Origin of the sequence: Aliirhizobium cellulosilyticum (assembly GCF_014198105.1) — a bacterium.
Taxonomy (GTDB): domain Bacteria; phylum Pseudomonadota; class Alphaproteobacteria; order Rhizobiales; family Rhizobiaceae; genus Neorhizobium; species Neorhizobium cellulosilyticum.
The window spans coordinates 1082824-1139154 of record NZ_JACIGW010000002.1 but is presented as its reverse complement, the minus strand read 5'-3'; the positions used below and the strand labels follow the sequence as shown (position 1 = coordinate 1139154).

55 protein-coding genes and 1 tRNA gene (2 of these 56 cut by a window edge) are annotated in these 56331 nt (G+C 60.7%); 26 read left to right on the top strand and 30 right to left on the bottom strand.

The window, feature by feature from the left end:
- A protein-coding gene (locus GGE33_RS14315; protein ID WP_148146258.1) for a trimeric intracellular cation channel family protein crosses the window boundary here: on the bottom strand, window positions 1–476 show its 5' portion. The gene continues 184 nt to the left of window position 1, outside the view; the window shows 476 of its 660 coding nt (coding positions 1–476); the start codon lies at window positions 474–476; its stop codon lies off the left edge, out of view.
- A 170-nt stretch (window positions 477–646) separates the two neighbouring features.
- Here GGE33_RS14315 and GGE33_RS14310 point away from each other — a divergent pair, with 170 nt between their 5' ends.
- Window positions 647–1075 carry a hypothetical protein gene (locus tag GGE33_RS14310; RefSeq protein WP_183824174.1) on the top strand — a complete coding sequence of 143 codons (429 nt, stop codon included), beginning with the start codon at window positions 647–649 and terminating at the stop codon, window positions 1073–1075.
- Here GGE33_RS14310 and GGE33_RS14305 read toward each other — a convergent pair whose 3' ends face one another.
- The 5 genes from GGE33_RS14305 to GGE33_RS14285 all read right to left on the bottom strand — a co-directional run bounded on the left by GGE33_RS14305 (window position 1076) and on the right by GGE33_RS14285 (window position 5786).
- Window positions 1076–1864 carry a YdcF family protein gene (locus GGE33_RS14305; protein WP_183823969.1) on the bottom strand — a complete coding sequence of 263 codons (789 nt, stop codon included), beginning with the start codon at window positions 1862–1864 and terminating at the stop codon, window positions 1076–1078.
- Window positions 1865–1894: 30 nt separating this feature from the next.
- Entirely contained in the window at window positions 1895–2611 is a 717-nt protein-coding gene (locus GGE33_RS14300) for a YoaK family protein (protein ID WP_183823967.1), read from the bottom strand.
- A 105-nt stretch (window positions 2612–2716) separates the two neighbouring features.
- The gene (locus GGE33_RS14295) at window positions 2717–3925 is read right to left on the bottom strand and encodes a TIGR03862 family flavoprotein (RefSeq protein ID WP_183823965.1); all 1209 of its coding nucleotides are present in this window, start codon (window positions 3923–3925) and stop codon (window positions 2717–2719) included.
- 12 nt (window positions 3926–3937) lie between these two features.
- On the bottom strand, window positions 3938–4837 hold the full coding sequence (locus tag GGE33_RS14290; protein WP_210303638.1) for a DMT family transporter: 900 nt from the start codon (window positions 4835–4837) through the stop codon (window positions 3938–3940).
- A 124-nt stretch (window positions 4838–4961) separates the two neighbouring features.
- Window positions 4962–5786: an alpha/beta hydrolase gene (locus GGE33_RS14285; protein ID WP_183823963.1), complete on the bottom strand. Its 825-nt coding sequence runs from the start codon at window positions 5784–5786 to the stop codon at window positions 4962–4964.
- Between the two features lie 208 nt (window positions 5787–5994).
- On the opposite strand from GGE33_RS14285, the gene GGE33_RS14280 reads away from it, so the two are divergent.
- From GGE33_RS14280 to GGE33_RS14245, 8 genes are all read left to right on the top strand, one after another.
- Window positions 5995–7620 (top strand): AMP-binding protein, encoded by a 1626-nt coding sequence (locus tag GGE33_RS14280; RefSeq protein WP_183823961.1) that lies wholly within the window; start codon window positions 5995–5997, stop codon window positions 7618–7620.
- Window positions 7621–7748: 128 nt separating this feature from the next.
- Window positions 7749–8885 carry an ABC transporter substrate-binding protein gene (locus tag GGE33_RS14275; protein ID WP_183823959.1) on the top strand — a complete coding sequence of 379 codons (1137 nt, stop codon included), beginning with the start codon at window positions 7749–7751 and terminating at the stop codon, window positions 8883–8885.
- Between the two features lie 9 nt (window positions 8886–8894).
- Window positions 8895–9818, top strand: coding sequence for an ABC transporter permease subunit (locus tag GGE33_RS14270; RefSeq protein WP_183823957.1), 924 nt, complete (start codon window positions 8895–8897; stop codon window positions 9816–9818).
- A gap of 9 nt (window positions 9819–9827) precedes the next feature.
- Entirely contained in the window at window positions 9828–10802 is a 975-nt protein-coding gene (locus tag GGE33_RS14265; protein WP_183823954.1) for a branched-chain amino acid ABC transporter permease, read from the top strand.
- Window positions 10795–11544 (top strand): ABC transporter ATP-binding protein, encoded by a 750-nt coding sequence (locus GGE33_RS14260; protein WP_183823952.1) that lies wholly within the window; start codon window positions 10795–10797, stop codon window positions 11542–11544. The genes GGE33_RS14265 and GGE33_RS14260 overlap by 8 nt, the downstream gene beginning before the upstream one ends.
- A complete protein-coding gene (locus GGE33_RS14255; protein ID WP_210303657.1) occupies window positions 11541–12227 on the top strand; it encodes an ABC transporter ATP-binding protein in 687 nt (228 codons plus the stop codon). The genes GGE33_RS14260 and GGE33_RS14255 overlap by 4 nt, the downstream gene beginning before the upstream one ends.
- Window positions 12224–12736 carry a MarR family winged helix-turn-helix transcriptional regulator gene (locus GGE33_RS14250; RefSeq protein ID WP_183823948.1) on the top strand — a complete coding sequence of 171 codons (513 nt, stop codon included), beginning with the start codon at window positions 12224–12226 and terminating at the stop codon, window positions 12734–12736. Before GGE33_RS14255 ends, GGE33_RS14250 begins: the two co-directional genes overlap by 4 nt.
- A 62-nt stretch (window positions 12737–12798) precedes the next feature.
- Entirely contained in the window at window positions 12799–13731 is a 933-nt protein-coding gene (locus GGE33_RS14245; RefSeq protein WP_183823945.1) for a glutaminase, read from the top strand.
- A gap of 177 nt (window positions 13732–13908) precedes the next feature.
- Here the strand turns inward: GGE33_RS14245 and GGE33_RS14240 are convergent, their stop codons facing one another.
- From GGE33_RS14240 to GGE33_RS14225, 4 genes are all read right to left on the bottom strand, one after another.
- Entirely contained in the window at window positions 13909–15426 is a 1518-nt protein-coding gene (locus tag GGE33_RS14240; RefSeq protein ID WP_148146245.1) for a tripartite tricarboxylate transporter permease, read from the bottom strand.
- 21 nt (window positions 15427–15447) lie between these two features.
- Complete coding sequence (locus tag GGE33_RS14235) at window positions 15448–15942, bottom strand: tripartite tricarboxylate transporter TctB family protein (protein WP_148146244.1); 495 nt, start codon at window positions 15940–15942, stop codon at window positions 15448–15450.
- Window positions 15939–16883: a Bug family tripartite tricarboxylate transporter substrate binding protein gene (locus tag GGE33_RS14230; RefSeq protein ID WP_148146243.1), complete on the bottom strand. Its 945-nt coding sequence runs from the start codon at window positions 16881–16883 to the stop codon at window positions 15939–15941. The genes GGE33_RS14235 and GGE33_RS14230 overlap by 4 nt, the downstream gene beginning before the upstream one ends.
- 228 nt (window positions 16884–17111) lie before the next feature.
- Entirely contained in the window at window positions 17112–18197 is a 1086-nt protein-coding gene (locus GGE33_RS14225) for an ABC transporter substrate-binding protein (protein WP_148146242.1), read from the bottom strand.
- A gap of 156 nt (window positions 18198–18353) precedes the next feature.
- On the opposite strand from GGE33_RS14225, the gene GGE33_RS14220 reads away from it, so the two are divergent.
- The 3 genes from GGE33_RS14220 to GGE33_RS14210 all read left to right on the top strand — a co-directional run bounded on the left by GGE33_RS14220 (window position 18354) and on the right by GGE33_RS14210 (window position 21001).
- Window positions 18354–18860, top strand: a complete 507-nt coding sequence (locus GGE33_RS14220; protein WP_183823943.1) for a DUF1993 domain-containing protein — start codon at window positions 18354–18356, stop codon at window positions 18858–18860.
- A 72-nt stretch (window positions 18861–18932) separates the two neighbouring features.
- Window positions 18933–19610, top strand: coding sequence for a response regulator (locus GGE33_RS14215; protein ID WP_183823941.1), 678 nt, complete (start codon window positions 18933–18935; stop codon window positions 19608–19610).
- Complete coding sequence (locus GGE33_RS14210; RefSeq protein ID WP_183823939.1) at window positions 19607–21001, top strand: sensor histidine kinase; 1395 nt, start codon at window positions 19607–19609, stop codon at window positions 20999–21001. Before GGE33_RS14215 ends, GGE33_RS14210 begins: the two co-directional genes overlap by 4 nt.
- 85 nt (window positions 21002–21086) lie before the next feature.
- On the opposite strand, the gene nagA is transcribed toward GGE33_RS14210, so the two are convergent.
- From nagA to GGE33_RS14190, 4 genes are read right to left on the bottom strand one after another with little or no spacing between them, the layout of a single operon-like run.
- Window positions 21087–22244, bottom strand: coding sequence for an N-acetylglucosamine-6-phosphate deacetylase (nagA, locus tag GGE33_RS14205; RefSeq protein WP_183823936.1), 1158 nt, complete (start codon window positions 22242–22244; stop codon window positions 21087–21089).
- Window positions 22241–23263, bottom strand: a complete 1023-nt coding sequence (locus GGE33_RS14200; protein WP_183823934.1) for an SIS domain-containing protein — start codon at window positions 23261–23263, stop codon at window positions 22241–22243. The genes nagA and GGE33_RS14200 overlap by 4 nt, the downstream gene beginning before the upstream one ends.
- An 18-nt stretch (window positions 23264–23281) precedes the next feature.
- On the bottom strand, window positions 23282–24046 hold the full coding sequence (locus GGE33_RS14195; RefSeq protein WP_148146236.1) for a GntR family transcriptional regulator: 765 nt from the start codon (window positions 24044–24046) through the stop codon (window positions 23282–23284).
- Window positions 24043–24930 (bottom strand): glucosamine kinase nucleotide-binding domain-containing protein, encoded by an 888-nt coding sequence (locus tag GGE33_RS14190; protein WP_183823931.1) that lies wholly within the window; start codon window positions 24928–24930, stop codon window positions 24043–24045. Before GGE33_RS14190 ends, GGE33_RS14195 begins: the two co-directional genes overlap by 4 nt.
- A gap of 206 nt (window positions 24931–25136) precedes the next feature.
- Here GGE33_RS14190 and GGE33_RS14185 point away from each other — a divergent pair, with 206 nt between their 5' ends.
- The 7 genes from GGE33_RS14185 to GGE33_RS14155 all read left to right on the top strand — a co-directional run bounded on the left by GGE33_RS14185 (window position 25137) and on the right by GGE33_RS14155 (window position 31805).
- Window positions 25137–26060: an N-acetylmuramic acid 6-phosphate etherase gene (locus GGE33_RS14185; RefSeq protein ID WP_183823928.1), complete on the top strand. Its 924-nt coding sequence runs from the start codon at window positions 25137–25139 to the stop codon at window positions 26058–26060.
- A 17-nt stretch (window positions 26061–26077) separates the two neighbouring features.
- Window positions 26078–27334, top strand: a complete 1257-nt coding sequence (locus tag GGE33_RS14180) for an ABC transporter substrate-binding protein (protein WP_183823926.1) — start codon at window positions 26078–26080, stop codon at window positions 27332–27334.
- 214 nt (window positions 27335–27548) lie between these two features.
- Entirely contained in the window at window positions 27549–28499 is a 951-nt protein-coding gene (locus GGE33_RS14175) for a carbohydrate ABC transporter permease (protein ID WP_183823924.1), read from the top strand.
- A gap of 14 nt (window positions 28500–28513) precedes the next feature.
- The gene (locus tag GGE33_RS14170; protein WP_183823922.1) at window positions 28514–29353 is read left to right on the top strand and encodes a carbohydrate ABC transporter permease; all 840 of its coding nucleotides are present in this window, start codon (window positions 28514–28516) and stop codon (window positions 29351–29353) included.
- The gene (locus tag GGE33_RS14165; protein ID WP_183823920.1) at window positions 29350–30411 is read left to right on the top strand and encodes a Gfo/Idh/MocA family protein; all 1062 of its coding nucleotides are present in this window, start codon (window positions 29350–29352) and stop codon (window positions 30409–30411) included. Before GGE33_RS14170 ends, GGE33_RS14165 begins: the two co-directional genes overlap by 4 nt.
- A gap of 31 nt (window positions 30412–30442) precedes the next feature.
- Window positions 30443–31444 carry an ABC transporter ATP-binding protein gene (locus GGE33_RS14160; protein WP_183823918.1) on the top strand — a complete coding sequence of 334 codons (1002 nt, stop codon included), beginning with the start codon at window positions 30443–30445 and terminating at the stop codon, window positions 31442–31444.
- 103 nt (window positions 31445–31547) lie between these two features.
- The gene (locus tag GGE33_RS14155; protein ID WP_183823916.1) at window positions 31548–31805 is read left to right on the top strand and encodes a hypothetical protein; all 258 of its coding nucleotides are present in this window, start codon (window positions 31548–31550) and stop codon (window positions 31803–31805) included.
- A 26-nt stretch (window positions 31806–31831) separates the two neighbouring features.
- Here GGE33_RS14155 and GGE33_RS14150 read toward each other — a convergent pair.
- Window positions 31832–31907 (bottom strand) — tRNA-Ala (locus GGE33_RS14150).
- A 154-nt stretch (window positions 31908–32061) separates the two neighbouring features.
- Window positions 32062–32454: a TIGR02300 family protein gene (locus GGE33_RS14145; protein WP_148146227.1), complete on the bottom strand. Its 393-nt coding sequence runs from the start codon at window positions 32452–32454 to the stop codon at window positions 32062–32064.
- A 228-nt stretch (window positions 32455–32682) separates the two neighbouring features.
- Here GGE33_RS14145 and aroA point away from each other — a divergent pair, with 228 nt between their 5' ends.
- The 3 genes from aroA to rpsA all read left to right on the top strand — a co-directional run bounded on the left by aroA (window position 32683) and on the right by rpsA (window position 36566).
- Window positions 32683–34050 carry a 3-phosphoshikimate 1-carboxyvinyltransferase gene (gene aroA, locus GGE33_RS14140; RefSeq protein WP_183823914.1) on the top strand — a complete coding sequence of 456 codons (1368 nt, stop codon included), beginning with the start codon at window positions 32683–32685 and terminating at the stop codon, window positions 34048–34050.
- Entirely contained in the window at window positions 34050–34685 is a 636-nt protein-coding gene (gene cmk, locus GGE33_RS14135; RefSeq protein WP_183823912.1) for a (d)CMP kinase, read from the top strand. The genes aroA and cmk overlap by 1 nt, the downstream gene beginning before the upstream one ends.
- A gap of 174 nt (window positions 34686–34859) precedes the next feature.
- Window positions 34860–36566 (top strand): 30S ribosomal protein S1, encoded by a 1707-nt coding sequence (gene rpsA / locus GGE33_RS14130; RefSeq protein ID WP_148146224.1) that lies wholly within the window; start codon window positions 34860–34862, stop codon window positions 36564–36566.
- A 101-nt stretch (window positions 36567–36667) separates the two neighbouring features.
- Here the strand turns inward: rpsA and GGE33_RS14125 are convergent, their stop codons facing one another.
- The 11 genes from GGE33_RS14125 to rimP all read right to left on the bottom strand — a co-directional run bounded on the left by GGE33_RS14125 (window position 36668) and on the right by rimP (window position 50359).
- Complete coding sequence (locus tag GGE33_RS14125) at window positions 36668–38401, bottom strand: hypothetical protein (RefSeq protein WP_183823910.1); 1734 nt, start codon at window positions 38399–38401, stop codon at window positions 36668–36670.
- A 206-nt stretch (window positions 38402–38607) separates the two neighbouring features.
- Window positions 38608–39234, bottom strand: coding sequence for a ribonuclease D (locus GGE33_RS14120; protein ID WP_183824170.1), 627 nt, complete (start codon window positions 39232–39234; stop codon window positions 38608–38610).
- 446 nt (window positions 39235–39680) lie between these two features.
- Window positions 39681–40673, bottom strand: coding sequence for an Ldh family oxidoreductase (locus tag GGE33_RS14115; RefSeq protein WP_183823908.1), 993 nt, complete (start codon window positions 40671–40673; stop codon window positions 39681–39683).
- A gap of 50 nt (window positions 40674–40723) precedes the next feature.
- Window positions 40724–41683, bottom strand: coding sequence for an energy transducer TonB family protein (locus GGE33_RS14110; RefSeq protein WP_183823906.1), 960 nt, complete (start codon window positions 41681–41683; stop codon window positions 40724–40726).
- Window positions 41680–42165 carry a TonB system transport protein ExbD gene (exbD, locus tag GGE33_RS14105; protein ID WP_183823904.1) on the bottom strand — a complete coding sequence of 162 codons (486 nt, stop codon included), beginning with the start codon at window positions 42163–42165 and terminating at the stop codon, window positions 41680–41682. The genes GGE33_RS14110 and exbD overlap by 4 nt, the downstream gene beginning before the upstream one ends.
- A 4-nt stretch (window positions 42166–42169) precedes the next feature.
- Entirely contained in the window at window positions 42170–43375 is a 1206-nt protein-coding gene (gene exbB, locus GGE33_RS14100) for a tonB-system energizer ExbB (RefSeq protein ID WP_394353659.1), read from the bottom strand.
- Window positions 43376–43641: 266 nt separating this feature from the next.
- A complete protein-coding gene (kduD, locus tag GGE33_RS14095; protein ID WP_148146218.1) occupies window positions 43642–44400 on the bottom strand; it encodes a 2-dehydro-3-deoxy-D-gluconate 5-dehydrogenase KduD in 759 nt (252 codons plus the stop codon).
- A 68-nt stretch (window positions 44401–44468) separates the two neighbouring features.
- A complete protein-coding gene (gene infB, locus GGE33_RS14090) occupies window positions 44469–47297 on the bottom strand; it encodes a translation initiation factor IF-2 (protein ID WP_148146217.1) in 2829 nt (942 codons plus the stop codon).
- Window positions 47298–47397: 100 nt separating this feature from the next.
- Window positions 47398–48087, bottom strand: a complete 690-nt coding sequence (locus GGE33_RS14085) for an RNA-binding protein (protein WP_183823902.1) — start codon at window positions 48085–48087, stop codon at window positions 47398–47400.
- Complete coding sequence (gene nusA, locus GGE33_RS14080) at window positions 48084–49697, bottom strand: transcription termination factor NusA (protein ID WP_183823900.1); 1614 nt, start codon at window positions 49695–49697, stop codon at window positions 48084–48086. The genes GGE33_RS14085 and nusA overlap by 4 nt, the downstream gene beginning before the upstream one ends.
- A 68-nt stretch (window positions 49698–49765) precedes the next feature.
- The gene (gene rimP / locus GGE33_RS14075) at window positions 49766–50359 is read right to left on the bottom strand and encodes a ribosome maturation factor RimP (protein ID WP_148146214.1); all 594 of its coding nucleotides are present in this window, start codon (window positions 50357–50359) and stop codon (window positions 49766–49768) included.
- 234 nt (window positions 50360–50593) lie between these two features.
- Between rimP and GGE33_RS14070 the strand changes: the two genes are divergently transcribed.
- Both GGE33_RS14070 and GGE33_RS14065 read left to right on the top strand, forming a co-directional pair.
- Window positions 50594–52222: an MFS transporter gene (locus tag GGE33_RS14070; protein WP_183823898.1), complete on the top strand. Its 1629-nt coding sequence runs from the start codon at window positions 50594–50596 to the stop codon at window positions 52220–52222.
- Window positions 52223–52231: 9 nt separating this feature from the next.
- Complete coding sequence (locus tag GGE33_RS14065) at window positions 52232–52684, top strand: GNAT family N-acetyltransferase (protein ID WP_183823896.1); 453 nt, start codon at window positions 52232–52234, stop codon at window positions 52682–52684.
- Here GGE33_RS14065 and GGE33_RS14060 read toward each other — a convergent pair.
- Complete coding sequence (locus GGE33_RS14060; RefSeq protein ID WP_183824166.1) at window positions 52676–53944, bottom strand: lytic murein transglycosylase; 1269 nt, start codon at window positions 53942–53944, stop codon at window positions 52676–52678. The genes GGE33_RS14065 and GGE33_RS14060 overlap by 9 nt on opposite strands.
- A 186-nt stretch (window positions 53945–54130) precedes the next feature.
- The gene (recR, locus tag GGE33_RS14055) at window positions 54131–54736 is read right to left on the bottom strand and encodes a recombination mediator RecR (RefSeq protein WP_183823894.1); all 606 of its coding nucleotides are present in this window, start codon (window positions 54734–54736) and stop codon (window positions 54131–54133) included.
- A gap of 57 nt (window positions 54737–54793) precedes the next feature.
- On the opposite strand from recR, the gene GGE33_RS14050 reads away from it, so the two are divergent.
- Window positions 54794–55411, top strand: coding sequence for an MOSC domain-containing protein (locus tag GGE33_RS14050; protein WP_183823892.1), 618 nt, complete (start codon window positions 54794–54796; stop codon window positions 55409–55411).
- Window positions 55412–55498: 87 nt separating this feature from the next.
- A complete protein-coding gene (locus GGE33_RS14045) occupies window positions 55499–56110 on the top strand; it encodes a hypothetical protein (protein ID WP_183823890.1) in 612 nt (203 codons plus the stop codon).
- 3 nt (window positions 56111–56113) lie between these two features.
- Here the strand turns inward: GGE33_RS14045 and GGE33_RS14040 are convergent, their stop codons facing one another.
- On the bottom strand, window positions 56114–56331 hold the end of the coding sequence (locus GGE33_RS14040; RefSeq protein ID WP_183823888.1) for a LysE family translocator. It continues 394 nt past the right edge of the window; 218 of the gene's 612 nt are visible here — the last part of the coding sequence; its start codon lies off the right edge, out of view; its stop codon occupies window positions 56114–56116.

Genomic DNA, 56331 nt, shown 5'->3' with positions numbered 1-56331 from the left:
GTTGCGGCTCCAGCAAGCGCTGACGTGATGTAGATTTCCGGACGCAACAGTACCGAGGGCTCGTTTGCCAGAACGTCGCGTAACACGCCGCCCAGGGTCGCGGTCATCACGCCGGTGACGATCGCAATCGTTGGCGATCCGGTTGCGGCCATGCCCTTGGCGGCGCCGAGCACGCAGTAGGCGGCAAGGCCGATCGCATCCAGCCACAAAAGCAGCTTGTAACGCGATTCCACGTAATAGGCGGTGAAATAGACGAAGGCGCCGGTGGCGACGCAGATGAGAATGTAGATCGGATCGATGACCCAGAACACCGGGCGACCGAGGATCAGATCACGCACGGTTCCTCCGCCCGATCCGGTCACCGCGGCAAAGAAAAGGAAGCCGATGAGATCGAGTTCCTTGCGCGAGGCGGCAAGCGCGCCGGTTGCTGCAAATACCGCAACGCCCATATAATCGAGTATCATCAGCAGCGGCATGTCATTCTCCAGCGTCGCGCAAGTGCTCGGGGCTAATGGTTGAGGACAATAATTCGTGTCCTGCATATACGTAATTCGTGCTGCAGCGTCATAAACAGATCAATTTGCCTGTGGTGAACGCCGTGAAGAAGCATTTTGTCGCGATAATCCAAGCCATTGCCCTTCTGGTGATGATGCCCGTGATGGCATCGGCCCAGCAACAGCTGCTGCAAGATCCGGAAATGTTCGAAAAGGGGTTCTTCAGGAAAAGCTGCAAGACGGTCGATTTCGGGCCGAATTTCGTCAAGCGCTTCGATATTAACAACGACAATATTACCGATGTCGTTATCGATCACAGCGACATGACCTGTGACGGCGTTCGCGGACCAAGATGCAATCAGGATGGCTGCCCGCAGAATTTCTATGTCCAGGCCAAGGAGGGCGGTTACATCATGATCGCCACCGCCCAGGTCTACGGCTACGATTTCGTCCAGTATTTTGGCAACATGGTCTTCATGTTCCAGATGCATCCACGCTTCTGCGAACGCACCGATGCGGTACCTTGCGAAATGCGCGTTCGTGTTCGCGGAACGAAATTCGTCACGATCTCCAAGAAATAGCTATCGCGGCAAGAACGAGCCGATCCGGCCCGTCAGATAATAGGCGGCAAGGCTCATCCACTCCCGCGCGGCAGTCGTGGTGATCTGGGCGTTGAGCGCCGGCTGGGTAAAGTCCAGGCCAAGTCCCACTACGCCGCTGGTGCGATAATCGACCGGCCAAGGCGTGATCGTGATACCGGCCTTGGCGAACAGCCCGACCGAGCGCGGCATGTGAAAGGCCGAGGTGATCAGCAGGCAGTTTTCCAACCCCTGAGCTTTCAAGAGTTCGGCTGTGTTGAGGCTGTTCTCGTAGGTCGTGCGCGACGTGTTTTCCTTGATCAGCCGCTCGGGAGAAATGCCGAAGGCCGAGAAGAAGCGTTCCGCCGTCTGCGCCTCGCCCTCGAAAGTGCCGCTGATCGACCCGTCACCGCCTGAAATCAGGATGCGTGCTTCAGGGTAGTTGCGAGCAAGCCTCAGGGCCTCGACGAAGCGGTCGGCCGACTGGTTGAGCTCCATGCCGCCCCGCGCCGTGTTGATCTCGTTGTCGAAGGCGCCGCCGAGGATGATCATGCACGAGACCTCGGCAAGATCCTTTGCTTGTCTTTCAAACCGTGCTTCGAGAACCTGCAATGCCACCACACCCGTTGTCGTGAACAGCGTGATGAAAAGCACAAGCGCCGCAAGACATGCCGAGAGGCCGGAAAGCCTTCGCCAGCCGACGAAGGCAAGTGCTGCCGCTAGCGTCGCTAGCAGGAAGGCGATGGAAAGCGGTTGGGCGAAAACCCAGAACAATTTGGAGAGAAGAAACATGGACGCTCGCGAATTCGATTCGCGCGCAGTTTACAGCGCGTCGCGGCGGCGGTGAACGATCGGCTGCTGGAAATGCAGGTGAAGCGGGCGTGGCAGCGCCCTTGTGGCAAGTGCGACGACGATGGTCAGCATGGCGACGATAGACAGAGCATCCTTGCCCATTGAATGGGTGATGAAGGCTCCGGTCACGGCGCCTGCCGCCATGCCGGTCCATGGCACGGTCTGGATCAGCCAGCCGCGCGGATTGCGATCGCCGATCATCCATCGCCCTATGCCACGGCCGAAGCGGGACAATGCCCCGGTAATGTAGGTCAGCCCGATCGGCAGGCCTTCGATCTGTTCAACGGTCGCGTTGATCAGACCCATGGACAGCACGACCAAATAGAATTGCACGCGCAGGTAATCCGCCGGCAGTACCGAGGCGCCTGCAAGCAGGATTGCCACGGTCGACAGCACCACGAAGGCGCGCCGCGCCGAGACACGGTGGGCAAGCACGATGCCGAGCGCATTGCCAAGAATGAAGACCCATATCGCGCCGAACAGGGTCAGTGCGTGAGTGTAATCGCCATCGGCAACGGATATTGCCGCGCGCGTTGTGTTGCCGCTCATGAAGGAGACGAAATCGCCGGAGAGGATGAGGCCGATCGCATCTGTCATGCCGGCAATGAAGGAAACCGCAGCCACAAGCGCCAAACCGGTTGTGGTCCGCCGTTTGCGGATGATGTGTCGACGTCTCTGGCGTGTCATCTGACGAGCGTGGTTGGGGTGTATTTCCGGGCAATCTGCCGCAAAACGGCTTCACGGCATTGATCCATGACAATAGCGGCAGAAAGGGTCGCAGTCCTGCCCAAACTAACTGTCCGACAGCCAGTCCCGGATGCCGCGTGCGGCCGCCCGCCCGGTGGCAAGGCAGGCTGTCAGAAGATATCCGCCGGTCGGCGCTTCCCAGTCGATCATTTCACCGGTTGCGAACAATCCGGGGCGGGATTTCAGCATGTAGCGCTCGTCGATGTCGCTCCAGGCAATACCGCCAGCCGACGAGATTGCCTCGGCAATCGGGCGGGGGCGCAAAACCGGGATCGGCAATGCCTTGATTAACTCGGCGAGTTGTTCCGGCGCCAGGCGATTGGCATTCGCGGATAGTTCGCGCAGCAATGCGGCCTTCACGCCATCCAGCCCCGCCCCTTTGCGCAGCCGGTTGGAAAAGCTCGCCTTGGCATCCTGTCTGGCAAGATCGCGGGCGAGGCGATCCTGCGTTCGGCCCGGCATCAGATCGACGGTAAGCGTGGCCTTCCCGTCACGCAGAACCCGGTCGCGCAGTGCGGCCGAATGGGCATAGACGAGACTGCCCTCAATCCCGTGTTTCGAGATGACGAATTCGCCCGGATTGGTGCCGGCATCAGATGTGGTGGAGACAGATTTAAGCGGTGCCCCGGCGAAGCGCTCGACGAAGATTTCGCTCCAGCCGACATCGAAGCCGCAATTGGCCGGCTGCAGTTCGCGAACGGCTATGCCCTGATCCTTCAGCCACGGCACCCAGGCGGCGTCTGAGCCAAGCCGCGGCCAGCTCGCGCCACCGAGGGCCAGAAGCGTGGCGTCGGGCCGGATGGTGACTTCGCCATCCGGGGTCGCGAAGCGATATCCGTCTGCATCAAAGCCGGTCCAACGGTGCCGGGTCTTGAGTGTGACACCCTGTGTTTCCAGCCGCTTCAGCCATGCGCGCAGCAGCGGAGAGGCTTTCATCACCGTCGGGAAAACCCGGCCGGATGTGCCGACGAATGTTTCCGTGCCGAGCTCCGCCGCCCATCGGCGCACATCATCCGGCGTAAACGCATCGAGCGCCGGGCGCAGGCGAGGCGAGGCTTGGCCGAAACGTTCGGCAAAACGAGCAAAATCCTCCGAATGGGTGATGTTCAGCCCGGACTTGCCGGCCAGCAGGAATTTGCGCGCGAAGGTCGGCATCGCGTCGTAGACAGTCACGGCAAGACCAGCCGCGGAAAGCTGTTCCGCCGCCGCAAGCCCGGCCGGGCCGCCGCCGATGATTGCGATTGTCTTGGTCATGGGCTCAGTCAGTCAGAGGCTTTGCTGTGGTGCTGCGGGAAGTGGCCCGCGGCTGCGTCTAAATTCGACGAAGATGTGCCCGAAGAGCGCGACAAGCACAATGGGGCCGCCGATCAGAGTGGCCTGTGGTGGTATTTCGGCCATGAACATCCACACCCAAAGCGGCGTGAGGGGCACTTCCAGCGCAATAATGAGGCTGGCATCCGCCGCCGGAATGCGGCGTGCACCAAACGTGTAGAGAATGAGGCCAAGCGCGTTCTGCATGATGCCGAACAGGAAGATCAGCGTCATATCCTGCCCGGTGGCGGTGCCAGGGCTGGCGAACCAGAAGGTGACGGCCGAGCAGAGATAGGCGGAAAACGCCATGGCCGGCAGCATCGGCACATCACGGTGCTGGCGCATGATGACGGCAAGTGCTGCGACCGTCAGCGTCATGATGCCCGCCAGTCCCTTGCCGAGCATCGATCCGCCACCGCCTGCGTCCGTCAGCATGACGGCGACGCCGGCGAAGGCGATTGTGCTGGCGATCAGGGTCGAGCGGCTGGCCCTTTCACCGATGACCAGGAAGGCGACCCCGGCGGTGACGAAGGGCACGGTCGCATAGATGACCATCGCATCGGCAACCGAGGTGTAGTAGATGGAGCCGAGGCCGGAAATCATGCTGCCGGCGGAAAACAGGGTGGCGAGGATCGTCGGCCAGCGAATTGCCTTCAGGATCGGCCAGGCGCGGTCCCGTTCCAGATAGAAGAAGAACAGCAGCGTCGCCGTGCCCGAGACCAGCCCGCGCAGAAATATGATCGTGGGAAGATCCGTCTCGATCGCCCGCATGAACAGGCCCGACAAAGACCAGGCCAGCGCCGACAGGCCGACATAGATCACACCGAGGCGATACTGGCGGTCTTCGCTGGACATGATTGTGGCCCCGGCAGGAATGAAAGAAAACCGGGACGTTAATCCCGGCTTCCAATCGTCACAAGCGCCGCTTGCGCACTCCCATGCCGCAAACGCATCATACCGGACCGGCGTGCACAGGTTCTCACGTCAGCAGTGCTTCCGTCAGCGGGTGATGCGGATCGGCAAGACCGTCGAGAATGTTGAAATGATGACGGTCGGGCTCCTCGACGCAATCCGTTTCGGCTCCCAGCCCCTTCCAGATATTGGCGAGAAGTGCGTTCTGGCGCAGGAATTCCGAGCGCTCCGCTCCGCCGACCCAGCAGGTAACGCGGGTGCGTGACAACGGTTCGAGAAGGACGGGGCTCTCGAGATAGGCTTCCTCGATATCGATCTGCTGCATCTTGTTCATCTGCGTCGTGATGAGCGGCCGCAGGTCATGGACGCCCGAGATCGACACGACATTGACGATCCGCTTGCGGACTTCTTCCGGCAGAGGAGACGTCGCGCTGACCATGCGGGTGACGAGATGCCCGCCGGCGGAATGCCCGGTGAGCCGGATCGGGCCGGAGACGATCCCCGCTGCGGCCTCGATGGCTTTTCCGATCTCTTTCGTGATGCCCGAGATCCGATTTTCGGGTGCCAGCGTGTAGCTCGGCATTGCCACGGCATACCCGGTTTCCACTGCGCCATGGGCGAGATGCGAAAAATAGCTGTTGTCGAGCCGGATCCAGAAGCCGCCATGGATAAAAACGACGAGGCCGATCGGATCACCGGCCGGCAGGAACAGGTCGAAACGATTTCGCGGCTTGTCGCCGTAGCTCAGGTTGAGCTTTGCCTGTCCGGTCTCGGCCATGCGCTCGCGATAGGTCTTTGCCGGTTCCGCCCAGGCATCCGGCCAGCGATCGCCCTGCGGAATGTTGATGCCGTTGGCATAGGCGTCGTCCCAGTCGATGATCTTGTGGCGCATCCGGCTCTCCTTGAACGTGCTCTCGTGCCCCAGACATACCGCATTGCAGGCCGCTGGCTAGCCCTCCGGCTCCAAAGAATGACGCGAAAACAGATGCTTCCGAAAAATATTACAAACTTAAAATTTCTCTCTTGCCAGTCCCGGAACTCGGTGCAATTCTGGACAAAAGGCAAAAAGCCACATCGATAAGAATAATGGGAACGTGATTATGCTGGGACCGTCAGGCCATCAGGATACCTATGCCCGCGATAACCTTCCGCCCATCGAAGAATGGCCGGAAATAAGGCTCGATGGCTTCCAATACCCCGAATGGATGAATGCCGGCGTCGAGCTGACCGACCGTATGGTCGAGCGTGGTTTCGGCGACCATACGGCGCTGATCGGCAACGGCCGGCAACGCACCTACAAGGAACTGACCGACTGGACGAACCGCATCGCCCGGGCGCTGACCGAGGACTATGGGGTCAGACCGGGTAACCGCATTTTGATCCGCTCGGCCAACAATCCGGCCATGGTCGCCTGCTGGCTGGCTGCGACCAAGGCCGGTGCCGTCGTCGTCAACACCATGCCGATGCTGCGCGCCGGTGAACTCGCCAAGATCATCGACAAGGCGCAGGTGACGCTGGCGCTGTGCGACACTAGGCTAATGGATGAGCTGATTGCCGCCGCCAAGGAAAGCGACACTCTTACTCAGGTGATCGGCTTCGACGGCACAGCCAATCACGATGCTGAACTCGATCGTGCGGCTCTGAACAAGCCGGTGAAGTTCGAGGCGATAAAGACCGGTCGAGACGACGTGGCGCTGCTTGGCTTCACCTCCGGTTCGACCGGCGTGCCCAAGGCGACAATGCATTTCCATCGCGATATCCTGATCATTGCCGATGCATATGCGCGTGAAGTCTTGAACGTTCGCCCGGACGATGTTTTCGTCGGCTCGCCGCCGCTCGCCTTCACCTTCGGGCTTGGCGGCCTGGCCGTCTTCCCGCTGCGTTTCGGCGCAAGTGCTGCGCTTCTCGAAAACGCATCGCCGCCGAAACTGATCGAGATCATCGAGACGCATAAGGCGACCATCTGTTTCACCGCGCCGACTGCCTATCGCGCCATGCTTTCGGCAATGGATAGCGGCGCGGATTTGTCGTCGCTCCGGATCGCGGTCTCCGCCGGCGAAACCTTGCCGGGGCCGGTTTTCGACGAGTGGATGCGCAAGACCGGCACGCCGATCCTCGACGGCATCGGCGGCACAGAAATGCTGCACATCTTCATCTCCAACCGGCTGAACGACTTTCGAGCGTCCAGCACCGGCAAGCCGCTGATGGGTTATCAGGCGATGGTGGTGGATGACGATCTGAACGAGGTGCCGCGCGGCACACCCGGCCATCTCGTCGTGCGCGGCCCGATCGGCTGCCGCTATCTCGCCGACGACCGCCAGAAAAACTTCGTCCGTGGCGGCTGGAACGTCACCGGCGATACGTTCGTAGAGGACGTGGACGGTTATTTTCATTTCGCCGCCCGTTCCGACGACATGATCGTCTCTGGCGGCTACAACATTGCCGGTCCCGAAGTGGAGGCGGCGCTTCTGAAGCACGAGGCGGTGCAGGAATGCGCGGTGATCGGTGTACCGGACGAGGATCGCGGCATGATCGTCGAGGCGCATGTGGTGCTCGTAGCAGGTTCCGACCCGTGCGACGCCATGGCGAAGCTTCTGCAGGAACATGTGAAGGCGGTGATCGCGCCTTACAAATATCCGCGCTCGGTCATCTTCACCGACACGCTTCCGAAGACCGAATCCGGCAAGATCCAGCGCTTCCGTCTGAAGCAGGCTCTTTCGGCGTAAATTACGCTCCCACCGGCGAAATCGTCCTTTTCGACGGTGGAAGTTTCTGTGTGAATGTGGAAGGTAACGGTTCCGCCACGGTGAACTCGCCGGGCGACAGGGGAACGACAAAAAAGGGGAGTACCGCAATGAAGAAAATGCTGGCAGCCGCCACGATGGCGCTCAGCCTCGGTGCATCGGGTCTGGCAATGGCCGAGCCGCTCAAGATCGGCATGATCACCACGCTTTCGGGCGGCGGTGCAGGCCTCGGTGTCGATACCCGTGACGGCTTCATGCTGGCGATCAAACAATCCGGCAACAAGGACATCACCGTCGTTACCGAGGACGACGCGCAGAAGCCGGAACTTGCGGTACAGATCGCCGACAAGATGATCCAGAGCGATCAGGTCGACGTGCTGACCGGCATCGTCTGGTCGAACCTTCTGATGGCGGTCGTGCCGGGCGCGGTCGCGCAGGGGAAATTCTACGTGTCCACCAATGCAGCACCTGCGGCACTCGCCGGCCAGGGCTGCAACAAGCTCTATTTCAACGCCGCCTACCAGAACGACAATCTTCATGAGGCAATGGGCGAATACGCCGCCAAGACCTACAAGAAGATGTTCATCCTCGCCCCGAACTATCCGGCCGGCAAGGATAGTCTCACCGGCTTCAAGCGTTATTACAAGGGCGAGCTGGCCGGCGAAGTCTATACCAAGGTCGGCCAGACGGATTATGCAGCCGAAATCGCCCAGATGCGCGCATCCGGTGCCGATGGCATCTTCGTCTTCCTGCCCGGCGGCATGGGCATTTCCTTCATGAAGCAGTTCGCCCAGTCGGGTGTAAAGATCCCGGTCATGGGCCCGGGCTTCTCCTTCAGCCAGGACGTTCTTCCGGCGATCGGTGACGCGGCGCTCGGCGCCAAGGCATCCGGCCAGTGGGCGCCTGACTTCGACACCGACGTCAGCAAGAAGTTCGTTGCCGATTTCCAGAAGGAATATAACCGCCTTCCGTCCATCTACGCCGTGCAGGCCTATGATGCGGCACAGCTGATCCTGTCGGCCGCCGGAAAGGCCAGCGTCAAGGATGCCGATGCATTCCGTAACGAACTCCTGAAGGCCGACATCCAGTCGCCACGCGGAAACTTCAAGTTCAACACCAACCAGCATCCGATCCAGGACATCTACCTGACGGAAGTGGTGAAGAAGGACGGCGTTCTGACCAACAAGACGGTCGAAAAGATCTTCACCGATCACGGTGATGCCTATGCCAAAGACTGCAAGATCTAAGGCCTAGATGTGACCATCGCACTTGCTCTCGAGCAGTTGCTGAACGGCATCCAGCTCGGCGTCATGTTGTTTCTCATGGCCGCCGGGCTGACGCTGATCTTCGGCGTCATGGGCCTCATCAACCTTGCTCACGGTTCTCTCTACATGGTCGGCGCTTTCGCCTGCGCCGCTGTCGCTGCCTGGACGGGATCGTTCTGGCTCGGCCTGATCGCCAGCCTCGCCTGTGCCGCCGCGGCCGGTGCTGTCGTAGAACTCGCCGTCATCCGCAGGCTTTATGACCGCGATCATCTCGATCAGGTTCTGGCGACCTTCGCGCTGATCCTGATCTTTTCCGAAGGCACCCGCTGGCTGTTCGGCGATTTCCCGCTCTATCTCGACATCCCCCCACTGCTGCAGGGTATCGTCAGCCTGCCGGGAGACGCGAGTTATCCGGTTTACCGTCTGGCGATCATTGCCGTCGGTGCGCTGATCGCGCTCGGCCTTTACTTGCTGATCGGAAAAACCCGTCTCGGCATGCGCATTCGCGCCGGCGAAAGCGACCGCGAGATGATCGGCGCGCTCGGCGTCGACATCCGCACGCTCTACACGCTGGTTTTCTCGCTCGGGTCGGCACTCGCAGGCCTCGCCGGAGCACTCGTCGGCGCGCTGCAATCGGTGCAGGTCGGCATGGGTGAGCCGGTGCTGATCCTCGCCTTCGTCGTCATCGTCATCGGTGGCATCGGCTCGATCAAGGGCGCGCTTTATGGCGCGCTGCTGGTCGGCGTGACGGATACGCTCGGGCGTTTTCTTCTGCCGCAGTTTCTGGCGCTGTTCGTCGACCCTTCTCAAGCCGGCATGATCGGCGGGGCGATGGCCTCGATGCTGATCTATGTCGTCATGGCCGTCATTCTGGCCGTCAAACCGCGCGGGCTTTTCCCGCCGGCCCATGCGTGAGGCCAAGACATGCTGACACGCGAAAATACCGTCAATCTTGTGCTTGCCCTTCTGCTGCTGGTCGCTCCGCTCGCGGCCAATGCATTCGGCCAGCCTTTTTACGTGACGCTCGCCACCCGCATCGCCATTCTGGCGCTGGCAGCGCTCGGTCTCAACCTTGCGCTCGGTCTCGGTGGCCTCGTCTCCTTCGGACACGCCGCCTTCTTCGGCATCGGCGGTTATGCGGCGGGTATCCTGTCCAGCCACGCGCTCTCCTACGAGCCGATGATGTTTGGTCTGTCGGGCACGGTGCAGATGCCGATCATCTGGATCGTTGCAGCGATCGCTGCGGGCCTTGTGGCACTGGCGATCGGGGCGATCAGCCTGCGGACTTCGGGCGTCTACTTCATCATGATCACGCTCGCCTTTGCCCAGATGGTCTATTATTTCGCCATTTCCTGGCCGGCCTATGGTGGCGAGGACGGGTTGTCGATCCTGGTGCGCAACCAGTTTCCCGGCGTCAATACGATGAAGCCGCTGAGCTTCTTCCTCGTCTGTTATGTCGTGCTGCTCGCCGGCATCGCACTGTTCGCCCTGATCCGTGCCTCGCGTTTCGGCGCAGCGCTGCAGGCGGCACGGCAGAACGAAACGCGCGTCGCGACCGTGGGCATCCACCCCTATCGTATCCGGCTGACGGGTTTCGTCATCTCGGCGATGGTGACCGCGCTTGCCGGCGCGCTTTATGCCGATCTCAACCGCTTCGTCAGCCCGTCCATGCTCTCTTGGCACATGTCGGGCGAACTGATCGTACTGATTATTCTCGGCGGCACCGGGCGGCTGTTCGGGCCGTTGGCGGGGGCAGCGCTTTATGTCGCCTTCGAATTTGCGCTTGGTGGACTGACGGAACGCTGGCAGTTCTTCCTTGGCCTCATCCTCCTCGGTGTCGTGCTGTTTGCGCGAGGCGGCCTGCTTGGTCTTCTGGCCGGAAAGGCGAAACATGGTTGAGCCGGTTCTGCAGATAGACAATCTCGTCAAGGCATTCGGTGCCTTGCGCGCCACAGACGGTGTTTCGATCGATCTTCGACCGGGCGAAATCCACGCGCTGATCGGCCCGAACGGGGCCGGCAAGTCGACGCTGATCCACCAGATCTGCGGTACGGTGAGGCCGGATAGTGGCACGATCCGGTTTGCCGGTGAGGATATCGGCGCGCTGAACACAGCCGAACGGGCGCAAAAAGGCCTCGGCCGGACCTTTCAGGTCTCGTCGCTGGCACCGGAATTTTCCGCGCTCAGGAATGTCATGCTGGCCGTGCAGGCCAAGCAGGGTTCCAGCTTCGGTTTCTTCAGGCCGGTGATGCGGGATAGTTCATTGGTCGACCCGGCAATGGCGATCCTCGAACGGGTAGGGCTGGCCGACCGCGCGCGCCTGCCGGCAGCCGAACTTTCCCACGGCGAGCGCCGCCAGCTGGAAATTGCCATGGCGCTTGCACTGCAATCCAAGGCCTTTCTGCTCGACGAGCCGATGGCCGGCATGGGGCCGGAAGGTTCGAAAAGGCTGACGGGCTTCCTCGACGAATTGCGCAAGGAAGCGCCGATATTGCTGGTCGAACACGATATGGATGCGGTCTTTGCTTTGGCCGACCGGATTTCGGTGCTCGTTTACGGCAAGGTCATCGCGACCGGCACGGTGGATGAAATCCGCAGTAACCCGACGGTGCGCACCGCCTATCTGGGGGATCACGCCTGATGCTTCTGGATGTACAGGATATCACCACCTATTACGGCGCAAGCCAGGCACTTTTCGGCGTCGAATTCCGTATCGACGAAGGCGAGGTCGTGGCGCTGATGGGCCGCAACGGCATGGGCAAGTCGACGACGATCAAGTCGATCTGCAATCTGATGCCGCCGAAGACCGGCCGGATATTCTTCGGTGGCAAGAGCACCGAGCGGATGGCGCCCTATAAGGTGGCGCGGCTTGGCGTCGGTCTGGTGCCGGAAGGACGGCGCTGCTTTCCCAATCTTTCTGTCCATGAAAATCTCGTGGCCGCGGCAAGGCCGGGCGAGTGGACACTCGCAAAGGTCAATGCGCTTTTCCCGCGGCTGGAAGAGCGACATGCGCAGATGTCGAAATCGCTTTCCGGCGGCGAACAGCAGATGCTGGCGATCGGCCGTGCGCTGATGACCAATCCGCGCCTGCTCATTCTCGACGAGGCGACGGAGGGGCTGGCTCCGGTCATCCGGCAGGATATCTGGCGGGCGATCCGGCAGTTGAAGGCGGAAGGCCTGTCCATTCTCGTGGTGGACAAGACGCTTTCGGAGCTTTTGCCGGTTGCGGACCGTTGCGTCATCCTCGAAAACGGGCGAAGCGTCTGGCAGGGATCAAGCGGCGAAGTGTCGGCCGATATCCAGGATCGCTATCTCGGAGTATGACAATGGAAGCGGCAAGCGCGGATCTCGAGCTTATCGTTCACGACGCCCACGGCAACAACAAGCCGGAGACGCGGCTGTGGCTGCGCATGCTCTCGACCACCAAGCTGATCACCAACGAGATCCGTCGCCGCCTGCGCGCCGAATTTGGCGCGACGCTGCCGCAGTTCGACCTTCTGGCGCAGCTCTATCGCGAGCGTGAAGGCCTGCGTCTCGGCGAGCTGTCGAAGCGCACCATGGTGACCAACGGCAATGTCACCGGACTGGTGGAGCGGCTGGAGGCGGATGGGTATGTGGAGCGCGTCACGCCCCATGCCGACCGCCGTGTGACGGTGGCACGGCTGACGCCATCGGGTATCGAGTTTTTCACCGGCATGGCCGCAGCGCATGAACGCTGGCTGAAAGACATCATGGCAGATGTCGAGCCGGACATGGTCGCTTCGCTCTGGAGCGAGATCGGTGCGGTCAAGGCATCCGCCAGCAATCACCTTTCCGGCAGCGCCGACGAATAGGGGCTTTTCATCGGCCCCGAAAACACTCTAGGTGTTTCAAAAGCATTGTTCCCGGAGCCGCAATGAAAGACGACCTGCAGGCGATCGTTGAAGACATTCATTCAAAGCTGCAGAAGCGGCTCGGCGAAGGCAAGGTGGCCGACTACATTCCCCAACTTGCCCATGTCGACCCGAAGAAATTCGGCATCGCGGTCGTCACCGTCGACGGCAAGGTTCACAGCGCAGGGGATTGCGACGAGGCCTTCTCGATCCAAAGCGTCTCAAAGGTCTTCACGCTGACGCTGGCGCTCGGCAAGCATGGCGAAACGACGTGGAACCGCGTCGGCCGCGAACCATCGGGATCGGCCTTCAACTCCATCGTCCAGCTGGAGCATGAGGAGGGAAAGCCGCGCAATCCTTTCATCAATGCTGGCGCGATTGCGGTGAGCGATCTCGTGCTCGCCGGCCATACGCCGCGCGAGGCGATCGGCGAGATCCTGCGTTTCGTCCGTTATCTGGCGGATGACGAGGAGATCGCGATCGATCCCGCGGTGGCGAAATCCGAAGAGGCGACCGGTTACCGCAATTTCGCGCTCGCCAATTTCATGCGCTCCTTCGGCAAGCTCACCCATCCGGTCGAACACGTGCTCGGCGTCTATTTCCACCATTGCGCCATCGCCATGACCTGCACCCAGCTTGCGCGCGCCGGCCTGTTTCTGGCTGCTAACGGCTGCAATCCGACGACCGGCCACACGGTCGTTTCGAGCCAGCGGGCGCGGCGCATCAATGCGCTGATGCTGACCTGCGGCCATTATGACGGGTCGGGCGAATTCGCCTATCGCGTCGGCCTGCCGGGAAAAAGCGGCGTCGGCGGCGGCATCATGGCGGTCGCGCCGGGCCGCGCCTCGATCGCCGTCTGGTCGCCGGGGCTCAATCACAACGGTAATTCGCTGGTCGGGTCTCTGGCGCTGGAAATGCTGGCGGATCGGACCGGCTGGTCGGTGTTCGGGCACTGATACACCGGACGCCGTCATCCTCGGCCTTGTGCCGAGGATCTAACCACGCTTCCAAAACTGATAGGTCTGCAGATCCTCGGGACAAGCCCGAGGATGACGGCATCCTGAACGGCATACATAAAAAAGCCCGGCACCTCTTCTCGACGTGCCGGGCTTTTTCGTCCTGGGAGGACTTGTTCAGTCTTCGCTGGCTGCCATCTGGGTCAGCACGTCGCCACGACCACGCATGCGCAGGACCAGCGGCAGGATCAGCGCTGTCGCCGCGAGAAGCAGCAGCACGGCGGCGATCGGCGAGGTGAACAGCACGGTGAAATCACCCTGGCTGATCGACAGCGCACGGCGCAGCTGCTGTTCCGCCAGCGGCCCGAGGATCAGGCCGACGATGACGGGTGCGATCGGATAATCGAAGACGCGCATGACGTAAGCGATCAGGCCGAAGAGAAGCAGCATGCCGAGTTCGAACACCGATGGGTTGGCGCCAATAGTGCCGAGCGTCGCAAACACCAGAATGCCCGCATAAAGCCAGGGCTTCGGGATGGTCAGCAGCTTCACCCACATCCCAACCAGCGGCAGGTTCAGAACCAGAAGCATCAGGTTGGCGATCAAAAGCGAAGCGATCAGGCCCCAGACGAGCTGCGGATTGGTCGCGAAAAGAAGCGGACCGGGCTGCAGGCCGTATTGCTGGAAGCCGGCGAGCATGATTGCAGCGGTCGCAGACGTCGGCAGGCCGAGTGTCAGAAGCGGCACGAGCGTACCGGCGGCAGACGCGTTGTTTGCAGCTTCCGGTCCGGCAACGCCTTCGATCGCGCCATTGCCGAATTCTTCCGGATGCTTGGAGAGCTTCTTTTCCGTCGCGTAGGAAAGAAACGTGCCGATCTCAGCGCCGCCGGCCGGCATTGCGCCGATCGGGAAGCCGATCACGGTGCCGCGCAGCCAGGCTTTCCACGAACGCGCCCAGTCCGATGCCGTCATCCACACGGAACCCTTGATCGCTTCCACCTTGTCGGGCGCCTGCGCGCCCTGGGCTGCGATGAACAAGGTTTCGCCGATCGCGAACATCGCAACCGCCATGGTCGTGACTTCGATCCCGTCGAGCAGGTCCGGCACGCCGAAGGAAAGGCGGTTCTGGCCGGTCAGCTGATCGATGCCGACGAGCGAGAGCGCCAGGCCGATGAACAGCGAGGTAAGGCCGCGTAGCGTCGAATTGCCGAAAGCGGAAGACACGGTAACGAAGGCGAGCACCATCAGCGCGAAATATTCGCGAGGGCCGAAGACCAGCGCCAGCTTGACGATGTAAGGCGCGATGAAGGCGAGCGCCAGCGTCGCGATCAGGCCGGCAACGAAGGAGCCGATCGCGGCTGTCGCCAGCGCCGGTCCGCCGCGGCCCGCGCGGGCCATCTTGTTACCCTCGAGCGCGGTGACGATCGAGGCGCTTTCGCCGGGCGTGTTCAACAAGATCGACGTCGTCGAGCCGCCATACATGCCGCCGTAATAGATGCCGGCAAACATGATCAGCGAGCCGGTGGCGTCGAGCTGGTAGGTGACCGGCAGAAGCAGCGCCACGGTGGTCGCAGGCCCGATGCCCGGCAGGACGCCGACCATGGTGCCGAGTGTGACGCCGATCAGCGCATAAAGCAGGTTCATCGGCTCTGCGGCGGATGCCAGGCCCTGGAGGAGGAATTCGAATGTGCTCATGGGATGTCTCTCCGGCTCCGGTTACTGGAGGAGCAGGTTTTCAAGCGGGCCGGCGGGAAGCGAGAGCTGTAATACGCCCGCAAACAGCCACCAGATGGCAAGACAGATGGCGATACCGACCGGAATGCTGATATGCAGCTTGCGCGCACCGAAACCGCGGGCGGCAAGGCCGAACAGCAGGCCGGTTGCGATGGAGAAGCCGGCAAGGCGGATCAGGATCATCTGGGCGAGAAGGCCACCGACAACCCAAAGGACCGGGCTGATTTCCTGACGCTCGCGCTCGGGAAAATCGTGACGGAAGGCTGCAAATACGGTCCAGATGGCAAGGCCGATCAAGCCGAAGCCGATCCAGTAAGGAACCGAAGCCGGGCCGATCGGCGAATAGCCGGTCGTGGCTGTCAGGCGCGATACGTCGACGAAGATGACGCCGGCAACGATGGCGAGAACGGCTGCGATGACAAGCGCCGCCCAATCAGGGCGGCGCTCGCTCGAGCTCTTTGGTGTGTCAGAACTCATTTAACCAGTCCGATTTCTTTCAGGATCGTCTCGGTGGAGGCGATGTCCTTGGCAAGCTGTTCGTCGAAGGCCGCGCCCGACAGATAGGTGTCCATCCAGCCCTTGGTCTTCAGGTTTTCCTGCCACTTGCCCGACTTGGCGAGCTTTTCGATATCGGTGGCGATTGCCTTCTTCTGCTCTTCGGTAATGCCCGGAGCAGCGGCAACCATGCGCCAGTTCTGCAGCACGACGTCGAGACCGCTTTCCTTCAGCGTCGGCGCATCGATGCCGTCGATCTTTTCAGCCGAAGAGATCGCCAGAAGGCGCAGCGAACCGGCCTTGATCTGGCTTTCGAACTCGCCATAGGACGAGATGCCCGCCGTCACCTGGCTGCCCAGGATTGCGGCCAGTGCTTCGCCGCCGCCGGAGAACGCGATATAGTTGATCTTGGTCGGATCGACGCCGGCAGCCTTGGCGATCAGGCCCGCGCCGATATGGTCGGTACCGCCGGCCGAACCGCCGCCCCAGGAAACCGAACCCGGATCAGCCTTCAGCTTGGTGACGAGATCGCCGATCGACTTGATGTCGGACGAGGCCGGCACGACGATGACTTCGTATTCGCCGGTCAGCCGCGCGATCGGGGTGACGTCCTTCAGGGTGACGGGCGACTTGTTGGTGAGGATCGCGCCGACCATGACGTAACCGCCGACGAGAAGCGCATTCGGGTTGCCCTTCTGCTGGCTGGCGAACTGGGCGATGCCGATCGTGCCGCCGGCGCCCGGAACGTTCATCACCTGGACGCGGTTGGAGATCTTCTCCTGCTGCAGCACGGTCTGCATCGTGCGCGCGGTCTGGTCCCAGCCGCCGCCCGGTGCTGCCGGCGCCATGATCGAATAATCGGCGGCAACCGCCGGAAGGGCGATTGCACTTGCGAGGAAGGAAGCGAGCAAGAAATGTTTCAAGGTATGTCCTCCGTTGTCGTCCCGCGAGACGAAGTGTTTTTACGCAACGGAAGGATGTTTTGGGCGCAGCGACATGTCGCCCGCCATTCTCCTCCCGTTATCGACGGCCCCACCTCCATGGAGGCCGCATGCGCTCAAGCGATCACAAGAACCTGACATTTACCTGACATCGCTTGACGACAGTCATTCTTGCAGAAAACCAAGTAACGATGCCAGCTTTTTCAAGTCCTATTGATGTCGCAGTTCCTCGTTCCATTTCGAGATCAATCGCGCTCGCTTCACCTGATCAAGATAGACCATCAGACCTAGGCTGACAGGCACCGGCTTCAACTGTCCGCCGAGCATTTCGCGCATCGTCGTCGCCGTATTGTTGCCGGCGACTTCCGGGCTGACGGCGGGGATCTGCAACTCCCGAGCCATGATCGTCTGGCCTTCTTTCGACATGAAGAATTCCAGGTACCGCTTGCCGAGATCGGCATTGGCCGCAGCCTGCGGAACGAGCCCGATGCGCGACATCACGACAGTATAATCCTTGGGTAGGACGATGCCGACATTCGGGTAACGCGAGGCCCAGTCGGCGGCATAGGAGCCGACGATATTGTAGCCGAGCAGAAACCGGCCATCGGCCACGCGTTCGAGGATCGCGCCGCTTGTCGAATAGAGTTTTACTCCCGCCGCGCCCATGGCGCGCACCACGGACCAGATATCGCCGAACTGTTCCTGGTCGCGCGACATGAACAGAAAACCGACGCCGGAACGTTCGATGTCATAGGTGCCGATCCGCCCATGGACCGAATCGCCGTGTTTGTGCAGGAATTCGATGAATTCGGCTCGGCTGGCGGGTGGGGCCTCGTTCTTAAAGCTCGGCTTGTGATAAACGAAGACGGCCGGTTCGAAGGTGAGCGCATAGACGGTATTGCGCCAGTTCGCCCATTGCGGCCAGCGCCCGCTCATCGGCAGGTCGCTCGCCTGGGCATATCCGTCATTGGCGAGTTTCACCTGCAGGTCCATGGCCGAGGAAAAGGCGAAGTCGGCTGTCTTTTTCCCCGCATCGGTCTCGCGCACGATCCGGTCGTAAATTTCGCCGGTCAGCATGTCCTCATAGGCGACCGCGACATCTGGATTGGCAGCCTGGAAACCGGCGATCATCGGCTTTGCAAGCCCCTCGTCCAGCGATGAATAGACGGTCAGCACTGCCGCATTCTGTTTGCCGGAGAGAGCCGGAAACATCAGCACATTCGCGGCGCTCGTTCCAGCCAGAAAGGCAGGACAGAGCCCGATGAGACAGAGACAAAGGAATGTAAGGCGCGTCATGTACGGACAATGCCTGAGGCCGAAGCCTGCGGCAAGCTGCCACGGGCGTGTCCGCCCGGCCACAGGCGCAACGCATTGTTCGAGCATCCTTGTTCGGCCGCTACGACTGCCTACCTGATGCCGGTAATTCTTTCTCTGCCCCCAACGAGGTTCCCCATGTCTCTCTCGCTCTACGACGTCTCCGTGCCGGCCTTCCTGCGCGGCTTTGCCAATCTCACCGAAATCCTCAAGAAGGGCGAGGCCTTTGCCGACGAGAAGGGGATCGCCCACAAGGAGCTTCTCGAAGCCCGGCTGATCGAGGACATGTTGCCGCTGACCGGCCAGATCCAGCGTGCAAGCGACAGCGCCAAATTCGTGCCTGTTCGTGTCGGTGGCGTCGAAAACGTGCCCTTTTCCGATGACGAAGTGACGTTTGCCGATCTTCACGCGCGTATCGAAAAGACCGTGGCTTTCCTGAAAGACGTCGTGCCGGCCTCGATGGCGGATCGCGAGGATATCGAAGTGGTGCTGAAGACCCGGTCGGGCGAGACCATTTTTAACGGCAAGAGCTATGTGCTCGGGTTTGCGCTACCGAACTTCTATTTCCACGTCACGACCGCTTACGCGATCCTGCGCCACAAGGGCGTGCCGGTCGGCAAGATGGATTATCTTGGTCGTCCCTGACTATCAGCGCCTCGCCATCGTGACATCTCTCCGCTTCACCGATTATAGTCGGCGCTGAAGCGGAGGGATTTCGTGCGTATATTGCTGGTCGAGGATAATCTGGCCCTGGCCGAGGGCCTTCAGGCCATTCTTCGCAGTAGCGGTTATGTCGTTGATTTCGTCGCAGACGGCGCCTCCGCAGAGGCCGCCGCCGCAGCTCAAGCCTATGATCTCGTTATTCTCGACCTCAACCTTCCGGAAATGGATGGTCTCGATGTGCTGCGCGCCATGCGCGCCCGGCAGAACCGCGCGGCGGTGATGATACTGACTGCGCGAGGCCTGCCGGAAGAGCGGGTACGCGGGCTCGATCTCGGTGCCGACGATTACATGATCAAGCCTTTTGATGTGCCGGAATTCGAGGCGCGCATCCGCGTCCTACTCCGTCGACAGGCAGGGCTGCGAAGCTCGGTTATCAGCCATGGCGGCGTCACTTTCGATCTGACATCTCGCACCTTTTCATGCAGCGGCACGCCGCTCGACATTCCGGCCCGCGAGATCGCGCTGCTCGAACTGCTGTTCCTCAGAATGGGAAAAGTCGTCTCGAAGGAGGCGATCGTCGCCTCGCTCACCGGCTTCGACGACGACCTGTCGGCCAATGCCATCGAACAATATGTGAGCCGGCTAAGAAAAAGACTGTTGCCGCATGGGCTGACCGTGAAAACTGCCCGCGGCATCGGTTATTATCTCGAAGCCGCGAGGGCCGCGCCATGACGGGCGCTGCCCTAAGCGCCTATTCCCTGCGCCGTCGCCTGCTTGCCTGGCTTCTGGTCTCCACGGCCGCAATCGGCGCGATCGCTATGATCGACACTTGGGACGAGGCGATCGATACCGCGAACGAGGTTTCGGACCGTGTTCTGGCAGGATCGGCGCTTGCCATCGCCGAACGGGTGATCGTTTCGGAAGACGGCTCGCTGGAGGTCGATATTCCCTATGTCGCATTGGAAATGCTGACATCCGCTGCGCAGGACCGTGTTTTCTATCGGGTCGACGGACCGCCTGGCACTTTCGTCACCGGTTACCAGAACCTGCCGTCGATCCAGCGACGCGAGGGACAGGCGGCGGCCTTCGGTGATGCAGTCTTTCGCGGCGAGCCGATCCGGGTTGCGGCACTGGCGCGTTCAGCCTCTACCGGCATCAATTCGGTACCCTTTACCGTGACGGTAGCCGAGACGACGATTGCCCGCCAGCAGCTGACCCATGCGATCCTGTTACGGTCCGCGCTGCGTATCCTCTTCATGATCCTGGGGGCGGCGGCGATCGTCTGGGTTGCCGTCACGCTGTCGCTTCGTCCGCTCTATCGCTTCAGTGAAGCACTGTCGGAGCGCAGCCCCGATGACCTGCATCCGATTACTGAGCGGGTTCCGAACGAGGTGCAGGGACTGGTCGATACCGTCAATTCCTTCATGGTCCGGCTTGAGGGTGCGCTCGATGCGCTTCGCCATTTCACCGGCAATGCCGGGCATCAGTTGCGCACCCCGCTTGCGATCGTCCGCACCCAGCTGACGCTTGCCAGGCGGTCAGGTGATCTGAGCGAGGTTCAGCAGGCAGCGGAAAAGGCGGATGAAGCCGTGGGCGATGCGGAGCGTATATTGGCCCAGCTTCTCCTCATGGCGCGGATTGATGCCGCCAGCCGTTCGACCGCAATGCGCCAAGTCGATCTCGTGGATCTGGCCCGCACCGTCACCGCCGAGCATGTGCCGCGTGCAGCCGAAGCGGGTATCGATCTCGGTTTCGAAGGAGAGGGAGAGGTCACGGCCATCGTCGAACCCATCCTGATTGGCGAACTGGTGAAAAACCTGGTTTCCAACGCGCTGCTTTATGCCGGTGCAGGTGCTGAGGTGACGGTGCGTGTTGCTGGCCAGCAAGGCGGAGCATGTGTTGAGGTTGAGGATAACGGGCCGGGCATCCCGCCTGATCGCCGCGAAACTGTGCTGAGGCGCTTCGAGCGCGGCGATGTAAGCGGGCAGGGGCGACCGGGAACCGGGTTGGGCCTTCCGATCGTGGAGGAAATCGCGCGGCTGCATGGTGCAAGCCTCAGCCTCGAAGATGGCGCTGGAGGCAAGGGTCTGAAGGTGCGCGTTGTTTTTTCGGTGACGGCCTAGGCAAGCCGCCAGCCCCTCATCCGTCTGCCACCACCTTCTCCCCGTTTACGGGGGAGAGGGCTAGGGTAAGGGGTAAATCCCAAATCTATGCTTGATAAACGATGACGCCGCCGATCCATGTGCGCTGCGGGTGAAGGCTTGCGTCCAGCACCACAAAATCGGCATCGAACCCGGGCTTGAGCGATCCCTTTTTATCCGCAATCTGGACAGCATCCGCCGGATAGGCCGACGCCATTCGCAGCGCTTCCTCCAGCGGCAGATCGAGCGTTTCGTGAACCAGCCGCACGCAGGCAGCCATGTCGATATCGGCGCCGGCAAGCGTGCCGTCGGCAAGCGTGAGACGGCCGTCATGGCGCAGGATTTCCCGGCCGTTGAGGGTAAACGATGTCATGTCTGTGCCGATCGGCGACATGGCGTCGGTCACGAGAAAAATCTTTCCCGGTCCGTTCTTGGCGCGCAGGGCTGCCGCCATCGCTGCCGGATGCACATGGATGCCGTCTGCAATCAGGCCGGCATGCAGGTTTCTCGTATCGAGTGCCGCGCCGACCATGCCCGGCTCGCGATGGCCGAGCGGGCTCATGGCGTTGAACAGATGGGTAACGGTCCGCGCTCCGGCGGTGGCATAGAGGCGAGCCGTGTCGTAGCTGGCTTCCGTATGGCCGAGGCTTACGGTGATGCCGGCGCGCGCGAGCGTGTTGACCTGTTCGGGAGAAACGCTTTCCGGCGCGATCGTCACCATCAGCGCGTCGAGCGCCTCACCGCAGGAGAGGATCAATTCGAGGTCCTGCTCCTCCATCGGCCGGATCAGCGCCGGATCATGCGCGCCCTTGCGGGCAAGCGAAAGATGCGGGCCTTCCAGATGCAGGCCGAGAAAACCGGCAACACCCTGTTTCTTTGCCTCGATCCCGGCCGCGACCGTGCGGCTGGTGATCTCGAACGTGTCGGTAATCAGCGTCGGCAAAAGTGCCGTCGTGCCGAATTTTGCATGCGCGGCGCAGATCGTGGCGATGCCTTCGACGGTCGGCTCTTCATTGAGAAGCACCCCGCCGCCGCCATTCACCTGCAGATCGATGAAACCGGGTGCGATGATCTCGCCGCCTTCGATCGTCTCCATATCCGCAGAGAGCAGATCGACCGGAAGAATGCCCGTAATCTTTCCGCCTTCGAAAATAACGGCAGCATCCTCATGCCAGCCCGAGCCGTCGAATACACGCTTGCCGATGAGAGCCTTTTGCTGGGTCATAGCGTTTCCGTGACCTTCTTCAGAGCTGCAGGCTGATCGGGATTAAAGCCCTTGGACCGGGACCATGCTTCGACGAAACCATAGAACGGTACGATCAGCGCCAGTGCATCGGTCAGCGGATGGCCGGTCGCGATGAAAGGCAGCTTGTTGGCGGCTTTCACCTCGCCGGATGTGGCGAAGGCCATAGCCCGTTTGCCGGCAAGGCTGTCGACGATCTCGACGATGGAAGCCTCGGCCGCATCGCGCGCGGCAAAGGCCAGCACCGGAAACCTGTCTTCCACCAAAGCCACCGGGCCGTGCAGCACCTCGGCTGCCGAATAGGCCTCGGCATGCATGTTGGAGGTTTCCTTGAATTTCAGCGCTGCTTCGCTGGCAATCGCCAGCGCCGGGCCGCGGCCGAGCATGTAGAGCGATTCCGCGTCACCAAGTTGACCGGAAAATTCGCTCCAGTCGAGCGTAACGGCTTTTGCCAGATGGTCCGGCAAAGCGCGAACCGCGGCCTTGAGCGCATCGTCGCCCGTCCATTCCGAAAGAAGGGCAAGACCGGCAACGATGGAATTGACAAAGGATTTTGTTGCCGCGACCGCAAGTTCGGGGCCGGCGTTGATATCGACTGCATGAAGCGATGCTTGCGTGATCGGCGAAGGAAGCGTGTTGGTGAGCGCGACGGTCACCGCACCGCTCTTGGTCGCCGCTTCAGCCATGGCGACGATGTCCGGGCTTTTGCCGGACTGCGAGATGGCGATTGCCGCTCCGCCGCCAAGCTTGAGGTCGGCGCCGTAGATCGAGGCGAGCGATGGTCCGAGCGAAGCGACTGGCCGGCCGGCCGTCAGTTCGATCGCGTATTTGATGAAGGTTGCGGCGTGATCGGAAGAGCCGCGGGCGATCGTCACGAGGAATGCCGGATCCTTGTCGCGGAGCGCTCGACCCGCCTTGGCAAGGTCTGCAGCCGATCGGTCGAGCAGTCGGGTCGCCGCTTCCGGTATCTCGTTGATCTCCTGGCGCATATGGGTCAGCATCTTGCAATCCTCGACTTGTCAGTTTTCTCCGAGCGAAAGCTCGGCCACGAAATCATAGGCGTCGCCGCGATAAAGCGAGCGCGTCAGTTCCACCACCCGGCCGGATGCCAGATAGGAAACCCGCTCGATAGAAAGGCCGGCGGCGTCGATCGGCACTTCCAGAAGCCCGGCATCGGTCTTTTTCATGTTGGTGGCGGAAATACGCTGGATGGCGCGCACCGGTCGCGCATTCTTTTTCTCGAGTTCGGCATAAAGCGAACCCGTGAGCGAAACCGGATCGGGCAGGAATTCGGCGGAAATGCTGGCCCGCTCGATTGCGAGCGGCATGTCGTTGCCGAAACGCAGGCGGCCGATCCGGGCGACCATCGTGCCGGGGGCGAGGCCCAGCATCATCATCTCTTCCGGCGAGGGATGAAAAAGCCCGCGCTCCAGCCATTCCGAGCGGGAAACAAGGCCGCGCCGCGCCATGTCCTCGGTAAACGAGGTGAGCTTGGTGAGCGGCTGCTCGACCCGCGACAGCGGCTTGACCACGAACGTGCCGGACCCGTGCTTGCGCGTAAGCAAGCCGTCCTTGACGAGATCGTCGACCGCCTTGCGCACAGTGACGCGGCTGACATTGGCATAGTCGGCAAGGTCGCGCTCGGCCGGCAAGGCGTCGCCATGGCCGAGCTTGCCGGAAAGAATGGCCTCTTCCAAGCTCTGGCGCAGTTTCAGGTAAAGCGGCCCCGACCCTGCCGATTGCAGGCCGTCGAGCGGCAGGATCGCGGTCAGCGTATCGCTCATGCGCGCACCTCCGCCTTGTCCGCATAAGCCTTCACTGCCAGCTCGACGGCACCCGTCAGTGCATCGGCACGCGGTTCGGAAAGGTGTGTCCGGTGCCGTTCGGAAAGATAGGGCGGATAAAGCGGTGCCAGGCCGCCGAGCAGGCAGAGCTTGCCCTTCGCTCCGGTAACGGCGCTGACTGCATCGAGCGCTTCGTCGACGCCGCTTGCGCCGGTTTTCAGAATTCGCAGCGCGGTCTGATCGTTCTGGCCCGCAAATTCGAACACCTTAGGCGTATAGCGGCCGAAATCACCCGGTTTGGCCAGCCGCGCGAAATCAACGATCAGTTCGGGATTGCCGTCGAATTCCTCAAGGATGGCTTGAGTCAGAGGGCTCACCGGCCGGATCTTGTCGAAGGCGAGCAGCGTTTCCTGCAGCGCCAGCTGGCCGAGCCTTGCGCCGCTACCGAGATCGCTGACCTGAAAACCCCAGCCGGCTATGGATTTGAACTGGCCCTGATCTCGAATGATATAGACGGTTCCGGTTCCCACGATGCCGATCGCACCATCTTCGTCGCCGATGGCACCCTGCAGCGCGATCACGCCATCGGAAACGATCTGAGAGGCTTTGAATGGAAGCCGTGTCATCACATAACCGACAGCATTGCCGACATTGTTGCCGGCCAGCCCGAGAATGGCCGATGCCGAACCGAGATCCGGTGCCAGCCCCGCATCCTCGAAGGCGAACCGTGCCGCCTCGGTAATATGTCTGAGCGCGGTATCGGGATCGGTCAGGATATTGGATGCACCGCTCTTGCCGCGGCCGAGCATGGTGCCGGCCTGATCGGCCAGTGCTGCCCGGCAGCTCGTCCCGCCGCCATCTATCCCGAGAATGTAACCCGTCATTGGTACCTCCAATGTCGATGATACCAAAAAAATACCATTTACCAAGAGCGAAATGGCTGGAACGAGAAAATCGACGATAATTGCTAGATTTCCTTAATGTTTTGGCGGTTCTGCAGGTCGCTACGGCCTTCGATGGTAACGATTATTAATTTCCCGCTGGACAATTGGTATTTTTTTGGCATCATTTTGATCAGAGGGAGAAACGGATGAGCCAAAAAGCCACCGAAGCCAGACACAAGAAAGCGGAAGGCCTCGATACGCGGGCGCCTGAGGATATTCTTGCGCTTCTGGCATCCGGCCAGCAGGACGCGGCCGGGGCGGTTGATGCGGCCATCCCGGCTTTGGCTGAGGCGGCTGATCTCTTGGCTGATGCCCTTCGTTCGGGTGGAAAACTCGTTTATGCCGCCGCCGGCAGTTCGGGACTGATGGCCATGGCTGATGCGCTGGAGCTTCCGGGGACCTATGGCATTCCTCGTGATCAGATCGTGCTGCTTTTGGCCGGCGGGCTATCGAGCCTCGGCGACATGCCGGGCGCACCGGAGGACGATGTGGTGCTCGCTGAAAAGGACGCATCGGTCATCACCGAAGGCGACTGCGTGCTTGCCGTATCCGCAAGCGGCTCCACCCCTTATGTGCTGAAGATCGCTGAAATCGCCGGCAGCCGTGGCGCAAAAGTCGTGGCGATCGCCAACAATCCAGATGCTTGCCTGTTTGAAGGCGCGGATGTTGCCGTCCTGCTTCAGACGCCGCCGGAAGTGGTGGCTGGCTCGACCCGCATGGGCGCCGGCACCGCCCAGAAACTGGCCTTCAACATGTTGTCCACGCTGGCAGCCATCAAGCTTGGCCATGTGCATGACGGCCATATGGTCAATCTGCGTGCCGATAACGAGAAACTGCGCATCCGGGCTGCCGGAATGGTGGCCGAGATTGCCGGCATCGGCTTCGATGAAGCCCGTGATTTTTTTGCTCGTGCCGATGGCTCGGTCAAGGTCGCGGTGCTGCTGGCAGCAGGGGCTGCCGATGCAGTTGCTGCAAGGGAATTGTTGAATTGTTCCGGACAGGTGTTGAGGAAAGCACTGGCGGAACTGAACGTGACGGAAAATACCGTGAAATGCGCCGCAAGGCGCTAACAAACAGGGAGAACATTATGACCCGTCTACTGAAAGGCATGCTTTTCGCCACGACCATGTTTGCTCCGGCAGGCGCGGTTCTGGCGCAGGATGCATCGCTGACCATCGAAAGCTGGCGTAACGACGACCTGTCGATCTGGCAGGAAAAGCTGATCCCGGCCTTCGAAGCGAAGAACCCCGGCATCAAGGTGACCTTCGCACCGATGGCGCCGACCGAATACAATTCCGCCGTCAACGCCAAGCTGGAAGCAGGCACTGCCGGTGATCTCATCACCTGCCGCCCGTTCGACCTGTCGCTGGCCATGTTCCAGAAGGGCCAGCTCGCGCCGCTCAACGATCTCGACGGCATCAAGAATTTTTCCGACACGGCCAAGTCCGCATGGACCACCGACGACGGCAAGACGACCTTCTGCGTGCCGATGGCATCGGTCATCCACGGCTTCATCTACAACAAGAAGGCGTTCGAGGAGCTGAAGGCCGAAGTGCCGAAGACCGAGGACGAGTTCTTCGCACTCCTGGACAAGATCAAGGCGGACGGCAACTACATCCCTCTGGCCATGGGCACCAAGGACCAGTGGGAAGCCGCCACCATGGGCTATTACAATATCGGTCCGAACGACTGGAAGGGCGAGGAAGGCCGCAAGGCGCTGATCGCCGGCACCCAGAAGCTGACCGATGCTGACTGGGTCGAGCCCTACAAGACGCTCGCCAAGTGGAAGCCCTATCTCGGCGACGGTTTCGAAGCCCAGACCTATCCGGACAGCCAGAATCTCTTCACGCTGGGCCGCGCCGCCATCTATCCGGCAGGTTCCTGGGAAATCGCGCCATTCAAGGCGCAGGCCGATTTCGAAATGGGCGCCTTCCCGCCGCCGGTGAAGAAGGCCGGCGATACCTGCTACATTTCCGACCATAACGACATCGGCATCGGCCTGAATGCCAAGGGCAAGAACCCGGAAGCCGCGAAGAAATTCCTGGCCTGGGTCGCATCGCCGGAATTCGCCACGCTTTACGCCAACTCGCTGCCCGGCTTCTTCAGCCTGAATTCGACGGCGGTAAAGATGGAAGATCCGCTGGCCCAGGAATTCGTCTCCTGGCGGCAGAACTGCAAGCCGACCATCCGCCCGAGTGCGGCAATCGTCGGCCGCGGCCAGCCGAACCTCGATCTGGAAATGTGGCGCGTGTCTGCAAACGTCATCAACGGCACGCAGACGCCGGAACAGGCAGCGGCAGAGACCCAGAAGGGTCTGGACAGCTGGTACAAGCCGGCGAAATAAGCTTCCACGAAGCTTATTTTCTGTCGCACAGGCGGCCCCTCACCCTAACCCTCTCCCCGTAAACGGGGCGAGGGGACGTGGCTCACGCTGCGTTGCGATTGGGAAAGACGGCGCGGCATATCTCCTTCTCCCCGCGAGCGGGGAGAAGGTGGCGGCAGCCCGACGAGGGGCAGTCACATCCTCGACCTTGACAGCGAATAATCGGAACCGACCTATGAGCGACATCGACACTGCCGATCCTGAGATCGCTCCGATCAAGCGGCCCGCCCGCTGGCACATTCTCGTGTTCCTGGCGCCGGCATTTCTTGTCTATACCGCGATCATGATATTGCCGCTGATCGAGACGCTGCGGCTGTCGCTCTATAATCTGGTCGATGGCGAGACCGTGTTTGTCGGCCTCGCCAATTTCGTCACGCTGTTTTCCGATCCACGGCTTGCAGCCAACTTCTGGAATGCCCTCGGCAACAACCTGATCTTCTTCGTCATCCATATGCTGGTGCAGAACCCGATCGGCGTCGCGCTTGCCGCCATGCTCTCGGTGTCGAAACTGCGCTTCGCCACCTTCTATCGCACCGCCATTTTCGTACCCACGCTTCTCTCCTTCGTTATCGTCGGCTTCATCTGGAAGCTGATCCTCTCGCCTATCTGGGGCATTGCGCCGGGTATGATGGATTGGGTCGGGCTGAAATGGATGTTCGCCCCTTGGCTCGGCAAACCGGAAAGCGCTCTGATCACCGTGTCGCTGATTTCCGTCTGGCAATATGTCGGCATCCCGATGATGCTGATCTATGCGGCACTGCTGAACATTCCCGACGAGGTGCTGGAAGCTGCCGAATGTGACGGCATTACCGGCTGGAGCCAGTTCTGGAAAATCAAGCTGCCGCTGATCCTGCCCTCGATCGGCATCATCTCGATCCTAACCTTCGTCGGCAATTTCAATGCTTTCGACCTGATCTACACGGTGCAGGGCGCGCTTGCCGGGCCGGATGGCTCGACCGATATCTTGGGCACGCTGCTCTATCGCACCTTCTTCGGCTTCCAGAACCAGATGGGCGACCGCTCAATGGGTGCGACGATCGCTACCGTGATGTTCCTGATCATCCTCGCCGGCGTTTCGCTTTATCTCTTCGTCATCCAGCGGCGCATGCGTCGCTATCAGTTCTGAGGAGGTCAAAGACGATGGCAACAGCCCGCACCTCATATTTGCGCATCGGACTGATCCATGTCGCGCTGATAAGCTACACTCTGATCGCGCTTTTCCCGGTATTCCTCACGTTGATCAATTCGTTCAAGAGCCGCAACGCCATCTTCCGCGAGCCAATGGCGATCCCGACGCCCTCGACCTTCAGCCTCGTCGGGTACGAGACTGTCCTGAAACAGGGCGATTTCATCGGTTATTTTCAGAACAGCCTGATCGTCACCGTCGTCTCGATCGCGTTCGTTTTGCTGTTTGGCGCCATGGCCGCCTTCGCGCTGTCGGAATATCGCTTTCGCGGCAACCTGCTGATGGGCCTCTATCTGGCGCTCGGAATCATGATCCCGATCCGGCTTGGCACCGTCGCCATTCTGCAGGGGATGGTCGCGGCCGGTCTGGTCAATACGCTGACGGCGCTGGTTCTGGTCTATACGGCGCAAGGCCTGCCGCTCGCCATCTTCATCCTGTCGGAATTCATGCGCACCGTGTCCGACGACCTGAAGAATGCCGGGCGCATCGACGGGCTGTCCGAATACGCGATCTTCTTCCGTCTCGTCCTGCCGCTGGTGCGGCCTGCCATGGCGACGGTTGCCGTCTTCACCATGATCCCGATCTGGAACGACCTCTGGTTCCCGCTGATCCTGGCACCGGGCGAGGAAACCAAGACAGTCACCTTGGGCGCACAGATGTTCATCGGCCAGTTCGTCACCAACTGGAATGCAGTGCTTTCTGCCCTGTCGCTCGCCATCCTGCCGGTTCTGGTTCTCTACGTCATCTTCTCCCGCCAGCTGATCCGCGGCATCACATCAGGAGCCGTCAAATGAGTGGAGAAAAGCCGATCCGAGTCCTCGTCGCCGGTCTTGGCAATATGGGCCGCAGCCATGCGCTCGCCTATCACAACGATCCCGGCTTCGAGATTGTCGGGCTGGTCAATCGCTCGACGCCGAAGCTCGATCCGGCGCTCGAAGGCTACAAGATCCATCCGGATTTCCTGACCGCGCTTGAGGAGCTGAAACCCGATCTCTGCGCGATCTGCACCTATTCCGACAGCCATGCGGATTATGCAGTTGCCGCTTTTGAGACCGGCTGCCACGTCTTTGTCGAAAAGCCTCTGGCGACCACGGTTGCAGATGCCGAACGCGTCGTAGCAGCCGCGAAGGCTTCTGGCAAAAAGCTGGTCATCGGCTACATTCTTCGCCACCACCCGTCCTGGATCCGGCTGATCGAAGAAGCGCGAAAGCTCGGCCCGCCCTATGTCTTCCGCATGAATCTCAACCAGCAGTCCTCCGGACCGACCTGGGACGTGCACAAGGCGCTGATGAATACAACGCCGCCGATCGTCGATTGCGGCGTGCATTATGTCGATGTCATGTGCCAGATCACCGATGCGAAACCCGTCGAAGTGCGTGGCATGGGCCTGCGCCTCTCCGACGAGATCGCGCCGGACATGTATAACTATGGCCATCTGCAGGTGATCTTCGAAGATAAATCCGTCGGCTGGTACGAGGCCGGCTGGGGACCGATGATCTCGGAAACCGCCTTCTTCGTGAAGGATGTCATGTCGCCAAAGGGCTCGGTGTCTATCGTCATGGACCCGAATGCAAAGTCGGACGATATCGACACGCATACCAAAACTTCGGTCATCCGCCTTCACAGCGCCGAAACGGGTCCAGACGGAAAGTTCTTGTCGCCCGACAAGGATATGAAAATGGCCGGTGAGCCGGGCCATCAGGAACTCTGCAATCTGGAACAGGCCTACATGCTGCGGGCCATCCGCGAAGATATAGACCTCACCCGGCACATGGACGATGCGGTGCAATCGCTGAAGATCTGCCTTGCGGCGGACGAAAGCGCGCGCACGGGCAAGCCTGTCCATCTTTGACGCCGGTACGGAATTTTAAAGGAAGACGCTCTTGGGTTCGCTGCAACTGACATCCATCCGCAAGGCCTTCGGTGACCACGAGGTGCTGAAGGGCATCGATCTCGACGTCAAGGATGGCGAATTCGTCATCTTCGTGGGCCCATCGGGCTGCGGCAAGTCCACGCTTTTGAGGGTCATCGCAGGCCTTGAAGACGCGTCCTCCGGTTCTATCCGTATCGACGGTCAGGAAGTGGCGACCGTGCCGCCGGCCAAGCGCGGTATCGCCATGGTTTTCCAGTCCTATGCGCTTTATCCGCACCTGACGGTCAAGGACAATATGGGGCTTGGCCTGAAGCAGGCCGGCACACCGAAAGCCGAGATCGAGGATCGCGTGACGAAAGCCTCGTCGATGCTGTCGCTCGATCCCTATCTCGCCCGTCGCCCGGCAGAGCTTTCCGGCGGCCAGCGCCAGCGCGTGGCGATCGGCCGCGCCATCGTGCGCGAACCGAGCCTGTTTCTCTTCGACGAGCCTTTGTCGAACCTCGATGCGGCATTGCGCGTCCAGACGCGGCTTGAGATTGCCCGCCTTCACCGACGCCTCAAGGCAACGATGATTTATGTCACCCATGACCAGGTCGAGGCGATGACGCTGGCCGATAAGATCGTGGTCCTGAACGCCGGTGCGATCGAGCAGGTCGGTTCGCCTATGGAACTATACAACCGGCCGGCCAACATCTTCGTCGCCGGTTTTATCGGTTCGCCGCAGATGAATTTTATCCCTGCGGAAAAGCTCGAGGAAAGTGGCTGCAAGACGATCGGCATCCGGCCGGAACATATCGCCCTGTCGCGCGATGCAGGCGACTGGAAAGGTAAGGTCGTTCACGCCGAACATCTCGGCGCCGATACCATCCTCTATCTCGAAACGGAGCAGGCGGGCCTCGTGACAGTGCGCCTGTTCGGTGAGCATCGCTATGGTGCCGACGATATTGTCTTCGCCACGCCGGACAAAGCTTTAATGCACCGGTTTGACGCAAACGATCGGGCAATCGCGTAAAACCTGCTCTCGTTACGGACATCACCGATCTGTGAGACCCGGACTTTGATCTCGATCGAGAACCTTATGCCATCCTCTGCGTTAATAAGGCAGAGGAAAGGTCATGATAACAGCATCTGTACTGCTCATCACTTTCGGATTGTTCGGCACTCTGGTCGCATTGGTAATCCGCCAAAAAGCAATCGCATATCGGGACGATTATCGCGATGAACTTGCCTTGGGCGAACGCGCGCTTAAAGGACCTGCGAACACTCGGCAACATCTTAAGGCCGAATCGACTCGTCTTCGAAATCCTGCCCTTGCAAGGAGAAAAGCCGACCTTGCCAGCGTGGCCCATGCGCGCAAGTTAAAGCATGCCTGAATTCTAGATTTATCGTTCGGGAAAATTGGTGGAGCTAAGCGGGATCGAACCGCTGACCTCTTGCATGCCATGCAAGCGCTCTCCCAGCTGAGCTATAGCCCCATCAGGGTGGTCCGGTATTTTTTCCGGTCCTGGGAAACTTCGAAGCGTTGTTTGCTCCGGAAGTGGCGGCTTATTACTTCGTGATTTTTGGAAGTGCAAGCCGAAAAATCAAACGCCCGACAATTTTTCTGAAATTGTCGGGCGTTAGCGTCAATTACTGTTCGTCGTCGTCGCCGCCCACACCGATGATGCCGGTCATGTCGTCGTCGTCTTCATCTTCCTGCTCGAGGAAGGTGTCGTCTTCGTCGTCGCCGATATCAACGTCATCGTCATCGCCGATATCCGGGATATCGTCGCCGCTGTTGTCGCCGTCGGCGTCTTCCAGCGAAACGACTTCGGCTTCCTGGCTCTCGCTGTCGACTTCCTTGATGTCGTCCTCGTCTTCGGCTGCCTCTTCCATCTTGATGGCGGCGCTGTTTTCAGCAAAGAAAGACAGCGGCCAGGACTTGCCCGTATAGGGGGAGACGACCGGGTCACGGTTCAGGTCGTAGAACTTCTTTCCGGTATCCGGGTCGGTACGTTTGGTTCCGAGTTCCGCTTTTGCCACTGTTAAGCCTCATGAGCCGGCCGATCAGATCGGCGCGCCGCGGGTGCGGCGATGGATGAATGGGTGAAAAATCTAAGCCGGTCCCCTTAAGGCTAACGGGACTTCATGTCAAAGCCAAACTTTCCGGGCTTTCTTGGCCGCCTTGAGCCAACAAGCGGATGACCGCCAAAACACTTTATGATAACGACGGCGCAAAATTCGCAAACGCTTGAGGAATAGGGACACTCAATGTCGCATGGTATCGCGTTGAAGCCGGCAAAATCGGCTCGCTCGGAAGCTCTCAAAGGTACGATCCGGATTCCCGGCGACAAATCGATCTCGCACCGCTCCTTCATGTTCGGCGGCCTCGCTTCGGGCGAAACTCGCATCACTGGCCTTCTGGAAGGTGAAGACGTCATCAATACCGGCAAGGCGATGCGCGCCATGGGCGCCCAGATCGAAAAGGTCGGTGCTGAGTGGATCATCCAGGGTACCGGCAATGGTGCGCTTCTGGCTCCTGAAGCGCCTCTCGATTTCGGCAATGCCGGCACCGGTTGCCGTCTCACCATGGGTCTGGTTGGCGTCTACGATTTTGCCTCCACCTTCATCGGCGACGCATCGCTTTCCAAGCGCCCGATGGGCCGCGTACTGAACCCGCTGCGCGAGATGGGCGTGCAGGTGACCTCCGTCGAAGGCGACCGCCTGCCGGTAACGCTGCATGGCCCGAAAGTGCCGAACCCGATCACCTATCGCGTGCCCATGGCGTCTGCGCAGGTGAAGTCGGCAGTGCTTCTCGCCGGCCTCAACACACCGGGCATTACTACTGTCATCGAACCGGTCATGACCCGCGACCATACCGAAAAGATGCTGCAGGGTTTTGGCGCCGACCTTTCGGTCGAGACCGATGCGGAGGGCGTACGCACCATTCGTCTCGTCGGCCAAGGCCAGCTCAAGGGCCAAGTCATAGACGTACCGGGTGATCCGTCCTCGACAGCCTTCCCCCTTGTCGCAGCACTCCTGACGCCGGGCTCCGACGTCACCATTCTCAACGTCCTGATGAACCCGACGCGTACAGGTCTTATTCTGACGCTGCAGGAAATGGGCGCCGATATCGAAGTGCAGAACGCACGGCTCGCCGGAGGTGAAGATGTCGCCGATCTGCGGGTAAGATATTCCGAGCTGAAGGGCGTTACAGTCCCGGCCGATCGCGCGCCGTCGATGATCGACGAATATCCGGTTCTGGCTGTTGCTGCCGCTTACGCATCCGGCACGACCACCATGCTTGGCCTCGAAGAATTGCGGGTGAAGGAATCTGATCGCCTTTCGGCTGTCGCGGAAGGTCTGAAGCTCAACGGCGTCGATTGCGATGAAGGCCAGGAAACACTCGTCGTTCGCGGCCGTCCGGGCGGCAAGGGCTATGGCAATGCGTCGGGCAAGGCCGTCGTCACCCATCTCGACCACCGTATCGCCATGAGCTTCCTTGTACTCGGCCTGGCCTCGGAACATCCGGTCACTGTCGACGATGCTTCGATTATCGCCACCAGCTTCCCGGAATTCATGGATCTGATGACTGGTCTCGGCGCGAAGATCGACGCCGTGGATGGTGAGGCAGCCTGATGGGCGTCGTCATCGCCATTGATGGGCCGGCGGCAGCAGGCAAGGGTACGCTGTCGCGTCAGATTGCCGAGACCTATGGTTTCCACCATCTCGACACCGGCCTGACCTATCGCGCCACGGCAAAAGCGCTTCTCGATGCCGGCTTGCCGCTCGATGACGAGACTGTCGCAGAAAAAATGGCGCGCGAAGTGGAACTCGCTGGCCTCGATCGCGACACCCTGTCGGCCCACGCCATCGGCGAAGCGGCATCGAAAATTGCCGTGATGCCGAAAGTGCGCCGCGCGTTGGTCGAAGCCCAGAAGGCTTTTTCGACAAGAGCCCCGGGAACGGTGCTTGATGGCCGCGATATCGGCACCGTCGTCTGCCCCGATGCGCCGGTAAAACTCTATGTCACGGCATCAGCCGATGTGCGTGCAAGACGCCGTTATGACGAGATCATCGCCAAGGGCGGCGAGGCGGAGTATGATGACATCTTCGCGGACGTGACGAAGCGCGACGAGCGCGACATGGGCCGCGCCGACAGCCCGTTGAAGCCGGCGCAAGACGCGCACTTGCTTGATACGTCCAAAATGAGTATAGAGGCCGCGTTTCAGGCCGCAAAGTCGTTGATCGACGAAGCTCTGATCAAGAATTGACGAGTTGCCGGGAAGCTGGCTTTTCGTTCGCAGAGATCCCGCAGTTCAGTCCCAGCGCCGGATAGCCTCCCACGGTATGACCGATTGAGAGAGGCGGGCCTGGATTTCGGGCGTGTTTAACACGAACCACCGGCGCATGCGTGTCCTTGAATTAGGACACGATCAGGAGATTTCATGGCAGTAACTAACCCCACGCGCGAAGACTTTGCAGCTCTTCTCGAGGAATCCTTCGCATCCAACGATCTGGCCGAAGGCTACGTTACCAAAGGTCTGGTAACGGCAATCGAGAAGGACATGGCAGTTGTCGACGTCGGCCTCAAGGTCGAAGGTCGCATCGCGCTTAAGGAATTCGGCGCCAAGGGCAAAGACGGTTCGCTGAAGGTCGGCGACGAAGTCGAAGTCTATGTCGAGCGCATCGAAAACGCTCTCGGCGAAGCCGTTCTGTCGCGCGAAAAGGCTCGCCGCGAAGAAAGCTGGGTCAAGCTCGAAGCCAAGTTCGAAGCTGGCGAGCGCGTTGAAGGCGTTATCTTCAACCAGGTCAAGGGTGGCTTCACCGTCGATCTCGACGGCGCCGTTGCCTTCCTGCCGCGTTCGCAGGTCGACATCCGTCCGATCCGCGACGTTACCCCGCTCATGCACAACCCGCAGCCCTTCGAAATCCTCAAGATGGACAAGCGTCGCGGCAACATCGTTGTTTCGCGCCGTACGGTTCTTGAAGAGTCACGTGCCGAGCAGCGTTCTGAAATCGTTCAGAACCTCGAAGAAGGCCAGGTTGTTGACGGCGTCGTCAAGAACATCACCGATTACGGTGCGTTCGTTGACCTCGGCGGTATCGACGGTCTGCTGCACGTCACCGACATGGCATGGCGTCGTGTGAACCATCCGTCGGAAATCCTGTCCATTGGCCAGTCGGTCAAGGTTCAGATCATCCGCATCAACCAGGAAACCCACCGCATCTCGCTCGGCATGAAGCAGCTCGAGTCGGATCCGTGGGATGGCATCGCGGCCAAGTACCCGATCGGCAAGAAGATCTCCGGTACCGTCACGAACATCACCGATTACGGTGCATTCGTAGAGCTGGAGCCGGGCATCGAAGGCCTGATCCACATCTCCGAAATGTCCTGGACCAAGAAGAACGTACATCCCGGCAAGATCCTGTCCACGAGCCAGGAAGTCGACGTTGTCGTTCTCGAAGTCGACCCGTCCAAGCGCCGTATTTCGCTCGGCCTCAAGCAGACGCTGGAAAACCCGTGGCAGGCATTCGCCTACTCGCATCCGGCCGGCACTGAAGTCGAAGGCGAAGTCAAGAACAAGACCGAATTCGGCCTGTTCATCGGCCTCGAAGGCGACGTTGACGGCATGGTTCACCTGTCGGATCTCGACTGGAACCGTCCGGGCGAACAGGTCATCGAAGAGTTCAACAAGGGCGACGTCGTCAAGGCTGTCGTTCTCGATGTTGACGTCGAGAAGGAGCGTATCTCGCTCGGCATCAAGCAGCTCGGCAAGGATGCCGTTGGTGACGCAGCCGCTTCCGGCGACCTGCGCAAGAACGCTGTCGTTTCGGCTGAAATCATCGCCGTTAACGACGGTGGCATCGAAGTGAAGCTCGTTGCCCACGAAGACCTCGTAGCCTTCATCCGCCGCGCTGACCTCGCTCGCGACCGCGACGACCAGCGTCCGGAGCGTTTCTCGGTTGGCCAGGTTGTCGACGCCCGCGTCGTCAACTTCTCCAAGAAGGACCGCAAGGTCATGCTTTCCATCAAGGCGCTCGAAATCGCCGAAGAGAAGGAAGCAGTTGCACAGTTCGGTTCGTCCGACTCGGGCGCTTCGCTCGGCGACATTCTGGGCGCAGCCCTGAAGAACCGTGGCGGCAACGAATAATCGTTGTTTCCTGAAGAATAAGAAGCCGCCGGATCGAAAGGTCCGGCGGCTTTTTCATGGTCACTTGCAGAAGCCGAACACGTGCTCGGCAGATTTCCGGATTACGTCCAGCCGGCCATCCGCCAGTATAGATCGCTCGGTTGCACCTCGGGCGCGTCCGCTTCCAGCCTGACCTCGCCGGCCCTATATCCGGCCGCCCTCTCCGCTCTGGTCATCGTATCGCTGACGATTTCCTCGCCTTCCGCATCGTTGTCCTGCGGCTCCTCACCTTCCGGCTCATGCTCGTCGCCAAAAGTGTGCTGCTTTGATGATTCGTCCTGCTCTTCGTCTTCCAGCGCCTCGATCGGTTCTGCCTGCCGCTCTTTATGTCTCGGTTCTTCATCGGCAGGTGGATAGGCTGCGACATAGGGCCAGGGAAGAGCTTCACGTGCCTGGGTCGGCACGGTGTTCGCAGCAACCGCCAGCGCGGCCATATTCTGTTCCGGCGCATCTGCTCTCGCCGCCGCCGCGGCACGGGCGGCATCCGGCATGGCGCCATTGGTGGTTTGCGGTGACGCCGCCGCCTGTCCGCCATGAGATGCGCTTGCGGAAGGTACGTTGCTGGTCGCACGCTGTTGGTCGCCAAGCCCGTCATCCGCTGTAGCCTGGACCGCAGGCGAGGACATCGGCAGATGCTTGCTTTCCGGCAGATCGAGTTCGGACAGGACCGTTGCCAGCCAGTTTGCCAGTTTCAGCAACGTTTGATCGGAAAGCGCCGACCAGAGACGCGCGGGCACCGGTATGTCCAGCTTGAACATTTCCACCGCGGTGCGCGCCAGAACCTGCATTTCTTCGGGCTCGGCTGCCACTGCCTGCTGGGCGACCTGGGCTGCCGAGATTTGCAACTGATTGCTGATTACCGCCGCTGGTGTGCTGACACTGCCGGGATTGATCTCGGGTCGCACCGCATTCGCCTGGAATCCATCCTTCAAGGCAGTCATAGACATTGTCGGCTTTGCTGCAGCAACTGCTTCACTTGTCGGGGTAACTGGACGACTTGTTGGGGCTTGCGACGCCGCTGTATTGGCGGGGCCGGTCAGTGAGCCTGCAGGCTTTGACGCCTGCTCCGCCTGTTGCGGCTTGAGTTCAGGTGATGCGGTGGCCGGGGCTGGTGAACGCTGATTCTGACCTTCGCCAAGCTTCGGCGAGGCTGCGTTCCCGGTCGGCTGGCGAAGCGAGGCAATATGGTCGTCGTTCGAAGTTGTTTGTGATGGACCTATCTGGCCGATCTGTGCAGTCGCAGGGCTCGCACCTTGCTGCAGACGCGGACCATTGCCCGCCGGCGGTGAGTCAGCACTTGCATTCTGCCGATAGAAACTGACGACCGTCTTGGCCGCGAGATCGCGCTGGGCAATGTTCGCGGTCTCGATATGGGCCGCAAGCCGGGCGGCTGCCGGGCCTGAAGGTTCTTTTAGGATCTCAGCCATCAACCGCAGGGAAATGCCCTTGACGATCTGGTTGAGCAGCCGCTCGACATTGGCGACCTCTTGCGGCTTCAGCGCCTGAACGGCTTCGAAAAGGCGTGCCGTATAGTCGATCAGCGTCTCGTTTTCTCGCCGCGGTGTCTTCAACAGCTTGCCGATCGTCTCGGCAAGGATGGAGGACCCCTGCGCCAGCTTGAGTTGAGCCGACAGGGAGGCGGCATCGAGCCGTGCGCCTGAAAGAGTAGCGTTGCTTCCTGACTGCGACTGTGCGGTCGTCAGTGATGAGGTCACACGCGCAGGAGTGACTGCAGCCTGCGTCTGGTTATGGTAATCTGCAGTCGAACTCAACGCGGCACGAACGGGTGGCAGCATCGCATGCTCCATCTGTTATCTGCGACGGTGGAACAGTTCGGCCGTGTTTGGGTAATGGTGCGACGGCTGTCGCTACGCCTCATGGCGGGATGATGCCGATTGACAGACGTTAAACGAAAATGGTTAACGGTCGGCTAATTATCATCGAATTCGCGTCGGGAGCCCGGCAAACTGAGAGCGCCGCCTGCGGGAACAGGCGGCATGGCTCAGCTATGCGCGAAAATATCGGTCTCTTCCCAACCAAGGAGATCAAGCCTTGCGCGTGTCGGCAGGAACTCGAAGCAGGCGGCGGCAAGATCCGTGCGGTTGTCGCGGATCAGCCGCATGGTCAGCTTGTCGCGCAAGGCATGCAGATAAAGCACGTCCGAGGCCGCATATTCGAGTTGCGCCTGTGATAGCGTTTCGGCCGCCCAATCAGTCTGCTGCTGGGCCTTGGAAATGTCGACCTCGACCAGTTCCCGTAGATTGTCTTTTAGCCCGTGACGATCGGTATAGGTTCGGGTCAGGCGTGAAGCGATCTTGGTGCAGAAGACCGGCGTGGCCAATACCCCGAACGTATGGAAAAGCACGGCGATATCGAATCGGCCATAGTGAAAGATTTTCTGCCGCGACGAATCAGCCAGAAGCGCGACGAGGTTGGGCGCCTGATTCTGTCCTGCTGCAATGCGAATGACGTCGGCCGTGCCGTCCCCGGGAGATAATTGCACAACACATAGGCGATCACGACGTGGGATAAGGCCAAGCGTTTCGGTATCGATTGCCACCGCACCCGTATAGTGGGCCGCTGCCGCCGCCGGAAGATCTCCCTCGTGATAGCGAATTTCAGCCATAATCCCGCCTTTCCAAGCATTTGAATCGATATTGCCTATAATCCAGCTTTGCGCATATCGATATAGCGATGATCCCTGCTATGATATCGACGCTATGGGCAAATGCTCAGCAATGCACCTATTGCATTGCTGCATTGCGCCTAACCGGCTTGGCGAGCATACCAGTATTAGCCTATATGTCAGTCATCGAACGACGCACTCCTCCTCCCAGTGTCGTTCGATACGGATCGACAACATCCTCCTCCTCCCAGTTGTCGATCAAGTTTAAAGCCTGGCGCATCCTCCTCCCGCGCCAGGCTTTTCGCTTTTCTGGAGGTAATTTTCCCGAAAGACAGTTGAACGACAGCGTTTGAAGCGCCTGGAGCCGGCGCCTTATGCATCTATGTCGCTTGGCGGCCCTGGCCCCTCCATGCGAGGTTATCCCAGGGTGCCGCGTTATCGTCTTGCGATCAGCGAAGCGCGTCGATCGCCTTCAATACGTCGTCCTCGACTTCTATTCCATTTGCCATGGCATCAGCCCTCAGGCCTTTTCCGCGGCGGCCTGGAAGTCGCACGCCATCCTGCCTGGCCATCTCTTCGGCAAGGGCTGCCATGCGCATGGCTGTACCGCCGCCATTGGCCGCGTCCGGGTCGATTGCGATGATCGAGTGGCCGAGTTCCGGCGGCGGCCCATTTTCATCGAAGAGCGAGCTTGCCTCATGGGAGAAATTGGCGCCTGCAAGGCCCGCCGAGAGCACTTCCACCATCAGCGCCAGTGCAGCACCCTTTGCACCACCAGAAGGCGCCATCGTGCCTTTAAGCGCCTCTGCAGCGTCTGTGGTGGGGTTTCCATCAATATCGAAGGCCCAGTCGTCGGGTATGCTCGTTCCCTTCTGGTGGGCTTCCATGACCTTGCCACGTGCGACCTTTGAGAGCGCCAGATCAATGACCAAGGGATCGGCATTTGCGACAGGGACTGCGAAGGCAATCGGATTGGTGCCGAAGAGCGGGCTTCTGCCGCCCCAGGGCGCCATGGCGGCCGGTGCGTTTGCGAACATCATGGCGATCAGGCCCTGCTCGGCAAAACGCTCGACCGTCAGCGCCATCACCCCGGCATGATGCGAGCGGCCGATGGCGGCAAAGGCGATACCCTGTTCACAGGCTATGGCAGGAAGTTCGGAAGCCGCAAGATCAAGGGCTGGATAGGCAAAGCCATGCGCGGCGTCGATCGACAGCACCGCAGGGCGCGGTCGCGAGAGGATCGGCTCCGCCTTGCCATCCACTTTGCCGGTACGAACCTGCTTCACATAGGCCGGAACGCGGCGCAGGCCGTGGCCGGATTGGCCGGCAGCTTCCGACTGCACAAGGGCACGGGCGACGGAAAGAGCAGTTGAGGGCAGGACGCCATTGTCTTCGAAGATGCCGCGGACCAGCGTCTCGGCATCGGTGAGGCTCATATGCATGCGGGCTTCCGGGATTTGTTAGGTTGAGGGAGCCCGCTTATAGCGTTTTGTCAGGAGCAGGTCAGTGCCTGCGTGAGGAAATTCGGTACGCCTGCAGGCGGCGCCGGGATAGGCGAGGCACGGCGAACGATCGAAACTATATAGTCATCGATCTTCGAATCGCCCGAAGAGCGCTGGAGCGACACGCTGGTCACGTTGCCCCCATTGTCGAAGTTGAAGCGCACGGCGGCCGTGCCGGTGTTGCCGCCGGGGCAGCGGCGGGCATTGCGCGCCAGCCGCGACTGCACGCGTGACTTCCACGTTGCCGGGGAAAGCGACGAAAAGCGCGAGCCTGACGATGTCTGGGTGGCGGCATTTCGATCCGACTGCGTGGCTTCGGCCTTGGCTTGCGCCATTTCCTTCTGGGCCTGCTGCTGCTTGGGGCGTTCCACGCGCTTGACCGGCTCCTTTTTCGGCTCTGGCTTCTTCTCCGCGACTTCGGGTTTTTCTGGTGGCGGCGGGCGCACGACCGGCAGCGGCACTTCGACGTTATCGAGCGCAGCCATGACCTGCTGCTCGATCGGATCGGGCTGTTCGATCGGCTCCGGCAGTGTTTCCGGCAAAGTCTCGGCCACTTCCGGCTCCTGAGGTGTCGGCTCTTCGACGGGTTCCGGCGGCGGAGGCTCGGGGAGAGGCTCGGCAATTTCCGGTGGCGGTGGTTCGATCGGATCAGGTGTCGGATCGGGCTGGGCCTCTTCCACCGGCTGCATCTGCTCGCTGTCCACCTTTTCGGAATCCACGGCGTCGGGAGCGATCTGCTCCTCTTCCGTCTGTGTGGCCTCAGGCTCTGGAGCCAGTTCGATCATGATCGCGGAAGGCGGTAAATTATCTGCCGGCATAGTCGGCTCTTCCTGCATCATCAGGGCAGCAGCAGCGATATGCGCAGTCAGCACGAATGCGCCGGCGCCTGCCCAGAGTGATATTTCGCCGATCTTCTGTACCCGGCTACGATAGGGGGCGGCTGGGTTCATCGCGAAACCCCTGGTGCTGGCGAAGCCGGTGCGGCAGGCTGGGCAGCGGGTGCTGCGGCACCCGGAAGGGTTTCCAGTCCGACCAGCGCGATCTTCAAATAACCGGCATCACGCAGAAGGTTCATCACTTCCATGAACTGGCCGTAGCCGACAGCCTTGTCGGCACGCAGGAAGATGCGGGTATCCCTGTTGCCGCCGGTAATCGTGTTCAGCCTGGTCGTCAGCTGCTCGCGCGCAACCTGGTCATTGCCGAGATTGAGCGTGAGATCTTCCTGAACTGTCAGATAGAGAGGTTCTTCAGGCCGCTGTGCGGGCTTTGCACTCGATGCGGGCAGGTCGACATTGACATCGACCGTGGAAAGCGGCGCGGCGACCATGAAGATGATCAGGAGCACCAGCATGACGTCAATAAAGGGCGTCACGTTGATCTCGTGGTTTTCCTGCAATTCCTCGCCGTGATGTTCGCGAATGCCGCCGGCCATGGACTTATTCTCCGGCCATCAGGGACATCGGGGTTGCCTTGCGGCCGCCCGGCGGAACCTTGCGGAAGTCGAGGTCGCGGCTCACCAGTCGCTCGACGCCGCTGGCTGCATCGGCAAGAAGCGCGCGATAGCCGGTAACCGAACGGGCAAACAGGTTGTAGATCACGACGGCGGGAATGGCGGCGACGAGGCCGATGGCCGTTGCAAGTAGCGCCTCGGCAATGCCGGGCGCGACGACGGCAAGATTGGTCGTCTGCGTTTCGGAAATGCCGATGAACGAATTCATGATGCCCCAGACCGTGCCGAATAGGCCGACAAAGGGAGCGACCGAGCCGATCGTCGCCAGAATGCCGGTGCCGCGGGCGATACGGCGACCGGCAAAGGCCTCGATGCGCGACAGGGAGGAGCCGACGCGTTCCTTGACGCCGTCACCTTCGACATGGTCGAGCGCATCCGCGGACATCTTTATTTCCTCGGCTGCGGCCTGGAGCATGTAGGCGGCAGGACCGCCGCGTCCAGCGGAGGCATCGACAGCTTCGGCGAGCGTACGGGAATTGCGGATGATCTTGATGATGCGACCGGCGCGGGTGCGGGCGCCGGCAAGCTCGAGCGTCTTAACCAGCCAAACGGTCCAGGTTGCCAGCGAAGCGATGGCAAGCCCGATCATGACGCTTTTAACAACCCAGTCCGCCGCCATGAACATGCCCCAGGGCGAAAGGTCGTGCGGGATTGTCAGTACCGGCGTTTCTTCTTCCGCCGGCACAAGGTCGGTTACCGTTTCCTGCGGCGCAGCCTGGGCCTGTGCGGGCTGGGATACGCCGGGAGCCGTTGTCTCGGTAGAGGGAGCAGGCTGGGCGGATTGTGCCGGAGCCTGAGCGGCGGGAGCCCCCTCTGTGGCGGTCGAGGCAGCCGGCGCTGCAGGGCTGGCCGGTGCTGCATTTTCCGCCGGAGCGGAAGGCGCGGTCGGTGTCGTCGCCGGCGTTGTGGCGGGAGCCGTCCGGCCGGTGGTTGGTGCTGCAGACGAAGCCGGAGCCTGCTGCTGTGCACTATCCGCCTGCGAAGTGGTTTGTGCCTGAGGAGCCGGGGCAGGGATCTGAGCCATCGCCATCGCGCTCAGAAGCGCAAGCGTCGCAGCCGTCATCCCGAGCTGTTTCGCGACCTTGCCAAGGTGGCGGTTTCCGGCAACGGCAGGGACAAGGGCAGCAGACATTTTAGGCGATACTCCGACTATTGCCGAAAGGCATTTTTGCCGGCTCGGCACGATATCATCAGGTCGCGGCCGGCATCGAGGCCAGCAACAGACTATGCTGCTATGCGATAATAAACATGAGTTCAAATGGCAACTAATAAATCTTGAGTGAAGCTGCCAATTTTACCTTCACGACGTCGGGGATGGCAGAGCTCAAGGCGAAAATGTATCTGCGCCACCGGAGATGGCGCAGATCAGGCATTCTAAAAGTGAGTTCGCGTAAAGACTTAGCGTGCCAGCCAGCCGCCATCCACGGGCAGCACGGTGCCGTGAATGTAGTCCGAGGCCGATGATGCGAGGAAGACGGCTGCACCACCAAGCTCTTCCGGTTTGCCCCAGTGCCCGGCTGGAATGCGCGCCAGAATGGCGGCGTTGCGGTCCGGGTCATCGCGAAGAGCTTCCGTATTGTTGGTCGAGAAATAACCGGGAGCAATGGCGTTGACGTTGATACCCTTGCCGGCCCATTCGCAGGCCAGGAGCCGGGTCAGGCCTGCAAGGCCGCTCTTGGACGCCGTATAGGAAGGAATGCGGATGCCGCCCTGGAAGGAGAGAAGTGAAGCAATGTTGACGATCTTTCCGCCCTTATCGGCTGCGACAAGCCGCCGGGCGAAGGCTTGCGACAGGAAAAACACGTTCTTCAGGTTCACATCCATCACCGCATCCCAATCAGCCTCGCTGAATTCGAGGGCATCGGCGCGGCGAATAATCCCGGCATTGTTGACGAGAATATCAGCACCTCCAGACCAGGAAGTGGTTTCGTCGAGAATACGTTCGATCGGTTCGAGGGTGGAAAGGTCGGCCGATATGGCGAGGCTCTCGCCGCGGCTAGCGCTGATTGCGGCCTCGGTTTCCGCCATCGATGAGCGACCGACCAGCGCCACCTTGGCCCCGGCCTGGGCAAGGGCAACTGAAATGGCCTGGCCTAAACCGGTATTGGCGCCGGTGACAATCGCTGTCTTGCCGGTCAGATCGAACGAAATAGCCATAAAAACCTCCACATAAAAAACCGCCGGGAATTTCTCCCCGGCGGTTCCTAACATGACAATTGTCAAGCTTAAAGCGTGCGCGTGATATGTTCCACGCGGAAGCACTCGATCGTGTCGCCGGCGCGGATGTCTTCGTAGTTTTCGAAGGCCATACCGCATTCCTGACCCATCGGCACTTCGGCAACTTCGTCCTTGAAGCGCTTGAGCGTCTTGAGCTTGCCTTCGTGGATGACCACGTTGTCGCGGATGAGGCGTACGCCTGCACCACGCTCGACCTTGCCTTCGACCACACGGCAACCGGCAACCTTGCCGACCTTGGTGATGTTGAAGACTTCCAGGATCTCGGCATTGCCGAGGAAGGTTTCGCGGCGTTCCGGCGACAGAAGACCCGACATGGCTGCCTTAACGTCATCCACCAGATCGTAGATGATGTTGTAGTAGCGGATGTCGAGGCCGTTACGCTCGGCGATCGTACGAGCCTGTGCATTGGCGCGGACGTTGAAGCCGATGATTGCGGCATCCGATGCCTCGGCGAGCGAGATATCCGACTCGGTGATCGCGCCGGCGCCCGAATGGACGATACGGGCACGAACTTCGTCGGTACCAAGCTTGTCGAGCGACGCGATGATCGCTTCGACCGAACCCTGCACGTCACCCTTGATGACCAGCGGGAATTCCTTGAAGCCGGTATTCTGCAGCTTGCTCATCATCTGCTCGAGCGAACCGCGCTGGCCGGACTGGCGAGCAACCGCCTTGTCGCGAGCAAGACGCTGGCGATACTCGGAGATTTCGCGGGCACGAGCTTCGTTTTCGACGACGGCGAAGCGGTCACCGGCAGCAGGCGTGCCGGAAAGACCGAGCACTTCGACCGGGGTTGCCGGACCGGCTTCCTTGACGTGGTCGCCCTTGTCGGTGACGAGAGCACGAACACGGCCCCACTGATCGCCGGCAACGATGATCTGGCCCGGCTTCAGCGTACCCTTCTGGACGAGCACGGTCGCAACCGCACCACGACCGCGGTCGAGTTGTGCTTCAATGACCGTACCTTCGGCAGTACGCGTCGGGTCGGCCTTCAGGTCGAGAATTTCGGCCTGTAGCAACACGGCTTCGAGCAGCTTGTCGAGGTTTGTCTTGTTCTTGGCCGAAACCTCGACGTCGAGCACTTCACCGCCGAGCGATTCGACGAAGACTTCGTGCTGCAGGAGCTGCTGACGAACCTTGTCGGGCTTGGCTTCATGCTTGTCGATCTTGTTGATTGCCACGATGATCGGTACACCCGCCGCCTTGGCATGGTTGATGGATTCGATCGTCTGCGGCATCACGCTGTCGTCGGCTGCAACCACCAGGATCGCGATATCCGTCGCCTGCGCACCACGGGCACGCATGGCCGTAAAGGCGGCGTGGCCGGGGGTGTCGATGAAGGTGATCTTCTGACCGTTCTTCTCGACCTGGTAGGCACCGATATGCTGGGTGATGCCGCCGGCTTCACCGGACACGACATTCGCCTGGCGGATAGCGTCGAGCAGCGAGGTCTTGCCGTGGTCGACGTGACCCATGATCGTAACGACCGGCGGGCGCGATACCATTTCGCCCGCATCGTCGGCCTTGTCAAAGATGCCTTCTTCGACGTCGGATTCCGAGACGCGCTTGACGGTATGGCCGAATTCGGCGGCGATGAGTTCTGCCAGATCGGCGTCGATGACGTCGCCCGGCTTCATCATCTGGCCTTCCTTCATCAGGTACTTGATGACGTCGACCGCGCGTTCGGACATGCGCTGCGACAGTTCCTGAATGGTGATCGTTTCCGGCAGGATGACTTCGCGGACAACCTTCTCACGGGTTTCCTGCATCTGGCTGCGGCGGAATTTTTCCTGACGACGGCGCATCGCGGCCATCGAACGGCCACGGGCGTTACCGTCCTCGTCCGAACCGGCAGTGGTGATGGTCAGCTTGCCCTGGCGACGGCCTTCGTCACCCTTCGGGCGTGCCGGCGGCTTGGCAGGAGCTGGAGCGACCACGCGGCCACGACCGGGCGCACCGGCGCTGCGGGACGGGCCACGGTCATCATCTTCGTCATTGGCACGGCGGCCACGTACGGCACCCGGCTGCGCTGCGGGAGCATCGGTGCCTGGGCGCGGCGACTGCGGACGACCGTCCTGCGGGCGGCCAGCGGCTCCACGATCGGCAGGTGCGCGATCGGTGTTGCGCTCGGGCGCACGGGCAGCGACCGGGGCCGGCTGAGGCGCGACGGGTTCAGGTTCCGGCTCTGGAGCCGGTTCGGCTGCACGACGAGCTGCTTCCGCAGCCTCTTCGGCCTTGCGGGCCTCTGCTTCGGCTGCACGGCGGGCTTCGTCTTCAGCGCGCTGCTTGGCTTCGATGACTTCGCGTGCCTGTGCTTCCACCAGAGCGCGGCGACGGGCTTCCATTTCGCCGGCGGAGAGATCGTGAAGCACGTTCGGGCGGTTCTGTTGCGGACGCTGGCCGGACTGCTGCGGGCGTTGACCCTGCTGCGGACGCTGGCCCTGTTGCTGGCCGTAGTTGGAGCCCGGACGCTGACCCTGGTGCGAACCGGGGCGCTGACCCTGCGGCTGTGCAGGGCGCTGTGCCTGTGGCGCAGGCTGGTGCACCGGCGCTGCCGGTTGCGGGCGCGGCTGCTGCGGAGCAGGTTGTGCTGCGGCTTCAACCGGGCGCGGAGCCGGGGCTGCAGGGGCCGCGATCGGGGTAATAGGCTTTTCGTCCTGCGGGCGGGTCGGGCGGCGTTTCACCGTTTCGACGACGACCGCTTTCGTGCGGCCGCGACCCATGTCCTGGCGCACAGTACCCTGGTTCATGCCGGATGGCTTGAGCGAGAGGGTCTTCTTCACGCCGAGTGTCTTGTCGTCTTTGTTGTCGGTCATTCCGTTCCTGTTCCTTCGTACAGGAACGGATGGAAGCCATCAGAACCTGTCGTTCAAGTCGTATAAATCGATCTGCGTCCGGCTAGAGCCGGTGACAGCGTCATGGTTTAGGCATGTCAAAGACATCCTTTGTCTGGGGCAGACCGCCTTTACGGTACTGCTCAAGTAGGTTTGCGCGCTTCACTACACCCTCACCCGCCTGCCCTGCAAGCGCGCAAGCATGGATAAAAGCATTCTCGCCCATCACTTCGTCCAATTCCGCCCCGGTGAGGAGCAAAAAGGCCGGAATGTCATGTTCGGCATCGGTGCCGAGCTTAAAGGCCTTTCGGGCCTGGTCTATCTTTCGAACGCCGTCTGCCGCAGCATCGGAAGCATGGAAAACGCCGGCGGCGGCTCCCGAGCGGACTGCGGCATCGACCTTCATCGCGCCGGAAACGAACTGACCGGCCTTGCGCGCCATGTTCATCATTCCGGCAAGGTCGGCGACCAGAAGCCGATCGACCAGTGCGCCGAGATCGTCCGCCGCTTTCGTCTCGCTCTTGAAAGCGCGAGAAAACAGCTTCCGCTTCACCGCCCGGTCGACAAGCTCTCGTTCCGCCTTGATCCAGCAGCCCCGTCCGGGAAGCTGCCGTTTCAAATCCGGAACCACGCTCCCGTCGGGAGCGCGGACGAACCTGATAAGGTCCTTCGGGTCTGTCGCCTCGCGGGTGACGATGCAGGTACGGTCGTTCACGACGAAATCGTCCGGCCAAATATCTGCATCATCCGCACCATTGTCGTCCGCAATCATTCCTGATCGGCGGCGACGGCCTCCTCCTCGGCCTCATCATCAGCCCGTTCGTTGGCGAGATCTTCTTCGGTGATCCAGCCTGCGAGCAGACGGGCCTGAACGATCATGTTTTCAGCCTCGACGCGGGAAACGTCGAACTTGGAGAACGTGCCTTCGAACTTCTTGGTCTCGCCATCCTTGCGTTCCGACCAGCCGACGAGATCGTCAGCAGCGCAGCCGGCGAAGTCCTCGACCGTCTTGATGCCTTCTTCGCCGAGCGCAACCAGCATCTGGGCGGTAAGGCCTTCGATCTGCTTCAGCTCGTCCTGGACGCCGAGAGCAACGCGCTTGGCATCGTTTTCAGCTTCGATACGCTCCAGGTACTCGCGGGCGCGGGTCTGGATCTCGTTGGCGGTGTCTTCGTCGAAGCCGTCGATCGACGAGATTTCGTCGAGGTTGGTGTAGGCCAGTTCCTCGACCTGGGCAAAGCCTTCCGAAGCAAGCACCTGGCCGACCATTTCGTCGACATCGAGAGCTTCCATGAACAGGTTGGTGCGCTCGTTGAATTCCTTCTGACGGCGTTCCGACTCTTCGGCTTCCGTCATGATGTCGATATCCCAGCCGGTCAGCTGCGAAGCGAGGCGAACGTTCTGGCCGCGGCGGCCGATGGCCAGCGACAGCTGCTCATCCGGAACCACGACTTCGATACGCTCTGCATCCTCGTCGAGAACGACCTTGGCGACTTCAGCCGGCTGCAGGGCGTTGACGATGAAGGAAGCCGGATCCTGGCTCCACGGAATGATGTCGATCTTTTCGCCCTGCAGTTCGCCGACAACGGCCTGAACGCGCGAACCACGCATACCGACGCAGGCGCCGACCGGATCGATCGACGAGTCGTTCGAGATAACAGCGATCTTGGCGCGGGAACCCGGGTCACGGGCAACCGACTTGATCTGGATGATGCCGTCGTAGATTTCTGGAACTTCCATGGTGAACAGCTTCACCATGAACTGCGGATGGGTACGCGACAGGAAGATCTGCGGGCCGCGCTGTTCGCGACGGACGTCGTAGACATAGGCGCGGACGCGGTCGCCGTAACGCATGTTTTCGCGCGGGATCATCTCGTCACGACGGATGATGCCTTCGCCACGGCCGAGATCCACGATGACATTGCCGTACTCGACGCGCTTGACGGTGCCGTTGACGATTTCGCCGACGCGATCCTTGAACTCGTCGAACTGACGGTCACGCTCGGCTTCGCGCACCTTCTGCACGATGACCTGCTTGGCGGACTGTGCGGCGATACGGCCGAAATCCATCGGCGGCAGCGGGTCGGCAATGAAGTCGCCGATCTTGGCATCAACATTGCGGTCGCGGGCCAAAACCAAAGGGATCTGCGTTCCGTAGTCTTCGGCGACTTCAACGACCTCAAGAAGGCGTTGCAGACGGATTTCGCCGGTCTTGGAATTGATGTCGGCGCGGATATTGGTTTCCGAACCGTAACGCGAGCGGGCGGCCTTTTGGATGGCGTCAGCCATCGCAGCCAGCACGATCTCGCGGTCGATGACCTTTTCGCGGGCCACAGCGTCTGCGATCTGCAGAAGTTCAAGCCGGTTTGCGCTCACTGCCATTGTCGTTGGTCTCCGTAGGTCCAATTCTGGCGGCCCTCCCTCCTCGGAAAGGCCAGTGTGTTGGTCGATTATTCTTCGTCTTCAGCTTCGTCGTTCTGGTTCGCGGCCTGCTGCTTGGCGAGCTTGTCGGCGCGCAGCGCATCGCGGATCAGATCGTCCGTCAGGATCAGCTTGCCTTCGGCCAGCGCCGAGAACGGGATCGTTACGCGTGGTTCCTCACCATAGGCGACCTGGTCGCGCTCGACGGTGAAACCTTCTTCGTTGACTTCGGCGATCTTGCCGCGGAACCGCTTGCGGTTGTCGATCATGATCGACGTCTCGCATTTCACCAGATGGCCGGTCCAGCGTGCAAAATCCGACTTGCGCACCATCGGCCGGTCGATGCCCGGCGAAGACACTTCGAGATGATACTCGCGATCGATCGGATCTTCTACATCAAGAACGGGTGAGATGGCGACCGATACGGCTTCGCAGCCTTCGACATCCATCGTGCCATCATTGCGCTCGGCCATGACCTGCAGGGTCATGCCGTTCAGGTTCAGCATGCGCACCCGGACCAGACGGTAATCCATGGCGGTCAGTACCGGCTCGATGATTTCGGCGATCCTGAGGTCGAGACCAGTCTCGACGATGAGACGCGGCTCGTGGTCTGTCTGCTGCATAAGCTCTCCGGTTCAATCCCCGCTCACAGTGCGGGTTGAAGCGATCGCCTAACAAAAAAGAGCGGGTCCGGTGTGGGCCCACTCTTCATCGGACGATCAAGAATATGGGCTGCATATACGCGCTTGGACCGGCAATTGCAAGACTTCCGCATTTCCGCCATTCAAAGCTGGAATTAGCCTGTTCGACGTCTATAACCGGTTCAGAGAGTCGGGAAGAGGAGCAAGAGCCACATCGTGCCGGACAGGATAGCCACACTCGCGCCGTTCAAGAACCAGACCTTCCGCACAATATGGATAGCGAGCCTTGCATCGAATTTCGGTGGCTTGATTCAGGCCGTCGGCGCCGCCTGGATGATGACCTCGATCTCCAATTCCCAGGACATGGTGGCGCTCGTCCAGTCTTCTACCACCCTGCCGATCATGTTGTTCTCGCTGATTGCGGGGGCTCTCGCCGATAATTTCAACCGACGCAGTATCATGCTGACGGCGCAGCTCTTCATGCTGGCCGTCTCTATAGCGCTGACTATCTTTGCCTATCTGGACCTGCTGACGCCCTGGCTGCTTCTCTGTTTCACCTTCCTGCTCGGGTGCGGCGTGGCGCTCAACAATCCCGCATGGCAGGCGTCCGTCGGCGATATCGTCTCGCGTGAAATGCTGCCCCAGGCCGTGACGCTCAACAGCGTCGGCTTCAACATTACCCGCAGTGTCGGACCGGCGATCGGCGGCGCTGTCGTCGCAGCGGCAGGTGCTGCAGCAGCCTTCGCCCTGAATGCCGCAAGTTACGTTGCGCTCATGTATGCGCTGTTGCGCTGGAAGCCGGAGCGTCGCGACGATGCGCTGCCACGCGAAACGCTTTTGAGAGCGCTTTCGGCAGGTCTCGGTTATGTTTCCATGTCGCCGAACATCCTCAATGTTCTTTTGCGCGGCATGCTATTCGGCTTCTCTGCCAGCGCCATTCTGGCGCTTTTGCCGATCGTCGCGCGGGATCTCGTTTCGGGCGGGCCGTTGACATACGGCATCATGCTCGGCTGTTTCGGTGTCGGCGCGATCGGCGGCGCCATGTCGAATGCGCGGCTGCGCGAAAAGCTGACGAGCGAGAGGATTGTCCAGTTCGCTTTCCTCGGTTTTGCGGCAAGTTCCTCCGTCATAGCGCTCAGCACCAATACCGCGCTGACGGCGCTCGTGCTGATCGTGCCGGGGGCGTGCTGGGTTCTGGCCCTGTCGCTTTTCAACACAACCGTGCAGCTGTCGGCGCCGCGCTGGGTCGTCGGCCGCGCACTATCTTTCTACCAGACGACCACATTCGGCGGCATGGCGGTTGGCAGCTGGGTGTGGGGTGTCGGTGCCGAAAATCTCGGAGTTTCCATTTCCCTGAGCCTGGCAAGCCTTGCAATGCTTGTAGGTGTACTAGCAGGTTTGAGGAACCCGCTGCCGCAGTTTACCGATATCGACCTGAGCCCGCTGAACAAGTTCAACGAACCGATGCTGCGGCTCGACCTGCAGCCACGAAGCGGCCCGATCGTGTTGCAGATCGACTATGAGATCGCCGAGCACGATATCTCCGAATTCCTCACCCTGATGGCGCGCCGCCGTCGGGTACGCATTCGTGATGGCGCACGCCAATGGGCCTTGATGCGCGATCTAGAACATCCGGAAATCTGGACGGAGACCTATCACACCGCCACCTGGGCAGATTATGTCCGCCATAACCGCCGCCGCCTGCAGATAGATGAGGAGATCTGGGATGCGATCCGAAAGCTTCACAAGGGCGTGGATGGACCACGGGTCCACCGTATGATCGAACGGCAGACCATCCCGCCCAAGGACGATATCTTTCACAAGCATCATGTCGATCTGCATTGAGGCAAAGGGATGTTCCGCAATGCAAGCTCCACCGATCTGCCGGCAATCATCACGCTTCTGGCGGATGATCCGATCGGCGCAACTAGAGAGGTTGCGTCCAAGGAGATGGATCAAGCCTACTTGGAGGCTTTCGCCGCAATCGAAGCCGATCCCAACCAATTGCTGGCCGTTGCCGTCGATGACGATGGAAAGGTGATCGGCTGCCTGCAGCTCTCCTTCATTCCCGGCTTGTCACGCAAGGGCATGTGGCGAGGCCAGATCGAAAGCGTGAGGATTGCTGCAAGCCATCGTGGCGGCGGATTGGGCGCCGCCATGATCGAGTGGGCGGTCGAGCAGGCGAAAGAAAAGGGCTGCGGCCTTGTGCAACTGACGTCGGACAAACGGCGGCCAGATGCTATCCGTTTTTATGAAAGACAAGGTTTCGTCGCGAGCCACGAGGGGCTGAAACTCGACTTATCTTAACTTGGCCTTGAGCGAGGCATCCGGATAGCATGTTGGAGAAATGCCGGCCTTTGCCTGCCAGTCGCCGAGCGAGCGGCGGGTCTTGAAGCCCGGCAATCCGTCGACATTGCCGACATCATAACCCTTGGCGACCAGCGCCTTCTGCATCGCAAGTACATCGGAGCGCAGCATCTTGCCGACATCGCCCCACTTGGCCTGGAACGGGCCGCCACCGTAAGCGATGCGATCAGCCAGATTGCCGATGAACAGCGCATAGAGGTCGGAATTGTTATATTCCTTCAGCACATAGAAATTCGGCGTGACGATGAATTCCGGCCCGTTTCTCCCTGCGGGAAGCAGCATCATCCCCGGCGCTTTCATTTCCGAAGCCGGAAAAGCCTTGCCGGAAATCCGCGTGATCCCGGTCGAATTCCAGGCGGAGATCGGCTTGGCAAGGTCCGGCCCTTCCTGCGCGCAGGAGACATTGGCGGGAATCGACACTTCGAAGCCCCAGTCGCGACCGCGCTGCCAGCCTTCATGCCTCAGATAGTTGGCTATGGAGGCGAGCGTGTCCGGCACCGAGTTCCAGATATCCGGATGGCCGTCCTTGTCGAAGTCGACGGCATATTTCAGATAGCTCGTGGGCATGAACTGCGGCTGGCCGAGCGCTCCGGCCCATGATCCCTTCATCGTCGCAGCACTGACATCGCCGCGCTCGATCATGGTCAGCGCCGCGATCAGTTCTTCACGGAACATCGGCTTGCGGGTCGACATGAAGGCCTTGGTGGCCAGCACCTCGACCGCTGAATAGGGCAGTTTCGCCTTTCCGAAACCGGATTCACGGCCCCAGACAGCGATGATGATCTCGCCCGGCACACCATAGGCCGCTTCGATCTTCTTCAGACCGGCGGCATAGGTGCCGGCCAGTCCGCGCCCGGCCAAGCCCAGCGTCTGCAGCCGGTTCTCGTTGAAGTAAGCGCCGGGAGAAGAAAATTCCGCCTGGCTCTGGTCCTGCTGCTTCGGCGGTTTGGAGCCTGGCGGAACGAGATCGGGCAGGCTCCAATTGAGCTTGATCCCGTCAAATGCCGCGCGCAGCGTCTTGTCCGAAATCCCCGCCTTTCGCGCCTCCGGTCCAAGATCGGTCGCGATCCACTGCTGGAACTGGCGCTCAACATCCGGCCGGTTCTGGGCGAAAGCGGGGAGAGGCGAGACGATGGCGGTGAGGGCCAGAAGCAGTGCTGCGGCGCGACGGCGGATACCCCCCTCTGCCCTGCCGGGCATCTCCCCCACACGGAGGGAGATCAGATGGGCGCGCTGGCCTGCCTCGTTCAACGGCAGTGCTGCCGCACAGCGTTTCGAAATTTGGGAATGGTGGTCGTGATGCTTGTGATCTCCCCCCTTGTGGGGGAGATGCCCGGCAGGGCAGAGGGGGGCTTGCTTCACCATCGTCGTCCTCCTCGAAAAATGTCAGATCGCCGTCCGTGCTCGCAGCGCTGCCGTCAGCGTGCCCTCGTCGAGATAATCGAGTTCGCCGCCGACCGGCACGCCATGGGCAAGCCGCGTTATCTTGACGTTGAAATCGGAAAGCTGGTCGGTGATGTAATGGGCCGTCGTCTGCCCTTCGACAGTCGCATTGACCGCGATGATGATCTCCTTCACCGTCCCTTCACTGACGCGATCGACAAGTGCGCGGATGTTCAGGTCATCGGGACCGACGCCATCGAGCGGCGACAGCGTGCCGCCAAGAACGTGATAGGCGGCGTTCATCGCGCCGGCGCGTTCCAGCGCCCAGAGATCGGAAACGTCTTCGCAGATGATCAGCATCGAGTGGTCACGGCGAATGTCGGTGCAGACGGTGCAGGGATCTGACGTATCGACGTTGCCGCAACGCGAGCAGATCTTCACCTTGTCATAGGCCTCGCCCATCGCGAGCGAGAGCGGGCCGAGCAACTGATCTTTCTTCTTGATCAGATGCAGCGCCGCCCGGCGGGCAGACCGCGGACCAAGGCCCGGGACTTTTGCCAGAAGCTGGATGAGTTTTTCGATTTCGGGGCCGGTGACTCGCTTTGCCATGTGCTTCCTTTAGCCCATATGTCGGTTGAACGGAAAGACCGAAGGACCAGGACCCGCATGAAACTTGTCGCGATCTGCATCGGCCACGCGCAGCGTTTGCCGGGAAAGAGTTACAAGACGGGCATCTACAAGGCACCGGTCAACGGTCAGGTGCTGATCGACAAAGTCGGTCTGGTTGGAGATGCCGTCTGCAACAGGAAACATCACGGCGGGCCGGATCAGGCGATCTTGCTCGAAGGATCGCTGACACTTGACTGGTGGGCGGCAGAACTCGGGCGCGACCTGCCGCCCGGAACATTCGGCGAGAACCTTGTCATCAAGGGCCTCGACAATCGGGACGTGGCGGTGGGAGACAGGTTTCATGTGGGCGATGTCGTGCTTGAAGCCACCTCTCCGCGTTCGCCCTGCAATACGCTTACTGCTCGAATCGGCGATCCGGTATTTGGCAGGACCGTTCTCAAATCAGGTCGCCCCGGCATTTATTGCAGGGTTATCAACCCGGGGATGATCCAGGCAGGACACGATGTGAGTTACGAATTCTATCGCGGCGAGCGTGTACCTGTTGCCGAGCTTCTGGCGTCGATGGGGCAAAAGCTGTCTGAGGCCGAGACGCTCCGTTTTCTGTCCGCGCCGATCGCGAGCCGCTGGAGAGAACGGTTTCAGCCGACCGTATAATATATCACGAAACCGTGATCTATGGTGATATGGTTGCTTAGGTTTAAGGCCCTATACCGCTTGATTGATGGCTATGCGGAGCTTTGTATGAGTTTTTTGAGACGCATCCCTTTCGGGTTCATGTCCGGCGCGCTGGTCGCGTATCTTGCGGCGTCAGGTCTGGCTGCGGCCGAGGAAACCGATGTAGAGCATTCGATTTTCGCATTCGGCGGAGCGATGGTTGATGGCGACATGGCCGAAGCGGCCAACCCTTTCGGCGTTGGCTACGAGAACCGACCGATCTTCGGCATCGGCTACCAGTTCCTTCCCTATAGCATCGGTTCAGTAAAGCTGGGCCTTGAGGCAGGCCTTGCCGGGCGGTTCAACGGCAATACCAATGCGGAGATCTGGGGCGGTGTTGTCGGTCGTTACGATGCGATCGAGATTGCCAATACACTCCGCATCATTCCCTCATTCACCTTCGGCATCAGCCATGTGACCGGTACGATGAGCGGGCGTGAAAGACGCAATGAAATCGAGCGCGACGGCGATGCCTCGACGCTTTTCTATCTTGGGCCGGAACTGAGTTTCAGCAGCGTCGCGAAACCGGAGCTAGAGCTTTTCTGGCGCCTGCATCACCGCTCCGGCGCCTGGGGCACGCTTGGCGACATGCATGGCGGCTCCAACGCCAATGTCGTCGGCGTCAGGTATAATTTCTGAGTTTTATCGGGTCGCGATGGCGGCAGCCGCACCGGCCATGGTGCCGGCCGAGATGCGGTTGGCAAGCTTCAGCGCGCGCGGGCTTTTCAGAAATTGCCGCGCCTTGTTCGCCAGCGTGATCCAGACGATATCGACGGTCGCAAGCACGATCAGCATGGCGGCGACCAGTTCCAGCCAGCCGATCAGCGTGACGCCGTTAAGATCGATGATCGACGGCAAAA

Excerpts from the sequence above, each read along its gene's own strand:
- GGE33_RS14125 (WP_183823910.1), bottom strand. The coding sequence starts at position 38,401 with ATGCTGCCACCCGTTCGTGCCGCGTTGAGTTCGACTGCAGATTACCAT.
- GGE33_RS14110 (WP_183823906.1), bottom strand. The coding sequence starts at position 41,683 with ATGAACCCAGCCGCCCCCTATCGTAGCCGGGTACAGAAGATCGGCGAA.
- GGE33_RS14225 (WP_148146242.1), bottom strand. The coding sequence starts at position 18,197 with ATGACGCGCCTTACATTCCTTTGTCTCTGTCTCATCGGGCTCTGTCCT.
- GGE33_RS14235 (WP_148146244.1), bottom strand. The coding sequence starts at position 15,942 with ATGAGTTCTGACACACCAAAGAGCTCGAGCGAGCGCCGCCCTGATTGG.
- exbD (WP_183823904.1), bottom strand. The coding sequence starts at position 42,165 with ATGGCCGGCGGCATTCGCGAACATCACGGCGAGGAATTGCAGGAAAAC.
- GGE33_RS14180 (WP_183823926.1), top strand. The coding sequence starts at position 26,078 with ATGACCCGTCTACTGAAAGGCATGCTTTTCGCCACGACCATGTTTGCT.
- infB (WP_148146217.1), bottom strand. The coding sequence starts at position 47,297 with ATGACCGACAACAAAGACGACAAGACACTCGGCGTGAAGAAGACCCTC.
- GGE33_RS14290 (WP_210303638.1), bottom strand. The coding sequence starts at position 4,837 with ATGTCCAGCGAAGACCGCCAGTATCGCCTCGGTGTGATCTATGTCGGC.
- GGE33_RS14195 (WP_148146236.1), bottom strand. The coding sequence starts at position 24,046 with ATGAGCGATACGCTGACCGCGATCCTGCCGCTCGACGGCCTGCAATCG.
- GGE33_RS14045 (WP_183823890.1), top strand. The coding sequence starts at position 55,499 with ATGAGTTTTTTGAGACGCATCCCTTTCGGGTTCATGTCCGGCGCGCTG.
- GGE33_RS14190 (WP_183823931.1), bottom strand. The coding sequence starts at position 24,930 with ATGACGGGTTACATTCTCGGGATAGATGGCGGCGGGACGAGCTGCCGG.
- GGE33_RS14275 (WP_183823959.1), top strand. The coding sequence starts at position 7,749 with ATGAAGAAAATGCTGGCAGCCGCCACGATGGCGCTCAGCCTCGGTGCA.
- nusA (WP_183823900.1), bottom strand. The coding sequence starts at position 49,697 with ATGGCAGTGAGCGCAAACCGGCTTGAACTTCTGCAGATCGCAGACGCT.
- nagA (WP_183823936.1), bottom strand. The coding sequence starts at position 22,244 with ATGACCCAGCAAAAGGCTCTCATCGGCAAGCGTGTATTCGACGGCTCG.
- GGE33_RS14305 (WP_183823969.1), bottom strand. The coding sequence starts at position 1,864 with ATGTTTCTTCTCTCCAAATTGTTCTGGGTTTTCGCCCAACCGCTTTCC.
- GGE33_RS14285 (WP_183823963.1), bottom strand. The coding sequence starts at position 5,786 with ATGCGCCACAAGATCATCGACTGGGACGACGCCTATGCCAACGGCATC.
- cmk (WP_183823912.1), top strand. The coding sequence starts at position 34,050 with ATGGGCGTCGTCATCGCCATTGATGGGCCGGCGGCAGCAGGCAAGGGT.
- GGE33_RS14185 (WP_183823928.1), top strand. The coding sequence starts at position 25,137 with ATGAGCCAAAAAGCCACCGAAGCCAGACACAAGAAAGCGGAAGGCCTC.
- GGE33_RS14200 (WP_183823934.1), bottom strand. The coding sequence starts at position 23,263 with ATGCTGACCCATATGCGCCAGGAGATCAACGAGATACCGGAAGCGGCG.
- rpsA (WP_148146224.1), top strand. The coding sequence starts at position 34,860 with ATGGCAGTAACTAACCCCACGCGCGAAGACTTTGCAGCTCTTCTCGAG.
- GGE33_RS14085 (WP_183823902.1), bottom strand. The coding sequence starts at position 48,087 with ATGATTGCGGACGACAATGGTGCGGATGATGCAGATATTTGGCCGGAC.
- recR (WP_183823894.1), bottom strand. The coding sequence starts at position 54,736 with ATGGCAAAGCGAGTCACCGGCCCCGAAATCGAAAAACTCATCCAGCTT.
- GGE33_RS14265 (WP_183823954.1), top strand. The coding sequence starts at position 9,828 with ATGCTGACACGCGAAAATACCGTCAATCTTGTGCTTGCCCTTCTGCTG.
- GGE33_RS14210 (WP_183823939.1), top strand. The coding sequence starts at position 19,607 with ATGACGGGCGCTGCCCTAAGCGCCTATTCCCTGCGCCGTCGCCTGCTT.
- kduD (WP_148146218.1), bottom strand. The coding sequence starts at position 44,400 with ATGGCTATTTCGTTCGATCTGACCGGCAAGACAGCGATTGTCACCGGC.
- GGE33_RS14170 (WP_183823922.1), top strand. The coding sequence starts at position 28,514 with ATGGCAACAGCCCGCACCTCATATTTGCGCATCGGACTGATCCATGTC.
- GGE33_RS14155 (WP_183823916.1), top strand. The coding sequence starts at position 31,548 with ATGATAACAGCATCTGTACTGCTCATCACTTTCGGATTGTTCGGCACT.
- GGE33_RS14250 (WP_183823948.1), top strand. The coding sequence starts at position 12,224 with ATGACAATGGAAGCGGCAAGCGCGGATCTCGAGCTTATCGTTCACGAC.
- GGE33_RS14300 (WP_183823967.1), bottom strand. The coding sequence starts at position 2,611 with ATGACACGCCAGAGACGTCGACACATCATCCGCAAACGGCGGACCACA.
- GGE33_RS14295 (WP_183823965.1), bottom strand. The coding sequence starts at position 3,925 with ATGACCAAGACAATCGCAATCATCGGCGGCGGCCCGGCCGGGCTTGCG.
- exbB (WP_394353659.1), bottom strand. The coding sequence starts at position 43,375 with ATGTCTGCTGCCCTTGTCCCTGCCGTTGCCGGAAACCGCCACCTTGGC.
- GGE33_RS14280 (WP_183823961.1), top strand. The coding sequence starts at position 5,995 with ATGCTGGGACCGTCAGGCCATCAGGATACCTATGCCCGCGATAACCTT.
- GGE33_RS14165 (WP_183823920.1), top strand. The coding sequence starts at position 29,350 with ATGAGTGGAGAAAAGCCGATCCGAGTCCTCGTCGCCGGTCTTGGCAAT.
- GGE33_RS14310 (WP_183824174.1), top strand. The coding sequence starts at position 647 with ATGATGCCCGTGATGGCATCGGCCCAGCAACAGCTGCTGCAAGATCCG.
- GGE33_RS14220 (WP_183823943.1), top strand. The coding sequence starts at position 18,354 with ATGTCTCTCTCGCTCTACGACGTCTCCGTGCCGGCCTTCCTGCGCGGC.
- aroA (WP_183823914.1), top strand. The coding sequence starts at position 32,683 with ATGTCGCATGGTATCGCGTTGAAGCCGGCAAAATCGGCTCGCTCGGAA.
- GGE33_RS14175 (WP_183823924.1), top strand. The coding sequence starts at position 27,549 with ATGAGCGACATCGACACTGCCGATCCTGAGATCGCTCCGATCAAGCGG.
- GGE33_RS14245 (WP_183823945.1), top strand. The coding sequence starts at position 12,799 with ATGAAAGACGACCTGCAGGCGATCGTTGAAGACATTCATTCAAAGCTG.
- GGE33_RS14115 (WP_183823908.1), bottom strand. The coding sequence starts at position 40,673 with ATGCATATGAGCCTCACCGATGCCGAGACGCTGGTCCGCGGCATCTTC.
- GGE33_RS14060 (WP_183824166.1), bottom strand. The coding sequence starts at position 53,944 with ATGCCCGGCAGGGCAGAGGGGGGTATCCGCCGTCGCGCCGCAGCACTG.
- rimP (WP_148146214.1), bottom strand. The coding sequence starts at position 50,359 with ATGCAGCAGACAGACCACGAGCCGCGTCTCATCGTCGAGACTGGTCTC.
- GGE33_RS14050 (WP_183823892.1), top strand. The coding sequence starts at position 54,794 with ATGAAACTTGTCGCGATCTGCATCGGCCACGCGCAGCGTTTGCCGGGA.
- GGE33_RS14240 (WP_148146245.1), bottom strand. The coding sequence starts at position 15,426 with ATGAGCACATTCGAATTCCTCCTCCAGGGCCTGGCATCCGCCGCAGAG.
- GGE33_RS14260 (WP_183823952.1), top strand. The coding sequence starts at position 10,795 with ATGGTTGAGCCGGTTCTGCAGATAGACAATCTCGTCAAGGCATTCGGT.
- GGE33_RS14065 (WP_183823896.1), top strand. The coding sequence starts at position 52,232 with ATGTTCCGCAATGCAAGCTCCACCGATCTGCCGGCAATCATCACGCTT.